This window comes from Nocardia sp. NPDC056611, assembly GCF_042792755.1.
Classification (GTDB): Bacteria; Actinomycetota; Actinomycetes; order Mycobacteriales; family Mycobacteriaceae; genus Nocardia.
In genome coordinates this window covers 55,847-113,268 of record NZ_JBHTVV010000005.1, presented here as the reverse complement: position 1 = coordinate 113,268, position 57,422 = coordinate 55,847, and the positions used below count along the sequence as shown (strand labels likewise).

Genomic DNA, 57,422 nt, shown 5'->3' with positions numbered 1-57,422 from the left:
AATCGGTTCTGGATGGTGGCGATGAATTCGGTCAGCGGGGGGTAGTTGTTGTCGTAACCCTCCAGTGAGCAGACCAGGATCGTGCTGTTGTCGTGCCAGATCGCGGCCGTCCCCGCGAGCTGGGTGCGCAGGAGTTCGCGCTGCGGGCCGGTGGACGGCAGCCAGACGTGGGTTTTGGCGTAGCCGTCGCTCACGTCCTCCATCAGGCGGGCAAGTACCGCGTGTTTGGACGGGAAATAGAAGTAGAAGCTGGTGCGCGAAATGCCTGTCGCGGTGGTGATGTCGTCGACGGTCAAGTTGGCCATCGGTTTCTTGGTCAGCAGCCGGCGGGTCGCGTCGAGGATCTCGGCCTCGCGCTGATCACCCTTCGACACGGCGCCGCGGCGGCGCAGATCCTGGGTCGTGACTCGGGTCTGGTTCACCTTGCGTCCGCCCTGCTGCGCCATGTGTTCACCCTATTCGAGTTCCATTCCTGCAATGGACGTGGCGTCTATCATAATCGACACTGTGTCGATTCCGTCGTAGGGTTCCACGAATGACCTCCCTGCTCGAGCATCGGCGTTCCCCGTCGCCGACCGCGATCGTGCTGACCATGGCCAGCACCGTGTTTCTTCTGGCCATGGCCCAGACCCTGCCCGTGCCCGCGCTGCCGCAGATCGGGATGCAGCTCGGTGTCTCGGCGACCACCGTCGGATGGGTCACGACCGCGACCATGCTGGCCGCCTCGGCGCTGACACCACTGCTCGGGCGATTGGGTGATGTCTACGGACACAAGCCGGTCATCCTGGCGACGCTGGCGGTGACGCTGGCCGGCAGCGTGATCGCGGCCTCGGCGCACAGCATCGATCTGCTCATCGTCGGAAGGGCCTTGCAGGGAGCCAGTTTCGGACTGTTCCCGCTGGCGATCAGCGTGCTGCGCCATGAACTTCCCGCCGAGCGCCTGACCGGGGCGCTGGCCGTCACCGCGTCGACGCTGGGCGTGGGCAGTGGTGTCGCGCTGGTGGCCACGGGTCTGCTGACGCAGGGCGGCGCGGATTACCGTCGCATCTTCTGGCTGTGCGTCGTGCTGACGGTGGTGGTGCTGACGCTGGCGTTCTTCACCCTGCCGCGGCGCGCGGGTCAGGGCGGTCGCGTCGACTACGTGGGGGCCGCCGTCCTCGGTGTCGGTCTGGTCTGCTTGCTGCTGCCGATTTCCCAAGGCCACGAATGGGGTTGGGGCAGCGCCCGGGTGATCGGGCTGTTCATCGCCGCGGTGGTCGTGCTGGCCGGGTTCCTGGTGCTGCAGTCCAAGCTGCGGTCGCCGCTGGTGGCGACCTCGCTGCTGGCGCATCGCCCGGTCGCGGTGACCAATCTGGCCAGCTTCTGCGTCGGTTTCGCGATGTTCAGCGTGTTCCTCGGGGCGACCTACTTCGTGGCGACGCCGCGGGCGCTGGCGGGCTTCGGCTTCGACGCCTCGGTGCTGCGTACCAGTGTGGCCTTCATGCTGCCGGGTGCGGTGGTCTCGGTGGTGATGGGCCCGATCGCCGGTCGCCTGGTCGGGCGGATCGGCGCCCGTTATGTCCTGCTGCTCGCCAGCGTCATCGGCCTGTGCGCGCTCACCGCCCTGGCCCTGCTGCACTCGACCAGCTCGGAAGTCGTTGTCGCACTGATCATCGCGAACGCCGCCATCGCGATCGCCTACGCCGCCATGCCCGCTCTCCTGGTCGCCAATGTGGCGCCGCACGAGACCGGCATCGCCAACTCGATCAACTCGATCATGCGCACCGTCGGCGGCGCGATCGGCAGCGCACTGGTCGTCACCATCCTCACCAGCGACACCCTCGGCCACGCCCTGCCCAATGGTGCGGTGATCGCTCTCCCGGCCGAAGGCGCCTACCGCATCGCCTTCCTGACGGGCGCGGCCTTCTTCGCGGTGGCGGCGCTGCTGGCCGGCTTCGGCCTCGGTCACACCGGCCGTCGCCTGACCCCGCACGAGGTCGAGGAGGACGCCGCCTTGGCCTCCGCCGGCGAATTCGCCACCGCCTCCGCCGCCCTCTGATCCGACAACGCCCGAACCCCTCCGCCGTCCGTACGGTGGAGGGGTTCGCGCTGTCGTCCGCGCGGTCTTACAGCGGGATCGGGCCCGCCGAGCCCGAGGTGAACCACGACACGGTCGCGTTGACGTGGGTCAGGATGACATTGACGATCTCGAGAACGGCAGAACCCATCGATAAATCCTCATGCTCGGGGTGATTGACGCTGCGCAGCGTATCCGACCTGCTCCGAAATGGGGAATCCCCTGTCGACGGGGATCGACCGGGGATTCCGTTGCAGCTCAAACGAAGTCGATGCGCGATCACATGCCGGCGGAGCCGCTGAAGATCGGCAGCACGGCAGCCGCCGAACCCGACGCGGAGCCGGAGTTCACGGCGCTGCCGATGATGCCGCACGCGCTCGACACGGCGGATCCCGGCGAGAACGAGATGTCGGGATAGGTCGACGGATTCTTCGGGCAGATGCTCACATTGACCGAACGCGAGGAGGCGCCCTGGGTGACCGTCAGGGTGTACGCGCCCACGGCCGGTGGGGTCCAGGTGATCTGCGCGAACCCATTGAGCCCGTCCGCGCTGGTGTACGGGGTGTCCTGACCGATGACGGTGCCGTTGACCGTCAAGGTCACCGGGCTGAGCCGGTCGGCCCCCTTGGTCGTGATCGATACGTGGCAGGGCTCCGCGGGTGTCCCGCAATCGACGCCGAAATTGTCGATGGCGGCATGGGCGGTCGGGGTCAACAGCAATGGCAGCGCGAGCGCCGGCGCGCCGAGCAGCCCGGCGCGAGCGATCCGCGAGGAGTTGATCATCGCCGGATCATATTTGGAATCAACACGTTTCACACATGACCGGCTGCCCCGGATTTCAGGGGCAGGTCCGGGAAAAGGAGAATCCCCGGTCGACCGTGGTCGACCGGGGATTCCCTGTCATGCGCCGAAGCGGCTGATTCCTACACGCTCTTGTTGAACGCCTTGGCCTCGCGGCGGCGGCGGTGCAGGATCGGCTCGGTGTAGCCGTTGGGCTGGGTGGTGCCCTCGAGGACCAGTTCCTTCGCCGCCTGGAAGGCGATGGAGGCGTTGAAGTCCGGAGCCATGGCGAAGTACGACGAGTCGCTGGCGTTCTGGCGGTCGACGACCGGGGCCATGCGCTCGAGCGAGGCGATGACGTCCTTCTCGGTGACGATGCCGTGGCGCAGCCAGTTGGCCATCAGCTGGCTGGAGATGCGCAGGGTGGCGCGGTCCTCCATGAGGCCGATGTCCTTGATGTCGGGCACCTTCGAGCAGCCGACGCCCTGGTCGATCCAGCGCACCACGTAGCCGAGGATGCCCTGCGAGTTGTTGTCCAGCTCCTGCTGGATCTCCTCGGCGGACCAGTCGGTGTTCGGGGCGAGCGGGATCTCGAGGATCTCGTCGACGGTGGCGCGCGGGCCGCCCTTGGCGATCTCGGCCTGCCGCTTGAACACGTCCACCAGGTGGTAGTGGGTGGCGTGCAGGGTGGCGGCGGTGGGCGAGGGCACCCAGGCGGTGTTGGCGCCGGACTTCGGGTGGCCGATCTTCTGGACGAGCATCTCGGCCATCAGATCCGGCATGGCCCACATGCCCTTACCGATCTGCGCCTTGCCGGGCAGGCCGGTGGCCAGACCGGTGTCGACGTTCCAGTCCTCGTAGGACTTGATCCACTGCTGGCCCTTCATCTCGGCCTTGCGGACCATCGGCCCGGCCTCCATGGAGGTGTGGATCTCGTCGCCGGTGCGGTCCAGGAAGCCGGTGTTGATGAACACCACGCGGTCCTTGGCGGCGAAGATGGACGCCTTCAGGTTCACCGTGGTGCGGCGCTCCTCGTCCATGATGCCGACCTTGAGGGTGTTGACCGGCAGGCCGACGACCTCTTCGACGCGGCCGAACAGCTCGTTGGTGAAGGCCACCTCGTCCGGGCCGTGCATCTTCGGCTTCACGATGTAGATCGAGCCGGTGCGGGTGTTGCGCAGCGCGGTCTCGTCGCCGGCGGCGTTGAGGGCGTGCTTGGCGATCAGGACGGTGATCAGGCCGTCCATGATGCCCTCGGGGATCTCGTTGCCCTGGGCGTCGATGATCGCGTCGGAGGTCATGAGGTGACCGACGTTGCGGACGAACAGCAGCGAACGGCCGTGCAGCACGAGCTCGCCGCCGTCGATCGCGGTGTAGACGCGATCCGGGTTCATGGTGCGGGTGAAGGTCTTGCCGACCTTGGTGACCGTCTCGGCCAGGTCGCCCTTCATCAGGCCCAGCCAGTTGTGGTAGCAGAGGACCTTGTCCTCGGCGTCCACGGCCGCGACCGAGTCCTCGAAGTCCATGATCGTGGTGACCGCGGACTCCAGCACCAGGTCCTTGACACCGGCGGTGTCGGTGGAGCCGATGGGGGAGGACGGGTCGATCTGGATCTCGATGTGCAGCCCGTTGTGCTTCAGCAGCACCGACGTCGGGTTGGCCGGGTCGCCCAGGTAGCCGACGAGGGCATCGTTGTCGGCCAGGCCGATCTCGGTGCCGTCCTCGAGGCCGACCACGAGCTCGCCGTCCTCGATCGAGTACTTGGTGGAGCCGACGTGCGAGCCGGTGATCAGCGGCACCGCGTCGTCGAGGAAGTTGCGGGCCCACTCGATGACCTTGTCACCGCGGACCTTGTTGTAGCCCGAGCCCTTCTCCGCGCCGTTGGCCTCGGAGATGGCGTCGGTGCCGTACAGGGCGTCGTAGAGCGAGCCCCAGCGCGCGTTCGCGGCGTTGATGGCGAAGCGGGCGTTCATCACCGGCACGACCAGCTGCGGTCCGGCCTGGGTGGCGATTTCGGCGTCCACGTTCTCGGTGCCGATCTGGAAGTCGGCCGGTTCGGGACGGAGATAGCCGATCTCGGTGAGGAACTGCTTGTAGGCAGCCTTGTCGTAGCCTGCGCCCGGGTTCGCGCGGTGCCACTCGTCGATCTTGGCTTGGATGTCGTCGCGTTCCGCCAGCAGTGCGCGGTTGCGGGGGGCGAGGTCATTGATGACGGCCTCGGCACCCGACCAGAACGCGGCGGAATCAACACCGGTGCCGGGGAGGGCCTCGTTCTCCACGAAATCGTGGAGCACCTTGGCAACCTGCAGCCCGCCGACCTGAATCCGCTCTGTCATCTATTGCCTCATTTCGAGAAGCCGGGTGGAAAAAGTACGCCCGTCATATTACTCGCGGTTACTCGGCGGTATTCCCCGGCCCTCGCGGTTCGAGCCTCGGCCGATGGGGGTTGATTGTATCGATCGGTACATTTAATGTACTGGTTGGAACATTTTTCGGGGGCGCGACGCGAAGGTGCGATTCATGGGAAAAGCCTTGTCGGGCAAGGTCTCTGTGGTAACAGGCGGCAGCCGGGGGCTCGGGCGGGAGATGGTGCGCGCGTTCGCGGCCGCCGGATCCGACGTCGTGATCGCCAGCCGCAAGCTCGACGCGTGCGAGGAACTGGCACGGGAAGTGCGCGACGCCACAGGGCGGCGCGCCCTGGCCGTGGCCTGCAATGTGGGCGATTGGGGGCAGTGCGAGACGCTCGCCGAGGCAGCCTATGCGGAGTTCGGGCGTGTCGACGTGTTGGTGAACAACGCCGGGATGTCGCTGCTCTATCCCAGCTTGGACCAGGTTTCCGAGGCCATGTTCGACAAGGTGATCGCCACCAATCTGAAGGGGCCGTTCCGGCTTTCGGCGCTCATCGGCGCGCGCATGGCGGCGGCGGGCGGGGGATCGATCGTCAATATATCTTCGGTCGAAGCCGCGCACCCCGAACCGCTCGCGGTGCCGTACGCGGCCGCGAAGGCCGGGCTCGAGACGCTGACCGGGGGCTTCGCCCACACCTACGGACCGGCGGTGCGGGTCAACACGATTCGCTGCGGGCCCTTCGGCACCGATATCGCCCAGGCGTGGCCCGCGGAGATGCGCACCGAACTGGCGCGGCACACCGCGCTCGGCCGCCTCGGCGTTCCCGCCGACATCGTCGGGGCGGCGCTGTTCTTCGCCTCCGACGCCTCCGCCTACTGCACCGGCGCGACCCTGGCCCTGGACGGTGGATTCCGGTGACCGCCGCTGTCCCGGCCCGCCGCCGCGGCCGCCCGCCCGCCTCCGCGGCCGGGCCGGGGGAGACCCGGGAGCGGATCGTGGCCGCCGCGCTGGAGTTGTTCGCGGAGAAGGGCTTCCACGGCACCGGCGTCGCCGAGATCGGGGATCGTGCCGGAGTGCAGCGCGGGGCGCTGTACTACCACATCGGGTCCAAGGAGGAACTGCTGTGGCAGATCCTCGGCGACTACACCCGGCTCATGCTGGGCGAGGCCGAGCAGATCGCGCACGGCCCCGATCATCCGGTCACCAAGCTGCGCAGGCTGATCCACTCGCACGTGGTCATGATCATCGAGAACCGCGCCGCCGTCGCCATCCAGCTGCGCGACGTGTCCGCGCTCAGCGGTGACCGGGCGCGTGAACTCCAGGAACTGCGCGACCGCATCCAGAACCTGTGGCAGCAGGTCATCGACGCGGGCACCGCGGCGGGCGTGCTGCGCACCGCCGACCACGTGGTCACCAATGGCGTGCTGGGCATGCTCAATTCGGTGACCTTCTGGTACCGGCCCGGCGGGCAGCACACGCCCGACGAGATCGCCGGCATCCTCTGCACCACCGTCCTGGACGGACTCATCCAACCGCGCAAGACCACGAAAGGCTGACCATGGCTTGGGATTTCGGCACCGATCCGGAGTATCAGAAGAAACTGGACTGGGTCGCGGAGTTCGTCCGGACCGAGGTGGAACCCCTCGACCTGATCTACCCGAACCCGTACGACCGCACCAACCCGGAGATCCGGGCGCTCATGCGGCCGCTGCAGGAGAAGGTGAAGGAGCAGGAGCTGTGGGCCTGCCACCTGGGGCCGGAACTCGGCGGCCCCGGCTACGGGCAGTTGAAGCTGGCGCTGCTCAACGAGGTGCTCGGGACCTCGCAGTGGGCGCCGCTGGTGTTCGGCTGTCAGGCGCCGGATTCCGGGAACGCCGAGATCCTCGCGCACTTCGGCACGCCCGAGCAGAAGGCGACGTACCTGCGGCCGTTGCTCGACGGCGAGATCGGGTCCTGCTACGTCATGACCGAGCCGACCGGCGGATCGGATCCGACGGCGTTCCAGACCCGCGCGGTGCGCGCGGGCGACGAGTGGGTCATCAACGGCGAGAAGTGGTTCAACTCCGCCGCCGAATTCGCCACCTTCCACATCGTCATGGCGGTGACCGACCCGGACGCGCCGCCGCATCAGCGGCTGTCGATGTTCATCGTGCCCGCCGACACCCCCGGCCTGGAGATCGTGAAGAACTTCACGGTGCCCGGTTTCAGTGAACACGAAGGGCACCTGCGGTTCACCGATGTCCGCATCCCGGCGGACTCGCTGCTGGGTGCGGAGGGGCTCGGATTCATCGTGGCCCAGACACGTCTGGGCGGTGGCCGCGTCCACCACGCCATGCGCACGGTCGCGTTGGTGCGCAAGGCCTTCGACATGATGTGCGAGCGCGCCGTGTCCCGCCCCATGGGCAAGGGCAATCTCGGCGGCAAGCAGATGACGCAGGAGAAGATCGCCGAATCCTGGATCGAGATGGAGCAGTTCCGGCTGCTGGTGCTGCGCACCGCGTGGCGCATCGACCAGGAGCAGGACTACCGCAAGGTGCGCCACGACATCGCCGCCATCAAGGTCGCCATGCCGAAGGTCATGCACGACATCGCCCAGCGGGCCATGCACCTGCACGGCGCGATCGGCGTCAGCACCGACCTGCCGTTCACCGACATGATGACCTACGCGCAGATCATGGCCATCGCGGACGGTCCGACCGAGGTCCACAAGATCACCTTGGCAAAGGAGGTCCTGAAGGCCTACGCCCCCGCGGATCCGGTGTACCCCAGCGGATATCGGCCGATCCTGCGGGAGAAGGCTCGTCAGCTCGTCGCGGAACGGCTCGAACACACCGTCGGCAACCTCTGATCTCGCGATGGGGCGGGCGAATTGCCCGCTCCGTCGCCGCCGGCCGCGTCGAGCGGGGGGCGATCAGTTCGGGCGCGGTTCGATCCAGAGGGCCTCGGAGACGGCGCACAGGTCGCCGTCCGCGGTCGAGAGTGTCACTCCGACAGTGTGTTTGCGGCCCTCGCGCCCCACCACCCAGGCATGGGAGATGTAGTCGTTCCCGGCATACATCGGCCGGAGCTGGGTCGCGCTGAGGGCGGCGGTGAACGCGCCGCTGCCCATGTGGGAGAAGGCGAATGCGGCACGGCCCCCGGGGCAGTCGAGCGCCGACCAGACCACCTCGGGCGGGAGTTCGCCGGACTCGTCGGCCAGCCCGGCATCGGGGGTCCAGGCGGCGGCCATCTGCTGAAGTCCGGGCAGTTCCGACGGGAACAGGCGCAGCCCGAGGCCGGGCGCGCAGGCCAGCCCGCAGCCGTAGCAGTCGGTGACCGTTCGATTGCCCGACAAGCTGAGCTCGACAGCCGATTTCGCCGCCGCCCACGACGGCGCGGGACGCGGGTCGAGGGTGAGTGCGGTGGGCGCGGCCTCCACCAACAGGGTGTCGTCGGTGGCGGTGAAGGCGGCGTGGCCGTGCTCGGGACGCGACAGCAGGATCGGGGTGCCGACGGTGACCGCACGCCGGAAGTCGACGCGCACGGCGTCCGCGCCCGACTGGGCGGCCAGCAGGCCCGCGAGATACCCACCGAACGCGATCTCCGGATAGCCGTGGATGTGTGCGGGGATGGTGAGCGCTTGCGCGTGGGTCATCGTCGAAGCCCCACCTTTCCCGGCCGCCATGGCCGATCGGTCAGCACTGACGATACCCAGGCCGGGATCGCGCGCTGTCGTGAGATTTCGCACCCCGATGATGGCGGAGAAGCGGGATCGTCGCCGAGCAGCGGCCCGCCGATATGGCAGCGAGACACCGGGTCGGGGCAGCGGACAATCGTGGGTGGGCGGCGGCCGATCAGGGCGCGGCCGGTCGATCTCGGGCTGACGGGGCGGCGGCGGGGACGACAGCCCGGGCGGCGGCCAGGGGCGGAGGGGCGGGCGGCGTCCGGGACTATCGGCGCTTGCGCTCGCGGACCACATGGGAACGCAGGCGGGAGATGCCCTTCACGCGGACGCTGCGCAGGTGGCGCAGGGTCAGGTCGGGGTCGGTGTCGAGTTGGGCGGCCGCACCGTCGTCGGCGAGGACCGTGCCGGGGCGGGCCACGCCGGTGAGGCGGGCGGCGACATTGACGACGGTGCCGTAGAGGTCGCCGAAGCGGGTCAGGACCGGGCCGTAGGCCAGGCCGACGCGGAGCTGTGGCATCTCCGGAATCGTCTGGGCCGCACGGGCGATCGCGCGGTGCATGTCCAGGGCGATGCGCGCGCCGGCGCGGGGGTGCTCGGCGGCGAACATGACCTCGTCGCCGACGTTCTTGATGACCCAGCCGCCGTGGGCGGTGATCACCTCGGTGGTGGTCGTCTCGAAGGCGTCGAGCAGTTCGGTGAGTTCATCGGGGTCCAGGTGCCGCGACAGCCGGGTGTAGCCGACCATGTCCGCGAACCCGACCAGCAATGGCCTTGTGGCGGTGCCGGATTCGTGGGTGCGGCTCAGGGCCGCGGCCAGGTGCCGCTTCCAGGCGTAGTCGTGTAGTTCGGCCAGCACCGTGATGGCGTGCGCGGTGGCGTCTCGGCTTTCCCCGGGCGTCGTGCCGTCGTCGGCCGCCGGGCGGCCGCCGACCTCGCGGGTGATCAGATCGGCCTGCCATTCGGCCAGGCGCGCCATCGCCTGGCCCATGGTGCGAGCGGCCGCGACCTGGCTCTGCTCATTGGTCAGCGCGGCCGCGCTCAGGGCCGCGAAAGCGCGGACCGCGGCGACGTCGTTGTCGGTGAACGCCACCTCGTCGTCACTGGCGGCGGCCGGGAAACCCAGGGCCACCCACAATTTCCGGGCCTGCTCGACGGGCACCCCGGACAATGCGGCGACCTGCGTGCGGGTGTACCGGCGCGGCCCGCCCAGCAGCGACCGCTCGACCACCGCGTCGACGATCTCGGTCGACCCACCGGATTCGATCATGCGGTCAGTACAGCACACGACACGGCCGCGAGGGGCGGTCGGGAATCTCACGACAGCGGTTGGGCATTGCGCTGCGCGAGCATGATCGTCATCAGGCCCGCTTCCTGCGACTGCGACGCGATCATGCCGCGCGCGGACTCCTTCACCGGACCCGACGCGACCAGCTGATCGGCCGCCTTCGCCATGGCCACGCCGCCGCGGTGATGCCGCAGCATGAGCTGCAGGAACAGCACCTCGGCATCCTTGCCGCGGGCGGTCGCGAGGGCGTCGAGTTCGGCCTGGGTGGCCATGCCGGGCATGGAGGTGCCGGTGGCCATGGCCGAATGGTCGTGCGCCGCAGCCGAATCCGCGGTCATCCACGCCATCGGATGCGCGGACTGCGGTGCCGCGTTGGCCAGGCGCAGCCAGCCGAGCAGGGTGCCGATCTCCATGCGCTGGGCATCGGCGATCTGCTGGGCCAGCCGGCGCACCGTCGGGTCGACGCCGGAATCCAGGCGCTGCACCATGATCAGGGCTTGTTGATGGTGCGCGGACATGTCCTGACTGAAACCGATTTCGACGGGGCTGAGAACCGGTGCGGCGGAGTGGCTCTCGGGAATCAGCAGGGGCCGCAGCAGCAACCCGGCGGCGAGCAGGGCGAATACGAGGACGGCGATCGCCAGCGGTCGCCGTACTCGATCACGCGGGTGGGCCGGGCTTTCCGTCACGAGCCCACCACGGAGTGCTGGTCGGCGGGCGGGGTGTAGACGTCATCGGCGAGCTGCAGCACCATGAACCCGTTGTCATTGCAGGTGGCCCACAGCTGGTTGCCGTGCCACTCCGGCGGCGAGAAGCACCAGTCGGTGGACAGGTCGCCGAAGGCCAGCATGCCGGTGCGCGACGAGAGCGCCTGGTTCGGATCGAACTTGCCCTCCAGCATCGCCCGCGCGGCGGACGGGAACTCCATGATCGGGGGGCCGATCAGCGAGGCCAGCGCGTGCGGCGAGTTCCACAACTCCAGGTTGCGGCCCTTGCGGGCGGGCGGGTTGAAGTAGCCGATCTCCTTGACGTGGAACGGATCCCGCACATCGAACACCCGGATGCCGGACTCCTCCCAGGCGCAGGCCAGGGCGGTCGGGTCGTTGGGGCGGTCGGCGGCGCAGTAGTGGGCGTCGTAGGAGAACACCGAACCGCCCATGGCCGAGGCCATCGCCGAATCCTGGTTCTCGGGCAGGTTGATCTCCAGCTTCAGCTTGGCCGCCACCGAGGGATTGGTGTCGTCGGAGATGTCGATGAGCTTCACCCCGCCCGCGCCGCCCTCGTCGACGGTGAACAGGTAGGGCTTGCCGTCGTAGGTGACCGGGATGCTGTGCTGGGTCGCCCAGCCGTCGGTCCAGAACACCCGGCCCAGGTGTGGGACCTGCGGATTCGGGTCGCGGCGCTGCACGGCGCTGATGTCGAGGACGGTGAAGCCGCCCAGGGCGGACAGGTACATGCGGTTGCCGTCCGGGCTGATGCCGAACCCGTGCGCCTCGATGCCGGTGAGGCCCTGCCAGATCACGTGCGGGTTGGTCGGGTCGGTCAGGTCGACGGCGCTGACGAAACCGGGGGCGATGCCTGAGGCCCAGTAGGTGCGCCCGTCGGGGGAGAAGCCGCCCTCGTGGGTCGTGATCGGCAGCGGCATCAGCAGATTCGTGCCCGGGCCCGGGTTCAGCAGCCGCGGGTGCGCGCAGTCGGAGATGTCGTACACCGACAGGAATCCCGCGCCGATGCCGACCGGGACGCCGGTGCCCACCAGCAGTTTCCGTTCGGCGTTGACCTTGAGCGACTCCCAGGTGCCCGCGAGCATGGCGGGCTCGGTGAGGCTGCCGGTCTCCACCGGATTCGCCGGATCCGACACGTCGAGCACCTGCACGCCCTGGGCGGGCCCGAGGATATTGCCCGGTAACAGCGACCCCGTGTAGGAGCAGTGGTCGTAGGTGGTCGAGGTGATGCCCGCGCCCTTGCCGACGTACCCGCCGACGAACGACATGTTGCATCGATACCCCAGCGTGCTGCGCCCGCTGTTGCGGTCGTCGGCCGGAACATCGCCCTGCATACCGGTTTCCGGCAGCGAGTCCGGTCCGCAGTCGGCGCGCGGCACCGACGTGCGCCCGACATCGAGGAACTGCTGCACCTGATTGGCGATATCGGACTGCAGATCCGCCGACGCCCCGTGCATGGGCAGCACGGCCGCCCCCATCAGCGTCACCGCCAGCACCACGGCGGGCTTGGACCGCCGGATACTCGTGAACCGCCCCATCGCGGTACCCCCGTCTTCTCGCGTGCTCGACCAACAGTGACCGGAGGCACAGGCCACTGTGCGATGTGGTCACGGTTACATCGCGAACGCTAACTCATAAACTGACCGCTCGGTAGATCCAGAGCGAAAATTGTCTGTGACAGTCGCTGCCAGTGGGCGCTCGGGTCCGTCGCTCGGGTCCGAAACCTGTTGCCGCAGCGGTTAACAGAGCCGGTCGCCCAGTCGATCTCGGTAGGCTGCGATGATTCGACGACGGAGGTGGGCGATGCGCTCGACTGGATTCACGATGCTCCTGGCCTGCACGGTGATCGCGGGCGTCACCGGCTGTACCGATGGGTCCACCCCGACCACGACGCCGAGCTCCGCGGCCCCGGCCGTCTCACCCGGTGCCGGTAGCCCGAGTGCCGGAAACCCCGGCGCCGCCCCGACGGGTAATCCCGCGCCCGCCACCCTCCCCACCGACACCCTGATCGCCGCCTGCGCCCCCGGCCAGGTCGATGTCACCGCCACCGGCCTGGGCGCGGCCATGAGCCACCACGGCATCACCCTCACCTTCTCCATCGCCAACCCCGCGCAGGCCTGCACCCTGAAGGGCTATCCCGGCCTCGACCTCACCACCTCCTCCGGCGAGGTCGTCCACGCCGAACGCACCACCTCCGGCTACATGAGCCCGCAACCCGTCGGCGACCCCGAACCCACCGTCGTCGTCAAGTCCGGTCACCCCGCCAGAGCCATCGCCGAATCGGTGGCCTGCGGCGTCTACGGCACATCCGATCCCAAGGTCGTCAAAACCCAAGTGACCCCGCCCAACTCGACCGACACCCGGGTGGTCGACGAGGCCCTCGACACCTGCAGCCTGAAGATTCACCCGGTCACGGCATAGCCCGCGGGGCTGCGCCATTGTCGGCGGCGACCTGCCGGCTGTCCTATCCCGCAAATTCCTAGCACGCGGGGGACGCGATCGGGCGCATACTCGAACGATGCACACCGTTCTGATCCTCGGTGCGGGATTCGGTGGGCTCGAACTCGCCGCGGGTCTGTCCGGGTCCGTGCCGGACGAGGTCCGGGTGACATTGCTGGATTGTGCCGAAGGCTTCGTCTTCGGCTTCGCCAAGCTGGACGTGCTGTTCCGGGGTCGCACCGTCGACGAGGTCCGGATTCCCTACGACACCATCGACCTTCCGGCCGTGGAGTTCCGGCGCGAAACGGTCACCGCGATCGACCCCGCCCACCGCACGGTCACCACCGACCGAGGCGAGTACGCGCCGGACACGCTCGTCGTCGCGCTCGGTGCGGAGTACGACTGCGCCGCCACCCCGGGATTCGTCGACGACGGTCACGAGTACTACTCGCTCGCGGGCGTCCACCGGCTGCGGCGGCGCCTCGACGCCTTCGCCGGCGGCACCATCCTGATGTCGATCCTGAGCGTCCCGTTCAAGTGCCCGCCGGCGCCGTACGAAGGCGCGCTGCTGCTCCACGAGGAGCTCGTGCGACGCGATCTGCGCGATACGACCCGCCTGCGACTGATCACCCCGATGGACTCACCGATTCCGGTGTCGCCGAGCTCCAACACCGCGATCCTCGGCGCACTCGCCGACCGCGGCATCGAGTACACGCCCGGAACACGGGTGCGTGCTCTGGCCCCGGCGACCCACACCGCGTCGACGCGCGCCGGGGACCTGCCCTACGACCTGTTCATCGGCATCCCCCGGCACCGGGTTCCGGAGGTCGTGCAGGTTTCCGGGCTGACCGCGGGGGGAGTGGACGGCTGGATCCACGTCGACGCGGCCACCCTGGCCACCCCCTACCCGGGGGTGTACGCGTTGGGCGACTGCGCCGATGCTCCCGTACCCCGGGCGGGCGTATTCGCCGAGACGGCGGCGCGAACCGTCGCCGCCGACATCATCGCCCACCTGCACGACCGTCCCCGCGACGGCAGGTATCTGGGACAGGGCACGTGCCACATCGAGTTCGGCGGGGGCCTCGTCGGGAAGGTGGAAGCGGACTTCCTCTCCGGCCCGGCGCCCGTCGCCCCATTCCTCGGGCCATCCACCGAATTCGCCGAGGAGAAAGCCGAATTCGCGGCTGCGCGGCGGCGGCGCTGGTTCGGTTCCTGAGGCCGCGGGACCGGCGCGGCGACGACCACTTCGCGCACAACTATCGATGGGCCACCGCCGCAGCCGATTCCGGGCGACTGGCGTGCTTCATCGTCTACTTCTACTGGCGTCCGAATTGGCACGAGACGGTGCGGACCTGCATCGACATGGTGACCAAGGCGGGGGGACCGCATCCGCGGATGATCGTGATGCTCGACGTCGAACAGGGCGGCAATCCGTCCGGCGACCAATCCGACGGGATCAATCGCGCCTATTGGGCGGCCGCCGACTGGCTCGGTGATCCACGGAGGGTCATCGGGTACGCCAATGCCTCCGACTTCGCGTCCCTGTGGCCCACCCGTCCCGAGGGACTGCGCGTGGTGGCGGCGGGCTACGGCAACGATCCGCAACTGCCGGGGCAGGTCGCGCATCAATACACCGACGGGCAGGGGTGGGGCGGTGGACTGCCGGAGGGCTGCGACCCGTTCGGCCCCTGCGATATGAACAGTGCCGACGGTTTGTCGCCCGACGAGTTGGCCGCCGCCTGCGGAATCGTCACCACGCGTTCCGGAGTGCGGTCATGATCGACGTTCTCATGGTGCCCGGCACCTTCTGCCGCACGGCGGCGACAACATCAGCGAGCAGTTCCTGCACGACCTGGACCCCGCCGAATTCACCACCCGCATCGTCGACTATCCCGCCGAGTACGGCAGTCCCGGCACCTACGCCGACAGTCGCGCGGCGGGGCGCGAGGCGCTGCTCGGCGCGATCGGAGCGAGCCCGAATCCCGTTGTGCTCGGCGGATATTCGCAGGGTGCGCAGATCGCGGGCGATGTCGCGGCCGAGATCTCGGCCGGACAGCATCCGGAACTGGATGTGCGCGGTGTGGCGTTGATCGCCGACCCTTCTCGTCCACGCGGCCGGTGCGTCGGTATCGACCCGGGCGGGTGGGGGATCTCCGGCGAACGCGACACCGGGCTGCCGACCTGGTGGGTCGCCGCCGCCGGCGACCCGATCACGTCGCTTCCGGCGGGAAACCCGTTGCGCAGCTTAGCCGATATGACCGAGTTCTATTCGCTGAGCTCCCCCGAAGCCGCCACGCGCTGGGCACAGCACATGATCGACACCGCCACGAACCGCAGCATGCAGCCGTGGTGGAACCTCGATCGATGGCAGGACTGGGGCGGCGCGCTGGCCTGGATGAAGGGCTACCTCACCGACGGCCGGCACACCACCGCCTACCTCGCCGAAGGCCACTGCAAAGCGCTCGCCGGCGCCCTGAACCAGGAACTGCCCCGATGACCGACCGCACCGCATCGCGCCGAGGAGGATTCGATGCCGTTCCTCGGTGAACAAGCCGTGGTCGTCGAGGAGGTTGACGCGATCAGGTGGCGGTTGCAAGCACCGCTGACCTACCGCGCCGCCGCCGACACCTTCAGTGTGCCGGTCGGTTTCATCACCGACTTCGCTTCTGTCCCACGGCCCCTGATCTGGCTGATCCCCCGCTACGGCGCCTACACGCGCGCCGCGATCCTGCACGACTACCTGTGCGAGGTCGCACCCGTCGGCCGCTCCGACGCCGACGGCATCTTCCGCCGCATGCTCCGTGAATGCGGCGTCTCCACCCCTCAGCGGTGGATGATGTGGGCCGCCGTCCGTTTCGGCGGCCGCATGGCGGGCGCCGGACCCAGGGAATGGCTGCGCTTCCTCCTGATCGCGGCCCCCGCCGTGGCATTCCTGGCAGTCCCGTTCCTCATCGACTGCCTCTTCCTGCTGCTCTTCCGGCTCTGCACGGCATCCGCGACGGAAACGCCTCGGATCACCGTGGCCCGAAGTGGTTTCGCCACGCTTGCAGGGCCGCCGGCGACAGGTGATCCGCGGCGCGCGCGAACAGCTGATACAGAGAAGCTCCGTGCCTAGCCGCGAGTTCGGTGTTGTGCACCATGACATCGAACTCGTTGGCGGCGGTGATCTCCAGGAACGCGTGTAGCGCGGCGTCGTCCACGTCGTGTTCCCGGCCGGTGAACCGGTCGGTGAACACGGTCGGCGTCGCGCCCAACCGCGGATACACCGCGGACCGGTCACAACTGCCGTAGAGATAGACCAGTTCCTCTGCCCGCGAACCGATCACGGCCGCCAGCTTCGCCCGCTCGGACACCTCGAGCAGCGACCGATCGAATCCATCGGTGCCGTACATCGCGTGACAGAGCCCCGCGTACTGGACATCGGTGTCCGCGCCCCACTGCGCCAGCAGGTCGGCGACCCGCGCGAGATGCGTCATCAGCGTGCCCCCGGGATGCGGAATCCGGTCCGCGCCCAGATCACGCAGGAAACGCTCGACCCGTTCCCGTGTATCCGCCACCGCTCCAACCTACCCGCGGTCGGTCGCGATGATCGGCGGCAATTATGAGGGTTCGGACTGAAAGTGCCCCCTCGACTTGTTCCGGGAGCCTCTCACGGTCATCTTGTGTGACAGAAGTATTCGGAATGTGTGAAGGATGTGTAGTGAAGCTCCGTCAGAGTGGACGTTTCGCCGTGGTGGCGTTGGCTGTCGTGACCGTGCTCGGTCTGTCGGCATGCGGCAGCGGTGAGAAGCACCCGGGCCACACGCCCGCCAAGTCCTCGACGTCGAAAACGGCCGCCGGACAGGCATACCCGCCCGCCCCGTCCGCCACGGAGCTGAACACCGCCATGCAGAAGGTCCTCGACCCCGCCGTCCCCGACGCCGAGAAGCTCGACCTCATGCAGGGCATGCAGGCCGACCCGAGCCTCCCGACCCGAATCATCGAGGCCTACAAGCAGAACAACGCCTCCATCACCGTCACCAACGTCGTCGACCTCGGCAACGGCACCCTCACCGCCGACGCCCAGGCCGCCATCGGCGGCGGCGCCCCCCAACAAGCCGTCGTCCCCTTCGTCGCCGAAGACGGCAAATGGAAAGTCCAGAAGGACTGGATCTGCAACCTCCTGTCCCTCGCCAACCAAACCTCCCCGGCCTGCGGCTGATTTCGCCACTGACGGGGCTACGGGTTTGATGTGGAACCCCGTGTTCATCGATCCCGGGGTTCCGCGTGAGTGAACTTGGCCAGCATCGCGATGAAGGTGATGTAGTCGTTCGGAGGGACGCAGACCTGGCGATGGGGCCAGTGGTGGAGTCGGTCCGGGTAGCCGTCGTTGGGGGTGACGATGGTGCGGTTGGGCCGGGCGTCGGCGGTGTTGTCGTGGTCGGCGATCCAGGCCCGCATGCTGGGCGAATCGAGGCTGGGTATGGACTTCACAGCGGCGGCCCAGTCCAATCCGGTGTCTGCGCTCGCGGTGGGGAACGTGGTGACGACCACGGCGTCGGTGGTATGCCAATAGCGGCCCATGCCCGATTGCCTCTCTCGGTGGCCACTGGAGAAGACCGCCCGAGGGTGCATGGACAGGGGTTCGGCAGCGGTGAAAACTGTCCATCCATCCTAGCTCCGGGGCATCGGGTATAGCGTTGACGCAGTGGGATTGCCCGCGTTCCGCAATCGGGCGGTGCCGATACCCACCGATCCGTCCCCCGCTGACGGCCTCGCCTCTGGTGGGGAGCACCCCGAGACGTCGCGTGGTGCCCACTGATTCCGGCATTCGGAACAGGTTGTGCCATGGTGCTGTCCTCCCTCGCCGGTAGTCTCGCGCGGGTGTCGATGCACGAGATCGAGGATCTGGTCGAATGGTCGGTTCGGGTGCTGGATGCGCGGCATCCGGGGGCGGATCGGCGGGTTCGGGATTGGTTCGGGGAGTTGTACTCGTTTCAGGGCGGGTATGACTGTTCGTTCACGCAGTTCAGGGTGATGGAGATCTTGCTGGCCCGGGATTACTGCTTTCGATTCGGGATCGATGCGCATCCGGATTATCCGGGGCGGCGTGAGTTCTTCGACGGGTTGGAGGAATTCACGGCGCTCGCGGACATCGCGGTGGATGACGACGAGGACGGGTCGCGGCTGGACGCGTGGCTCGAGGAGGGATACGTGGATCCGCCGCACCTGTATTGCGATGCGGGGACGGCATTGTGGCGGCGTGCGGTGGAGGTCGGGCTGATCGCGGGGACCGGCGCCGAACCGCTTCGGCGCGTGGCGTTGGCCGATGTGGTTCGTGAGGTCGTGCTCGCGGCCGAAGCCGAAGGGGAGATCGGGGTGATCGCCACATGGCACGCGTTGGGACCGACCACCCTGCTGCCGGACTTCCATACCGAAGAGCCTTGGGAGATGCCCGCGCTCAGGGAGATTCGGGCGATCGCGTTGCGGACGGGCGCGACGACCTTCGAGTTGCCCTCCGGGCTGCGCACGCCGCCGGAGTATTGCGAAGAAGACGAGCTCGAAGCATGGTGGATGGGTGCGGCGGAGGATGGCCCGCGATGACTGCTGAGTGACAACGAGTTTCACCCGGTAGCCGCTATCGCGCCGGAGCGGCCGTCGCCGTTGACGGCCGCCCCGCTCGGGCAGTGCTACGCCGTGCGCGTCAAGACGTTTTGGTCGCCTTTCCGATCTCGGCGACACCGTCGACGAGAGTGTGACCGCCCAGCTGCGCCCAGCCATTGCCGGTAATGCCCATCAGCTGGATCTCGAGGTCCCTGACCTGGTCGGCGATCCGGGCGGGGAAGGAGACCTGGGTCGGGCCGGCGGGAGGTGCGAAGCCGTCGATGGTCAGTTTCTGGCCGATGGCGGCGACGCCGTCGACCAGCGTGTGACCGCCCAGCTGCGGCCAGCCGGTGCCGCCCACACCCATCAGCTGGATCCACACGTCGGGGATCTGGCCCGCGGCGCCGGTCGGGAAGGGCACGTTGGTCGCACCGGTGGGAGCCCCGAAGCCGGTGATCTTCAGCTTCTGGCCGATAGCGGCTACACCGTCGACGAGGGTGTGGCCACCGAGCTGCGGCCATCCCGTTCCCGGTGTGAAGTCCTCGCCGTCGCCGAAGAATTGGATCCACACGTCGCGGACCTGACCGTCGACGCCCGCCGGGAACGGCACATTGACCGCGGTGGTGGGAGCCGCGAAGCGGCTGATCTTCAGCTTCTGACCGATCGCGGCGAATTCGTCGACGAGGGTTCGCCCGCCCAGCTGGGGCCATCCCGTGCCGGGTGTGTTGTTGCCGCCGTCGCCGAAGAGCTGGATCCACACGTCTCCGATCGGCAAGGTGGGCATCGGGGCCGCGGTCGCCGAGGTATAGCCCTTCGGGGGGATCAGTGTCGCGAGCTGATCGAAGCCGATCCAATACCCGTACGGGCTGAATCCGCTGTCGGCGACCCACACCGCACGCGGGAAGGCGCTGTCATAGCCCATCAACGCGATGTAATGGAACACTTCACCGCCGCCGTAGACGGGCGATACCGAACCCTTGACGCCTTGCGGGTAGTTGTTCGGCGGGGCATCGATATTTGCGACGACGCCGAAGCCGGCATCGATCGAACCGACGATGTCCTTCCACAACCGGTCCTTCTGGGCGCCGGTCGGCGGATCGTCGTGCATGTACGTGTCGACATACTTCGCGGCGGGGAGAATCCTGTTCAGCACCGGAGTGATCAAACCGACGTAATCGGTCCCGTTCTCGGTGGTCCCGATCTCGGTGGCCAAATATTGCTCGGAGAGATTCACTCCACACGAATTGCACACGATCTGGGTGGCGGCGGGACCGCACCAGAAGAACCTCTCCTGCGGGACGATCGACCTGTCGTAGGGGAGTTCCCTCTCCGTCGGTTCCCCACCCGGCGACACCGAAGCCAGCCGGTCATAGATCTCCTGGGCGTCGGACATGCGTTCGTCGTAGCGATCGGGGAACGCCGACCGCTGCACCTCTTGGGCATACGAACCGGGTGAATCCGGACCGTTGTAGTCCAGCCTCGCGAGTCGCTCGTAGAACAGCCCTGCCGACGTGGTCGGGTTCATACAGGTCGCGCAATCCGCCCACCAGTACTCGCCGTTGTCGCCCTGCCGGATCTGTTGCTGGAACACGCCCACCGAGTAGCCGTCGGTCCCCACGGCATCGTGTTCGAGCTGCATGGACTCCGGCACGGCGGGATTCGCGTAGATCGTCAAGTTCGACTCGACGAGCCCCGTCGCCAGTGCGATCACGATGCCGCGCTGGCTGATTCCACGTCGCTGCCCCTCCGCGATGATCGCTTGGGCGACTTGATCCCGTGTCATAGCTATGCGCCTCCTCTGTCGAAAGCAGATGCGCACCCTTCGAGAATTCGCGTGATCGCGAAAAGAATCGGTTGCGTGCGTCGCCGAACGAGCATTCTGAATAAACGGCGTGTCGCATATTCCGTTTATCGGGCTGCATTCGAGGTGGGGCGGCACCTCGGAGCCCTGGCAATCCCCCCGTCGTTCGTGAACGAGGCCAGTTGGTCTTCTAATTGGGCGCGGGCACGCGCCGACGACAGCAGGAACTGTCGAATATGACGACGGTGGGCGATCCGCCGACCTGGGACGGATGCGTGGCACTGTTCCTGTCAGATGCGCCGACCAGGTGCCCTATCCAACCTTGCCCCCCAAATTCCTTAGCCGTCCGAACCTGTAGTCGAATGTGCCAATCGGCCAGTGCGCAGTCGAGATTTCCTGATAATAGTGCACGTCAGCGCCATTCGGAAGCAGGACTAAACCGTCATACCGGTCACGAATATCATTTGTTCGCAAACGCATCGAATCCGGGATGCCATTCGCGCCTACACGCTCAGCAGGTGTCGCGCGGCGTCGAGCAGGCGGGTGCGCAGGAGTTCGGATCGGGCCGCGATGTCGGCTTGGCCGCGAACGTATTCGGCTCGGCCGGAAGGTGTTTCGATGCGAATCGGCTCGTAGCCGTAGTCCAGCAGGTCGTAGGGACTGGCCTTCATGTCGAGCTCGCGGGCGGCGCAGGCCAGTTCGAAGGCGTCGAACAGCAGGTCGGAGCTGATCAAGGGGGTCAGTTTGAAGCCCCACTTGTAGATGTCCATATTGGCGTGCAGGCAGCCGGGTTGCTCACGGGCGATCTGGGAGTCGCGGGTGAGGGGTTCGATATTGAGGGGGACGGCCGCGGGGGTGAAGAAGCGGAAGGCGTCGAAGTGGGTGCAGCGGATCTGCATCGATTCGACGACGGCGTCGGTGCCGGCGGAGCCCAGGCGGAGCGGGACCTGCTGGTGTCGGACATCGTCGGTGCGGTAGACCATGGCCCACTCGTGGAGGCCGAAGCAGGACAGCTGAGCCGGACGGGAGGCGGTCGCGGACAACAGGGAGGCGACGAATTCGATGGTGTCGCGGCGCTTTTCGAGAAAGGCGGGATCGGCGGTCCAGCCCGTGACGGGCGTTCCGTCGGGGGAGTCCACCGAGATCTGCTGGTAGCCGCGGGATCCCGTGTACTCCTCGGCATCGGTCAGCACGACACCGAACCCCGGGTGCCAGCGTTTCAGCTGGGCGGGCTTGTTGCCGTAATAGGTGAACAGGAAGTCGATCACCGGGTGCTTGGTGCCCGCCGCGCGCCGGTCGAGGTACGGACCGAGCAGCGCGTCGACGCGGGCGCGGTGGGCGGCCGCCCGGTCCCGCCACGCGGGACCGGACAGCACGGGGGAATCGATGCGGGTGTTCATCATTCGGCGAGACGGTGGGTGGCGTCGCGGACGGTGCCCACGAACTCCTCCACCAGATCCTCCAGGGCCACGATGCCGACCGTATTGCCGCGGCTGTCCACCACACGCCCCAGGTGGGAGTTGGTACGGCGCAGGCGGGCCAGCGCCTCGAACAAGGTGGTGCCCATGCTGACGGTGGGCAGCGGACGGATATCGGTGCGCGGGATCGGAGTGCCCGGGCCCGCGTCCTCGTCGGCGGTCAGATCGAGCACATCCTTGACGTGGAGGTAGCCGACCAGCGAACCGTCGTCCGCCCGGACCGGGTACCGCGAGAAACCGGTCTCGGCGACAGCGGATTCGATGTCACCGAGAGTGGTCCCGTCGCCGCGCAACGGCACCGAGCGGGCCTTGGCCAGCGGCACCATCACATCGGCGACGATCCGATCGCTCGAGCCCAGCGCCTGCGTGAGGCGACGATGCTCCTCCTCGTCCAACAGCCCCTCGGAGCGCGATTCACCGAACATCTCGGCCAGCTCGTCCGACGACACCGTCGAATCCAGCTCGTCCTTCGGCTCGATCCGCAATGCCCGCAGCGAGATATTGGCCGCGAAGTTGTAGACCGCGATCAACGGCTTGGCCAGCCGCAGCCACATCAAATGCAGCGGAACCAGCAGCAGCGCCATCCGTTCCGGACCGGCGAGCGCGATGTTCTTCGGGATCATCTCGCCGAGCAGGATGTGCAGGATCACCACGATCGTCAACGCCAGCGCGAACGAGATCGGATGCAGCAGCGAATCCGGCACGCCCAGCAGATCGAACGGCTTCTCCAGCAGGTGCGCCACCGCGGGCTCACCCACCCGGCCCAGCAGGATCGAGCAGATGGTGATGCCCAGCTGCGCCGCCGCCAGCATCATCGACAGGTTCTGGCCCGCCTCGATCACGGTATTGGCGCTGCGTTTGCCCTGCGCCGCAAGCGCTTCGAGCCGGTCACGGCGCGCGGAGATCAACGCGAACTCCGCGCCGACGAAGAATGCGTTGCCCAGCAACAGGAGGAACGTCAACAGGACGGCGTACAGGTCACCCATGAGTCTGCTCCCAGATCGCGAGGGCCTCGGCGTCGATCGGCCGGATCAGGACGCGGTCGATGCGGCGGCCGTCCATGCGCTCCACGGTGGCGATCCAGCCGCCTCGCGTGTGGGTGTGCTCGAGCTGGCTGTTGCCGGGTTGGGGCAGCAGCACCTCGTCGCCGGTTTCGGGGATCCGGCCCAGACGGGTCAGGACCAGGCCGCCCAAGGTTTCGTACTCGCCCTCGGGCGGGTCGTATCCGGTGGTGCGGGACACCTCGTCGATGCGCATCAGACCCGAGCAGTTCCAGCCGTTGGCCGTGCGGCGCACATCGAGTTCCTCCTCGTCGTGCTCGTCGCGCACGTCGCCGAGGATCTCCTCGATCAGATCCTCCATGGTGACGATGCCCGCGGTGCCGCCGTACTCGTCGACCACCAGCGCCACCTGCATGCCGTCGCGGCGCACCCGCTCGAGCACCTCGTCGCCGTCCAGGCTGGCCGGCACCACGGGCACCTGCTGCGCGATGGACTTCAAGGTGATCTGGCGGCGATCCTTCACCGGATGCACGAAGGTCTGCTTGATGTGCACGAACCCGAGCGTGTTGTCGAGATCGCCGTCCACGACCGGGAACCGCGAGTACCCGGTTTCACGCGCGGCGTCGATCAGATCGGCGAGAGTGCAGTCCTGATCGAGGGTTTCGATGGTCATGCGCGGCGTCATCAACTCCTCCGCGGTGCGGTCGCCGAACTGCAGCGACCGATCCACCACCTGCGCGGTGCGCTGATCGAGCGCCCCGTGCAGCGCGGAAGTCCGCACCAGCGAACCCAATTCCTGCGGTGAGCGGGCCGACCGGAGTTCCTCGGCCGGTTCGATGCCGATTCGGCGCACCGCCCAGTTGGCGGCCCCGTTCAGGAAATTGATCATCCACTTGAAGACGGTGGAGAAGGCGATCATCGGGCCCGCGGTCCAGCGCGCGGTCTCCAGCGGGGAGGCGATGGCGATGTTCTTGGGCACCAGCTCGCCGTAGATCATCGACAGCGAGGTGGCGATGATCAGCGCCAGCGCCAGGGAGATGCCCTGCGCGGTCCCGGCGCCCAGCCCGAACGCGCTCAGCATCGGCTCCAGCAGCCGGGCCAGCACGGGCTCGGCGATGTAACCGGTGATCAGGGTGGTGATGGTGATGCCCAGCTGAGCGCCCGACAACTGGAACGAGAGCGTGCGATGCGCCTGGCGCACCTGCCGGGCCCGGCGGTCGCCGTCACGGGCGTGGGCCTCCACGGTGGAGCGTTCCAGAGCGGTGAGCGAGAATTCCGCGGCCACGAACAACGCCGTGCCGACGGTCAGAGCGATGAATCCGAGCAGACTGAGAATGGTGAGCAGAACCGACACGGTCAGCACCACCCGGCCGTTTCCGAAGCCGGTATTGCGGGGAAGCCGGGTTTGTCACCCGGCTCGGTAGAGGAGCCCTCCTGTGAAGCGCCCTGGGACGCGGGTGACAACTGGTTCCTTTCGCAGGGGTTGCTGGCGGAGATACGCCACGGATACCCAGTTCCTGGGTCCGGTCAGGCCATGCTACCGGGCGGCTTCACCGGTTTCCGCACGGCGGGGCCGTATCACAGTGGATGGTCGCCGGGAATCGTCCGGCGGCGACCGGGCGTGACACGCCGAACGGGGTCCGCGCACACGAAACCCGGCGGATCCGAGCGGACCCGCCGGGTTCGGGTTGTGCAGTACTAACGGGGAACGATCACCAACCGGACGGCAGCGGACGGCCTTCGGCGAAACCGGCGGCCGACTGGATGCCCAGCACGGCGCGCTCGTGGAACTCGCCGATGGTGCGCGCGCCCGCGTAGGTGCAGGAGCTGCGCACACCGGAGGTGATGTGGTCGATCAGGTCCTCGACACCGGGACGCTCGGGATCCAGGCGCATCCGCGAGGACGAGATGCCCTCCTCGAACAGCGCCTTGCGGGCCCGGTCGAACGCCGAGTCGGTGGCGGTGCGGGCCGCCACGGCCCGCTTGGACGCCATGCCGAAGGACTCCTTGTAGCGGTTGCCGTCACGGTCGGTGCGCAGGTCGCCGGGCGACTCGTAGGTGCCCGCGAACCAGGAGCCGATCATCACGTTGGCCGCGCCGGCCGCGAGCGCCAGCGCCACGTCGCGCGGGTGGCGGACGCCGCCATCGGCCCACACGTGCTTGCCGAATTCCTTGGCGGCCGCGGCGCATTCGGCCACCGCGGAGAACTGCGGGCGGCCCACGCCGGTCATCATGCGGGTGGTGCACATGGCGCCGGGGCCGACACCGACCTTGATGATGTCCGCGCCCGCCTCGATCAGATCGCGGGTGCCCTCGGCGGAGACCACATTGCCCGCGACCAGCGGCACGCCCAGATCCAGCGCCGCCACCGAGGCCAGCGCCTCCAGCATCTTCTGCTGGTGGCCGTGCGCGGTGTCCATGACCAGCACGTCGGCGCCCGCGTCGACCAGGGCCTTGGCCTTGCCCGGGATGTCGCCGTTGATGCCGACCGCGGCCGCGATGCGCAGCCGGCCCGCGGTGTCGGTGGCCGGGGTGTAGATGCCGGTGCGGATGGCGCCGGTGCGGGTCATCACGCCCGCGAGGGTGCCGTCGGCGTGGACCAGCACGGCCAGGTGGGCGTGCTTGGCCTCGAGCAGATCGAAGATGTCGCGGGGCGAGGCATCGGCCGCGGCGCTGACGAAGTTGGCGTCGGCGATGGTGCTCAGGCGGGCGAAACGGTCCACGTCGGCGCAGGCCGCCTCGGTGACCACACCCACCGGCTTGCCGTTCTCGACCACGACGACCGCGCCGTGGGCGCGCTTGTGGATGAGCGCCAGCGCGTCGGACACCGACTGCTCGGGATCCAGCACGACGGGGGTGTCGGCGGTGAGCGAGCGGCTCTTGACGAAGGCGATGGTGTCGGCGGCCGCCGGGATCGGAAGATCCTGCGGCAGCACCACGATGCCGCCGCGGCGGGCCACGGTCTCGGCCATGCGGCGGCCGGCGACGGCGGTCATGTTCGCGACCACGAGGGGGATGGTGGTGCCGGTCCCGTCCGCGGTGGACAGGTCGACATCGAAACGGGACGCCACATCCGTCCGGCGGGGGACGAGGAAGACGTCGTCGTAGGTCAGGTCATAGGGCGGGGTCTGCCCGGGAAGAAACTGCACGTTGGACCATGGTAGCTGAATGCTGTGCGTTCGCCAGCGACTTGCCAAGGAAATTCCGATTGCCGCGCGAATCGGGGTGTCCTAGCGTTCGCGAGCGTGACCGATCTTGCGGCGCTCGCCGATCGACTGGACGTCGGCGACACCATCACCAAACTCTTCGTCTACTGCGACCAGGCCCGCTGGGCCGACCTGCGCGAGTCGGTGCTCGCGCCGGAGGTGTTCTTCGACAACGGTTTCGGCGGTCCGGTCGGGCCGCAGCCCGGTGGCGACATCGTCGACGCCTGGGCCGCCGGGCTGGGCGCACTGGACGCCGTCCACCACCAGGCGGGCAATCAGCTCATCGAGATCACCGGTGATACCGCGCTGGCGCACGCCGACGCCATCGCCGTGCACGTGAAGAACGACGCCACCGGCGGCGCCACCCGCTGGTTCGTCGGCAGCTACGTGCTGGGGTTGCGGCGCACCGAAAAGGGCTGGCGCATCGACCGTTTCGAATACAAGCTGAAGGTCATCGACGGCAACCCCGACTTGATCTGACCGCCGAGCGCGGACGCGGTGAGGGTGGCGGGTCTCGCGGCCGGTTCCTCGCCGCCTGCGCCGGGCCGCTGTCGATCGGCTTGGGCCGCAGCGGGTTCGAACGGATGGCGTCTACTCTCGTCGGCCCGTCGCAGGAGTCCTGAACGTGCCCGCCCCGAGCCGTCGGACGTTTGCTAAACGTTTGCTAGACCTTGTTTCGGTCCCCGAGTTATCTCAATCTCGTCGGATTTGCCGGAAACGCCGCTCGATTCGCCTGCGCGTGTCGTAGGAACCTACAAACGTGTCGCCGCTCAGCGGGACGAACGCCGGGCCGCACCCGGCTTGCGCTTCTTGTTGTGCGTGCGACTCTCGCCCTGCGGCCGCTGCTGCCGGAACCGCGGCTGCTCCTTGTCGGCCTTCCGCTCGGGCGCGGGCGGGGCCGAGGGATCGGCGATCGGACGGCCGCTCGGGCGCCGGGCACCCGTGATCTCGACGAGCCGGCGATCGCCCGGCCGCACCTCGACATCGGTGAGGGTCACCGACGCCCGCTCCGCGAGCCGCGCTGCCTCTTCCCGGTCGTCCGGGGTGACGATGGTGACGACCGTGCCCGACGCGCCCGCCCGCGCGGTCCGGCCGGTGCGGTGCAGGTAGTCCTTCGGGTCCGCGGGCGGATCGACGTGCACGACCAGCGAGACATCGTCGATGTGCAGCCCGCGCGCCGCCACATCCGTGGCCACCAGCACCGGCGCGGTCCCGTCGGCGAACGCGGCGAGCATCCGGGTGCGCTGGTTCTGTGCCTTTCCGCCGTGCAGCGCGACCGCGCCGATCCCGATCTCCCGCAGCTTGCGGGCCAGCTTGTCCGCCCCGTGCTGGGTGCGCACGAACAGCAGCGTCCGCCCCGGCCGCGCGGCGATCTCGCTGACCACCGCCCGCTTGTCCGGCCGCCGCACATGCAGTGCGTAGTGGGCGATATCGGGTCCAGCGGCTACTCTCCCGAACCCGCCGACGACCGTGCCGCCCGTGGCGGTAGCGTCTACCGCGCTCGAACCCGTGGCCGCCGCTGTCGGACCGGTACCCGCCTCGGCAGCGCCCATGCCCGGAGAGCCCGCTCCCAGTAGGGCCGAGGCTTCACCCCGCGACGCCGCGCCCATGGCCGGGGCGCCCGGCGTGGTCGAACCCGGGTGCTGCGTGGTCGAATCCGCGCCCAACGCCGAACTCGTCCCGAACGCGGCCGAATCCGTGCCCGCCGGTGCGGTTTTCGCCGTGGTCGCGCCGATCGCGTGGGTGGCGGGCTCGCGGAGGTACTTCTGCACCAGCCCGTCGATCGACTCGTCCAGCGTCGCCGAGAACAACAGCTGCTGCGCGTCATCGGGCACCTTGTTCAGCAGGGCCGTGAGCTGCGGTAGGAAGCCGAGTTCGGCCATGTGGTCGGCCTCGTCGACGGTGACCACCCGAATATCGGCCAGCTGCACCGCTTTCCGCCCGAGCAGGTCGGTCAACCGGCCCGGTGTCGCGATGACCACGTCCACGCCGCGCGCCAGCCGCTCCTCCTGCTTCTTGATCGGGAGCCCGCCGACCGCGGTGGCCAGGCGCAGGCCCAGCGACAGCGCGGGTTCGTCCAGCGCCGCTTCGATCTGGATCGCCAGTTCCCGGGTGGGCGCGAGGATCAGACCGCGCGGCCGCTTGGGGGCGCTGGGCGCACCGAACAGCCGCACCAGCATCGGCAACCCGAACGCCAGCGTTTTGCCCGACCCCGTGGCGGCCCGGCCCAGCACGTCGCGGCCCGCGAGAATATCGGGAATGACCGCGGCCTGAATCGGGAATGCCGAATCCATCCCGCCCCGCCGCAGCGCCTGCACCAGCACCGGCGGCAGACCGAGATCCGCGAATCGAATCGGACTCGATTCCGCCGCACCGCCCGCGCGGGCTCCGTGTCCGGCCGCTCCGGCGCTGCCGCCGACATCGCCTGCCGTTCCCGCGGGCCCGGCCGGCATCTCCGCGGATGCCGGTCGTGCCGTGCTGGATGCCGGGTCGGCCGCGGATGTCGGGTCGGTGTGGATGGTGTCCTCCATGGCTGTTCTCGGTGTGTCGGCAGGAGCTGTGCTCGGTGTCGCCGCAGGTCGGTTTCGGGCGCCACGGCGAGTGGACGAGGCGTCGAGGGAGCCGGGTGCGCCGCCGGGCACGGCGGAACCGTCCGCGCCCGAGTCGGATTCGCGGGCGGGCGGAGCGGGTTCAGGCACGGCTGACCAGGCGGCTGACCTCGACCAGCCAGGGGATCGCGACGGCGAGGGTCGGCACGACGAGGATCGCGGCGGCGGCCAGGTAGGCGGCGACGGCGATGCGCAGGTCGCCGATGGGACCGGCGAGGCGCTGGATGCGGATCAGGGTGCTGGGTCCGCCCGCGGCCATCGCGCCCTGCGGGGCGGGCGAATTCGAGCAGGCCACCAGGGCGCGGGCCAGCGGGGTGGGGCCGGTGACCTTGACCGCGGAGTCGTCGGCCAGCAGTTCGATGAGCAGTTTCACCGAGTCCAGCGCGGACTTGGAGCGGACCACGCGGGGGAAGGCCTCGTGCGCGGCGGTGAAGGCTTCCAGCACCAGGTCGTGGCGGGCGCGCAGATGCGAGCGTTCGTGACTGACGATGGCGGTGAGTTCCTCGTCGGTCAGATTGGTGACCGTCCCCTGGCTGAGCACCACGCGGCGGCGCAGTCCGGGCAGGCAGTAGGCGATCGGCTCGGTGGCCGCGAGCACCCGGATGTCGGCCGATTTGCGTTGCACGCTGGACTGATCGAGCAGGTCGACCAGCATGCGGTGGCGGGCGCGGCGGCGGCGGGTGTGGATGCCGACCCGGATCACCGACCAGATCAGCCGCGCCCCGACCAGCAGTGTGAGCGCGAACACCAGCACCAGGCCCAGCCACAGCGGCAGGCCGAGGACGTCGATTTCCTTGCTGGGCGTGGTGGTCGGCCGGCCGTCGGGGCCGGGGACCAGCAGGCGGGAGGCGATGGCGAGGCCGGAGCCGAAGGCGCTGAGCACCGCGGCCAGTGCGATGGCCTGCCAGAGCACCAGGGCGGCACGGGGACTGCGGAAGGGCCAGGTGGCCCGGGAGAGCAGCGCTGGTACCGGTCCCGCCAATAACAAGGCGAGACCGGCGAATACCGGCGCTGTCCAGTCCATGTCCTCAGCTCACTGCGTTGTGGGGCTCGGGCCGAGGGTACAGCTAAACGGACTCGGGTTTGTCCTTGCGCGCCACCTCGGTGGCTTCGAGCTTAGCGAGTGCGGCGCGCAATGCGTCAGCCTCGTCGGCGCCGACCTGCTCGACGAAGTGCACGAGCGCGGCGCGGCGGCTGCCCACCTCGTCCGCCTGCTGCAGCGCGTCGAACATGAGGCTGGCGACGAGTTCGTCGCGGGTGTGCACGGGCGCGTACCGGTGTGCGCGGTCGTCGCGCTGCTGGACGACGAGGTTCTTCTTCGCCAAGCGCTGTAGAACGGTCATCACCGTGGTGTACGCGAGTTCACGACGCTCAGCGAGGGCTTCATGGACCTGCCGGACCGTTTGCGGTTCGTCGGCCGACCACAACTGGTCCATGACCGCTTTCTCGAGTTCACCAAGACCTGCCATCCCACCAGCTTACGGAGGCAACGACAGCAATGCGTACTACAGGTCGTCGTAACCGGCGGGTTGCTGGTGTGGGATTCCTCATACGATGACGTGACGGTTGCCGATCGGCACGATCATGGGCCGCCCGGACACCGGATCCTCGAGCACCTCGGCCCGCAGATTGAACACCTCGAGCAGCAGCTCGGCGTCGATGATGTCGGCCGGGGCGCCCTGGGCCTGGATGCGCCCGTCGCGCATGACGATGAGGCGGTCGCTGTAGCGGATGGCCAGGTTCAGATCGTGCAGCACCATGACCACGGTCCGGCCCAGGTCGTCGTGCAGGCGGTCGACCAGGTCCAGCACCTCGAGGGCGTGGGTGAGGTCGAGGTAGGTGGTCGGCTCGTCGAGCAGCAGGATGTCGGTGCCCTGGGCCAGGGCCATGGAGATCCATGCGCGCTGGCGCTGGCCGCCGGACAGCTCGTCGAGGGTGCGGCCCGCGAGGTCCGCGATGCCGGTCTGTTCGAGGGCGGCCAGCACTTCGGTCTCGTCGTCGGCGGACCACTGCCGAAGCCAGGACTGGTGCGGGTGGCGGCCGCGGGCGACCAGATCGGCGACGGTGAGGCCCTCGGGCGCGACCGGCGTCTGCGGCAGCATGCCGACCACGCGGGCGATGTCCTTGGTCTTCATGGTGGCGATGGCCTTGCCGTCCAACAGGACCCGGCCCGCCTTGGGGCGCAGCAGCCGGCCCAGGGAGCGCAGCAGGGTGGACTTGCCGCAGCCGTTGGGGCCGATGACGGTGGTGATGAGCCCGGGCTCGATGTCCACCGACAGTCCGTCGACGATGATCCGCTCGCCGTAGCCGAGAGTGAGGGATTCCGCAGCGAGAGTCACAGTGCCACCTTAGAAGTCGCGGGAGCCGACGTCGAAGTCACAGTGTCGCCTTCCGGTTGGTGCGAACGAGCAGATACAGCAGGAACGGTCCGCCCACGGCCGCGGTGACCACGCCCACGGGCAGCGACACCGGAAACGCGGTGCGCGCGAGCAGGTCCGCGCCGACCACGGCGACGGCCCCGACCAGCGCGGACGCGATGACCGGTTCACCGGGGGTGCGCAGCAGCCGCCGCGCGATCTGCGGCGCCGCCAGGCCCACGAAGCCGAGCGGGCCGACCGCGGCGGTCGCCAGCGCGGTGCAGCCAACCGCGGCGGCGATGAGGATCGCCTGCTGGGTCTGGATGCGGACGCCGAGGATGCGGGTGGTGTCGGTGCCGAACCGCAGCGCGGCCAGTGTGCGCGCCGATCCGGCGGTGACGAGCAGCGCGAGCCCCAACCCGATCGAGGCGGGGATCAGGCTCGACCAGTCGGCCATGTTCAGCGACCCGGTCAGCCATTGCTGGGCGTGCGCGGCGTCGGTGAGCGTGGCCCGCGTCAGCAGCCAGCTCACCACCGACAGCAGCGCCGCGTTGACGCCGATCCCGATGAGCACCAACCGGAATCCCATCACGCCAGCGTCCCCGGACGCGGTCCGTCCCCAGGCCAGCAGATAGATGAGCACCGCGGTCAGCAGCCCGCCCGCCAGCGCCGCTCCCGAAACCCCGAGCGCCGCAGCCGTCCCCGTCCCGGCCCCGCCGAGCCCGACCAGTACCGCGACCGCGCCGACGCTCGCACCGGAGGTGATGCCGAGCAGATCCGGACTGGCCAGGGGGTTGTGCAGAATCGACTGCGTCACCGCGCCCGCCAGCCCCAGCGCCGCCCCGACCACCACGGCGGTCAGCGCCCGGGGCAGCCGCGAATCCATGATCACGAATCGCTGCGCCCGAGTCCCGCCCCTGCCCAGCACATCCAGCACCCGCCCGAGCGGAATCCGGAACTCACCCACCGCGATGTCCAGCGCGAACAATCCGAACAGCAAGGCCGCCAGCGAGATCACGGTGATCACTGCCATCGGACGCAGCACGGACGAGAATCCGCCCACCCGCACGGCGGGCCGAACCGCTCGCAGCATGCCCGTCGAAGGGTTTGCCGGTGAGTCGCCCGAGCTCACAGCGTCGGGGGCGGTGTTGGGAGGTGTCGGGAGTGTCACAGGCTCACCAGCTTTCGGCGGCGGACGAGCAGGAGGAAGAAGGGTGCGCCGAGGGCTGCGAGGGTGACACCGGCTTGGAGTTCACCGGGGCGGGCGATCAATCGGCCCGCGGTGTCGGCCAGGAGCAGGACGATCGCGCCGAGCAACGCCGAGTAGGGGAGCAGCCAGCGGTAGTCGGGGCCGGTGAACGCCCGGGCCAGGTGGGGGACGATCAAGCCGAGGAAGGCGATGGGGCCGACGGCGGCGGTGGCCGCGCCCGCGAGCAGGACGACCGCCGCCAGGCCGAGGGCCCGGCTGCGGGTGATGTCGACGCCGAGGCCGCGGGCCACGTCGTCGCCGAGGCCGAGCAGGTTCAGGGTGGGGGCGCAGGTCAGGGCCAGGATGACGCCGACCGCGAGGAACGGCAGGACCTGCCGGAAGGTGGTGGCGTCGTGCCCGGCCACGTCGCCGACCACCCAGTAGCGGTAGGTGTTGAGGGCCGTCCCGTCCAGGAGGACAACGATATTGGTCATGGCCTGCAGGAACGCGGTCACGGCCGCGCCCGCGAGGACCAGGCTCAGCGGGCTCGCCTTACCGCCGCCGAGGGCTGAGATGCCGAAGACGACCGCGCCCGCGAGCAGTGCGCCCGCGAACGCGAACCAGATGTACTGCGCCGGGCTGGTGAGCGCGAGCAGGTGGATGCTCAGCGCCGCGAGGAACGCCGCGCCCGCGTTGATGCCGAGTAGTCCGGCGTCTGCCAGGGGGTTTCGGGTGTAGCCCTGGATGAGCGCCCCGGCCATGCCGAGCGCCAGCCCGGTGATCAGGGCCAGTCCGGTTCGGGGGAGCCGCAATTCACGCACGATCTGGGCGGCGGTGTCGGTGGCCGGGCACGAAAGCGGGAGTCCGCCAGGGCAGGTGAGCGCGTCGTAGACGGTTCCGAGACCCAGATTGCGGGTACCCAGGGCGATGCTGGCGGCCAGTGCGCCGAGCAGGAGCACGGCGAGAACGAGAAGTCCGGACAGACGTCGCCGTCTGGTGGTGACTACGGCGGGCACGGTGACGAACTACTCCTGACACGTTCTATGGTCGATAAGTCTGGTAAGCCTAACCTATCTTCTCGTACGCGTTGTCCATGCTCCACGCCTTTGGTCCCCACATTGGCCGAATAGTCGATGAATGAGGAGGTTCGATGCTCGAACCCGTAACCGTGTGCCCGCCGCGCGATTCCAGGCTCGCCTTCGGGACGGCCTGTCACCGCCTGCGCGCCCTGCAACCCGACCACCCGCGTGTCTACGCCGTCGCCGCCATGGTCGACCAGGGCAAACGCAGATGGTGGCGACTCGCCGCCGGCATCCGTGAGGGCCGCATCGAGCTGATGTACCGGCGCCACGCCGCGGAGATGAGCAATGCCGACATCGCCGCCGAGGTGGTGGCCACCGCGCTGATCCACGCGGTGGTGGGCCGGGTGATGGCCATGGTCGTGTCGGAGGGCCGCGCGTGGGATCCGGGCCTGGAGAACCTGTGGATTCACACCGACAACGACGGCGGCATCGACTGGGCCGGGCTGTCCGACACCACCATTCGCGTGCTGGACGGCGATCCGCTCGCCGGTGAGGACGGTGTGGTGGCGCTGCCGTGCGAGCCGGCGCTCTACGTCTGGCTCGCGCACCGCTGCCTGCCCGCGCTGACTCTCATCCAGGAGGCGATGACGCACTGCTCCGGTCTGGGCGTGCGGCGCTTCTGGGGGCTGGTCGCGGAATCGGTGGTGGGTGCGGCGACCTACGTTCCGGCCCTGGCCAATACGTCCTCCTCCGAGGGCGCGCGTCGCGGCCAGGCCATGCTGGCCGCCTTCGAGGATCGCGGTCTACCGGTGCGCCGCGCCTGCGTCAGGTAGACCTGTCGGTCCAATCGCCACGCCACCAGTTTGCTGTAGCCGTCGATTCGGTGCTGTGTCGCGCCCGTCCGGGTCTCGCAAGTAGACTGTGCGGCAAACAATCTTGATGCATTGACGGTGCAATTCATGCGCCGGGGCCGTGGACTCGCGGGCTATCTGCACAATGGTGTGCTGCCCACTTGCTGCTGCTACTGTTCCGACCGCGGTGCGGGCATCCCGAGGGGTGCCCGCACCGCGTCGGATCGAACTGGTGGAGGCGTGGATGGCGGTCGTGTTCGATACCGCGGCATTGGCCCGGCACGAGCGCGCGGACGCCCTGGCCGCCGTCGCCTCCGAGACCGTGGCCGCCGCCGATGTCCGCTTCGCCGATCGCGGTGGGGCCCACGGCCGTTTGGAAGCCTGGCTGTTCGGGCCGGTGGAAGTATTGCGGGCCGAGACCACGGGCGTCGACGTGCTCCGGACCCCCAAGCATGTCCGGACCACTCCCGCGGGCCTGTTCTCGGTGACGCGGCAGATCGGCGGCAACCGCATCCACGAACATTTCGGCATTCAGGAGGTGCTCGCGCCGGGGGACTGCGGAGCCATCGACCACGACAACCCGTTCGTGTCGGTGATGCGCGGCGCGTCGATCAGCGTGAGCCTGCGCATGTCGGTGGACGAGCTGGAACTACCGGGCGATGTCGTGCGCACCGCGGCGCTGGGTCTGCGCCGCAGCCCGTTGTGCCCGCTGGTCTCGTCGTTCATCGTCGACCTCATGACCCGCGCGGACACCATCGAGAACGACCCGGGCGCTGTCGATCTGGGCCGGGCCGGGGTGGATATGGTGCGCGCACTGGTGCTCTCGGCGGCCGGAGCCGAACCGGCGGAGGGGATCGGGGCCGGGCTGCCCGCCCCGCTGCTGCTGCGCCAGATGGAGACCTACCTGCGCCTGAATCTGCGCCGTCGCGACCTGACCGCGGCGGAAGTCGCCGCCGCGCACCACATCTCGGTGCGCCGGATGTATCGGCTGTGGTCGGAGCAGGGAGTCTCGATGCAGCAGTGGATCATCGGTGAACGTTTGGAGCTGACGCGTCGCATGCTCGCCGATCCCCGGCACACGGAGCGCACCATCGGCTGGATCGCGCGAGCCGCGGGATTTCGCGACGCGAGCCACTTCACCCGCCGCTTCCGCGCCGCCTACGGCGTCGGCCCGAGCGAATGGCGGGCCGAGGCGCGGGGTGTCGGCGGGTCCGCGAGCTGACGCTCAGGCGGTCGCCGCGGCGTAGCGCCAGTCCCGCGGGGTCATGCCGTACGCGGCCCGGAACCGGCGGGTGAAATGCGTGGCGTCCCGGAAACCGACGGTGTGCGCGATGGCACTGATGGTGCGCCCGCCGTGGGCCGGATCCACCAGCAGGGCGCGCGCGGCCGCGAGCCGTTCGCCGATGATCCACTGCTCCAGGCGAATTCCGGCGTTCGCGCACAGCCGGTAGAGGTAGCGGGCGGACATGTTGTGGGCCGCGGCGATCTGCTCGACCTTCAGGTCGGGGTCGTTGAGGTGGCGGCGCACGTAATTCTGCACCTCGCGGACCACGGCCTGCTGGTGGGCGGGGGTCTCGTCACCGGTCGAGGGTCCGGAGGCGGACAGCAGCAGCGCCCGCACCATCTCGACGCAGCACTGGCCCACCATGACCGCGGCCGGATCGCGTTCGAGCGCCTCGGCGCCCTCGATGAGTTCGGTGATCTGCCCGGCGATCATGTCGTGCAGCGGGCTGTGCCGCAGCCGGCCGGTGGCGGCCGCGAGGGTCTCGCCCGACACTCCCAGCCGATCGCGCGGGACGGCGATGCACCAGGATTCGCCCAGCCCGTCCCAGCCGACTTCGAAGGGTGTGGCGAAATCCCAGAGGGCGCATTCGCCCGGCGAGGTGACGGTGTGCCGCCCGTTCTGGTAGTGATGCCGGACCGCCTGCTTCTGCAGGACCACCGCGACCGCGGACGAGGGCGTTCGCAGCACCTGCGCGGGCGTCCGGCGGACCCGGACTGCCGAGATCTGGATCCGGTGCAGGGTGGCCACCCCGAGCCGCCACTTCTCGTGGCGGGTGACTATGCGTTCCGGTGGATCCAGCAATTCCGCGTCCACCTGCAGGGCCACCGACTTGGCGAGGTCGGTGACGAGGCCGTGCCGATTCTCGACCGGGCACGACTCCGCATCCAAAAGGACAGCCATCTCAACTCCCCTCGGAACTCGCCCGCACTCGAGTTCCAGCTTCGTGCTGAACATTACGAACGGCCTGATTTTAGAAAGTTCCAGGCCAACTCCCCGCATGCGCGGAGCGGCCATTACGAGGAGTGCAGTACTGAAAAGTCGGGCGAATAGAACTGGTCGGTCAAATGACCAGTGTTTTCGTCACCCGGGATCGACCCTGCGTGCCATTCTCGCGGCACGCAGAGGCGACAATCGTGCGCCCACAGCAAAATTGCGAGCGCCACCACACGTGTCGGTTACCGGTTCACGACCCCGGCCGGTCGGAGCGTTATCGGTGCACGGCAGGCAAGATTCGCGGCACGCAGGGCCGACAATGTGCGACACGCATATTCGCGATGCTCGGCACCGATGGGCGCCTGCGAGGCACGCAGAGCACGACCTCACCGCCGCCGGGGGAAGCACTGTGAGTTCGCCTCCCCGAGCATTTCTCCGGCGGGAGCCGGGTCCGTCGAGCCTGGCCGAAGCGCGGACCCTATCTCGGACACGGCTCGGCCCCCGCGCCGGATCGTTCGGCGGCGGGGGCCGGGTGCTGTCAGCGTGCCGCGTCCACCAACGCGAGGTCGTGGAATCCGTTGGCGGGCATTGTGGCCGGGGTGGGCTCCGCATCGATCGCGGCGAGGCGCAGCCGTTCGACCGTCATGACCGGCACGCCGTCGGCGTCGGCGCGATATCCGCCCGCGGTGCGGTGGACCGTGTCGGCAGCCAGGCAGCCGGGCAACACGACCAGGCGATCGACCGACAACCGTTGTCCGGCAGCGCTGTCGGTCGCGGTGTCCGCCGCCGTGAGCGCATCGGCCAGGATCGCGGCCAGCGCCGGATGGGGCAGGCTCGCCCGCGGAGGGCCGGGCGTGCACCAGAGGTCGCCGTCGTGATGGCGCGGGATCGCGGTCCCGTCGGTGACGGTGGGCTCGTATCCGGGCGGGACGGGATTCGCGGTGTACCGCAATGTCATCTCCCCGATGCCGGCCAGCGTGACCCGCACGGCCCAGTGCCCGTCGGTCCAGGTGCCGCGCGCGGTGATCTCGACCTCCAGTTCGTCGTCGTGGGGGATGCGCACGGCGGGCAGGTCCACGCGCAGGTCGGCGATCTCGAGCAGGTGCTGCCGGGCCCGGTTCTCCGGCCGCACCCAATCTCCCGCCGCCAGCGCGTATTCCAGCAGCATGCCGAGCGGCAAGGCGCCGCCCGCGATCAGATGCGGTTCCGAGCCGGGGGCCAGCCGGTGGCGGGTGGTGAACAGGCGATGCTCGAGAAAGGAGCCGACGTCGCCGAGCAGTCGCCGCGAGGTGGTCGTCCGTACCGCGTCCGGATGTTCGCCGGGCAGCACGATCGTGCGGACGCTGCCCGGCCGCCAGACGACGCCGAGCCGCCCGAGATAGGTCGCTTCGCCCGCGGTGCGCGCGCTGACGCCCGGATCGTGCGGGGCGCTCAGTTCGGCCTGCCAGTGCGCGACCGCTTCCTCGGGCAGCACGGTGGAGCAGTATTGCGCCGCGCCTTCGTAATTGACGATATTGCCGACGCGTTCCCAGGTGGGCCAGCAGATGCTGCGGACCGGGATGCCGTAGCGGCGTTCGGCCCAGCAGGCCAGCTGGGTGAGCGCGTTGTTGGCGGCCGCGTAGGGGAAGTGGCCGATCATGCCGCCCAGCCGCCCCGAGACCGAGCTGACGGCGCACACCATGCGCGGCGTGGTGCGCAGCAGGGTGGCCGCGAGCAGGTGCTCGAAGCCGATCACCTTGGTGTCCATGGTGATGGCCAGGTCGGCGTCGGTCTGCGCGGGGGTGCGGACGCCGCGATACACCCCGGCATTGTGGACCAGGATGGTCGGCGGGCTCGCCAGGCGATCGAACAGCGCGTCCACGCTCGTCCGGTCGACGATGTCGCAGACCTCGTAATCGATGACCAGCCCGTCGGCGCGGGCGGCCTCGAGATTGCGCTGAAGTTCGCGCAGCCGGTCGCCGGCCTCCAATTCCTGTACGGCAGCGCGGATTCGGTCGGGATCACCGGAGCGGGTCGCGGCCTCGCGCAGCACGTCGCGCCGGTGCCGGGCGTGGGTGTCGTCGTCGGCGAGCGCGGTGCCGGGGCAGGGCGCGCGCCCGGTCACCACGACCCGTGCACCGGTGCGGGCCAGCGCTTTCGCCAGTTCGAAGCCGACGCCGCGGCCGCCCCCGGAGATGAGCACACAGTCCTCGGGACCGATGGCGCCGGCGTGGTCCTCGGGCAGTCGCAGCGGTGCGGCGCGCAGGGTGAGCACGTGGCGGATCCCGTCGCGATAGCCGACCTCGAGGTCGTGCCAGTCGCCGGTCTCGGCGCAGACGATCTCCACCGTCGTCGTCGCGTCGGATCGATCCAGATCGACGGCTTTGACCGCGACGGTGGGCAATTCGATCGGCAGGGTCTTGGCGACACCGGTCCACGCCCCGCTCAGCGGCTGCTCCGCGCTGTGCTCGGAGCGGCCGAACAGGCCGTCCTGATGTCCGACCGCCAGATAGAAATGCCGTGCCACAGCGGATTCGGCCTGCCAGGCGGCGTAGACGAGTTTGATCGCCGCGACCGTGCGGGCGTACGCCTCGCGCCAGCCGTCGTCACCGAGGGTGTATCGGGCGGCCCCCATCATCCCGAGATCGATGATCCCGTCCCAGGAGTCGGCACCGGCCGCCACCGCCGCGAGGTCGTCGTGTCCGGTCGCGGTGTGCACGGTGATGCCGCAGTCCCGCAGCCCCGTCGCGACCTGGCGCGTGTGCTCGTTCGGAAGGCCCAGCAGCAGCACCGTTCTGCCGAACAGCTGATCATGGTGTGCGCGGATCAGCGGCCGCGGAATCGGCTCGGTGACATACCGGTCCACCGGCCGGGCGAAGTCGATGCCGTCGTAGGCGAGCAGATTCGGGCGCACCGCGGGTTCGTCCTCGGCGCGCGGGGTCGTCGGCGCGGCGGGTGGGACCGGCACGGGAACCGTTGGCGGCCGGGTCCGTTCGTGCTCTGCGGCGGATCGGAATTCCCCGGTGCCGCGGTGGACGTAGCCGATGACGTCCCCCGCCAGGTCGGTCATGCGCAGCACCAGGCGGCCGTCGGTGGTGGTGACCGCCGCCCAGTCGTTGGTGTAGAGTTTCGCGCCGCGTCGCGGCGGGCGGGTGTGCAGCGTCAAATCCCCGGCGCTGACGGCGAAGTCGTTGAGGCCGCCGTAGACGTCGATGCGGCCCACCGAGCGAGGCACCACGATGGCGCTCCAGTCGTCGCCGGACGCGGCGACCGCCCCCTGCGCGACGGCGTCGCACAGCACCGCGGGCACGAGCGCCTCGGTGAACCAGCGCCCCAGGCGTTCCCGGTTCAGTCGCAGGGCGGCCAGGTTTCCCGCCGAGCCGACCGTGATGTGCGAGAACGCCGCGAAGACTCCGCCCAGGCGGGCGAAGGGGCTGTCGACCTGGTACGGATTGGCCAGTTCGACGCCGTCGGTGGGGGAGGGCAGCAGGGCGGGGTCCGGGCGCGGGCAGGCGGGTGCGGATTCCCGCAGGATGACCCGCATGCGGGCGTGCGGTTTATCGGTGGCCAGTACCGTGCCGTCGGGTGCGATGACGTCGGACAGGATCGCGACGTCGACCACCGACCGGCCCTCGGATCCGGGTTCGTGGGTGACGAGTTCGGCGACCAGCTTCTTGCGTTCGGGTCTGGCCGAGGTGCGGTACACGCGCACGAATCGGTCGAAGGCCAAGTCCTCGAACGCGACCGGGACCCGGCCGGGCACCAGTTCGGTGGCGGCCTCGGCCGCCATCTCGGTGAGGATCAGGCCCGGCATGGTCGGGTGGCCCTGGATGAGGTGGTCCTCGAGATAGCCGTCGCGGCCGAGGTCGAGATCGCGGTGGATCACGAGCCGGTCCGGCGCGCGCTCGGCGACCGCGTCGACGAAGAAGCGGGGACCGGGGGCCGGTTGCTGCGGTTCGTTCGCGACAGTTTTCCACAGTGCGAGCACGCCGGGCCGATCGCGTTCGATGGCCGCCCGTTCGGTCGCGCCCAGGAACACCGGGCACACACCGGGTTCGGGTGCACCCAGTTCACCGAGCAGGTGCGCGATGCCCTCGACGGCGGGCATCGGGGCCATATCGGCGTTGGCGTCGAGCACCCGGGCGTAGGCCGCCTCGGTGCTGCGCCCGGCGTCGCCCCACAGTCCCCACGCGAAGGTGGTTTCCGCGCCGCCGCGCGCGGCCTCGAATCCGCCGCTGCTGAGCAGGAAGGCGTTGCCCGCCGCGTAGTCGGCCTCGCCACGGACGCCCAGGACCGCGGCGATGGAACTGGTGTTGATCCAGCGGCGCGGCGGATGCGCGGCGAACGCGGCCTTCAGATTGCGGTAGGAGCGCACCTTCAGGTCGCGCACCGCGCGAAAGTCGCTGAGCCGCTTGTTCTCCAGGTCCGCGGTGCGGTTGACGCCCGCCAGATGGAACAGCAGGTCGATGCGCGGCCCCGACAGCCGGTGCACCTCGGCCGCCAAGTGGGTGACCGCCGCGGCGTCGGTGACGTCGCACGGGTGGTAGTGCACCCGGCCCGCGCCCGCGTGCCGTTCGAGCTCGCGCAGCGTGGCCCGGATCGTGCGGGCGTGCCCGAGCCGGGTCAGCTCGGCGTTGGCCGCCGCCACACCGCCGGGGCGGCCGACGGCTTCCCGCAACAGAGTCCGTCGCCGTTCGCCGTGCGCGGCGTCGTCCTCGGCGAGCGCGGCGTCGTCGAAGCGCGACAGGTCCGTGGAGCCCACGATGTGCAGGATCGGCCGGTAGCGTTCGGCGAGCGCCAGCATCATGGCCATGCCGATCCCGCGGCTCGCGCCGGCCCCCACGATGACCGCGTCGGCCGGGAGTTCGAGCAGCGGAGCGGGTGTCGGCAGCGGCGCGGGCCGGGTGCGTTCCACCCGGCGGATCCCGTTGGCGCGCACCGTGACCGGCAGGGTCCGCGCCACCCCGCTCTCGTGCTCCAGCAGGGCGATGCCGGGTCCGGCTTCGCGCTCGTCGGTCAGCAGGACGAGGGTGTCGACCGCCGCGAAGTACGGTTCGGCGGTGAGGGCTTTCCCCAGGCCGGTGAACAATCCGGCGTACGGGTGCGGGCGCCCGGTGGCGTCCGCGCCGCCCAGGATCAGCATCTGACAGGTTGCCGGCTGCGTGGAGCGGGCGGCGAGGAACGCGGCCTCGTGCCCGGTCATGATCGTGTCGTCACGGACCGTGGTCCAGTCGTCCACGGGGTCGAGGCGCACGATGACGCGCACGTGGGCCGGATCCAGCGCGGTCAGTGCCGCCGCGAGAGCTGTTTCCTCATGGGCGATTCCGGTGGTGCCGCCGTTCTCGGACAGGAGCCAGCCGTCGCCGTGCGCGCGCAGGACGGCCGTATCGGCGGCGGCGAGCCGCCCGGCGTCGAGTTCGATATCTCCCGCTACCACGACCAGGGTGCGCGGGGGCGCGAACGGCACCCCGGCGCCGGTCTCGGCGGGCGCTTCGGGTTCGTAGGAGAGCAGGTGCCGATCGAGCACGTTCGGCGGGCCCGCGGCATTCGCGGCGACCGGCCCGGGCGCGGCGTCGATGTGCGCGGCGGGCGCATCGGCCGGTCCGGGAGCGTCGGCGACTCGTTCGAGCCGCACTGTCAGCGCGGGCCGGCCGGGTCCGGCGTTGCGGGTGATCCGCGCCGATTTCGCGGTGCCGGTGAGGAATTCGATCAGTTCCAGGGCGCCCTCGGCGCCCAGCAGCCGGACCTGGTCCGGGCGGCGGTCGGCTGTCATGCGGGTTCTCCGATCGAGGTTTCCAGGCGGGTGAGGATGTCGAGTCCGGCGGTGCGGGCGAGGGATTCGCGGGTGACGGCGAACAGGTAGGCGCCCTCGGCGATCGGGCGGTCGTCGTCGCCGCGGACTTCCGAGGCCCAGGCGGGGGTGGCGTTGGCGCTCACCCCGGCGACGAGCGCCAGATCCAGGTCACCGGAGCGCAGATAGTCCTCGGCGGCCTGGAAGACCTGCAGCAGTGCGGTTTCGCCGGTGTCCACCAGCAGGTTCAGGCCGCGCAGGTCGAAGTAGTTGCAGATCCGGGAGGCGATCAGATTCGGCATGGCCCCCGGGTAGGAGTCGGCGGTCAGCGGCGGCGCGGCGGCCTCGACCGCCTGCCGGAACTCCTCGAGGAATCGGGGGATGCCCGGAACCGGTTCCGGGGCTAGCACATCGGCGATGTCGTCGAGATGGGTGCGCAGCACGATGCCGCCCATCGCCTGGGTCTGCCCCATGAATCCGACGATCACGCCCGTCGTGTCGCGGTGGCCGGAGCAGAAGTCGAGCACCCGCGCCGGGAGTGCGTGCACGCACTGGATCGCCAGCAGCTGCGAGCGGTCGAGCGAACGCACCAGTCTCGGTGGCATCCGCACGGATTCGAACGGCGGCGCCGGGAACTGCTCACCGTAGTCGAGGTCGTCGGGCTCGCACTTCGACCAGCCGACGATGACCAGCGGATCGCCGGAGTGGTCGGGGCGCTCCGACGGGGCCGGAAACGCGTGCCGCGGCAGGTATTCCGACACGATGACGGTGGCGTTGGTGCCGCCGAAACCGAAACCCGACACCGCGCCGATGCGGGGAGTCTCGACCCGGCCCGGTCCCACCGGACGCGGCCAGGCGGCCGGCTCGCGTGGCACGGTGAGATGCGACGCGTGTTCGGCGACCTTGTCCCGCAGCCGGGTGAATCGGGGCTGGGCGGGAATGTGGCCGTGCCGCATGGTGAGCAGCAGATGGATCAGCGACAGCGCGCCGGCCGCCCACCCGGTGTGCCCGATGATCGACTTGTTCGCGACCACCGGCACCGGGCGCTGTCCGGAGTAGACCTGCGCGATGCCCAGCAGTTCGGCATTGTCGCCCGCGGGGGTGCCGGTCGCGTGGGCGATGACCAGTCCGACATCGCCGGCGTCGATGCCCGAGTCGGCCAGCGCTCGCCGCGCGGCGGCCACCTGACCGGGGGTAGAGGGTGCGTTGATGGCCTTGCCCTTGCCGTCCGCGGACAGCCCGATGCCGGAGATGACGCCGAGCACCTGATCGGCGTCGGCCAGCGCGCGCGAGAGCCGTTTGAGCACCAGGATGCCCGCGCCGTCGGCGAACAGGACGCCGTCGGAGGTCTCGTCCAGGGCACGGATCTCACCGGTCGGGGAGAGCCCGCCCAGCTGCGCGAACGCCACCATGTTCGCGACGCGCTGGGCGTGGGAGCCGCCGCAGACCGCGATGTCGGTGCGGCCCTCGCGCAGATCGCGCACCGCGCGGTCGAGGGCGTACAGCGACGACGAGCACGCGGTGTCGACCACGAAGACGGGCGTGGCGGCGGGCAGGATGCCGTCGATGGCGTCCGCGGCGATGTCGTGCGGCAGGGTGCGGGTGGTCACGGCGCGCGGGAACCGCTTCAGCAGTGCGTCTTTCACCGTGCGCAGCTGGTCCTCGGTCATGGTGCCGCTCTCGGTGAGGGCGAGCCGCACCGATTCGACGAGGAAATGCTCACCGCGGTGCTGGCTGCCGTCACAGGTGAGCCCGACGCTCAGGGTGTAGCGGTCCTCGGCGCGGCGGGTGACCGATTCGAGGGCTTGATACAGGCTGTGCCGCAACCACAGGGTGTTGAAATCGCGTTCCCCGTGGTCGGGTTCGGCGGCCAGGCCGGGGTGCGGGCGGAAGTCCTGGATGATGCCGCTCACCGGCTGGTAGCCCTTGTCCGGGACGTCGCGGCGGCCGGGCGTGAACGCCGAGGTCTGCCAGCGGTCGGGGGTGGCCTCGCTGAACAGGGCGGGGCCGTCGCACAGCACCTGCCAGAATTCGTCGGGACTGTTGACACCCGGTGCGGCCAAGCCCATTCCGACCACCACGATCGGGTCGTGACCGAGTTGGGATGCCGTGTCCGGTGCGGTCGCCGCCGCCGCGTGCGGGGCCGCCGCATCGGTCTGTTCGGGCGGGGCGGCGGCTTCCTGACCGCGGCCGAAGGCCCCGAGCGGCAGTCCGAGCCCGCCGTCGGCGGTCACCGTCTGACCGGTCATCCACGCCGACCGGTCCGAGGCGAGGAAGCCGACCACCTCGGCGATCTCGTCGGCCTGCCCCAGCCTGCCGAACGGGGTGCGGTCGGCCATCGTGGTGGCGAAACCGGTGCTGTCGGGGAACATTCGAGCCCCGGGAGTATCCAGCAGGCCGCCGGAGGCGGTGTTGACGCGGATGCCGTCGGCGGCGAATTCGACCGCGAGGTAGCGGGTCAGGCTCTCCAGCGCGGCCTTGGACAGGCCGATGGCCAGATAGTCGCGCAGCACCCGGGTCGATCCGATCGAGGACAGGTTGACGATCGATCCGCCGCCGCTCGCCGTCATCAACGCCCGTGCGGCCTGCGAACACCGCAGCGGCCCTTTGACATTGATGTTCCAGGTGCGGTCGATATCGTCCTCGGTCAGGGTGGCCGCGCTGCCGAACAGGCCCAGCGCGGCATTGTTCACCAGTACGTCGAGCCGCCCCGACGTCGCGCCGATCTCGGCGATCATGCGCTCCACATGATCGGGTTTGCCGACCGAGCCGCGCAGCACCCGCACATCGTGTCCGGCGGCGGTGAGCTGCTCGGCCTGCTGCTTTCCGGCCGCGAACGAATGGAAGCAGTTCAGATAGACCGTGGCGCCCCGCCGGGCCAGCAGCCCCACCACGGCACTGCCCACGCCACCGGCGCCACCGGTGACCAGCGCGACCTTCCCCGACAACTCGCCCGAGGCCGCCATCAGACGGCCTGCGCCAGATCTCGGCGGCCGGAGGCCAGCACATAGTCGGCGATCTTGCCGAGGGTGTCGAAATCGACCGTGCGGATGGAGGAATCGGGCTCGGGCAGGCCGAACAGCATGCGGGCGCGGCCCATCAGGTCGGTCTGGCGGATGGAGTCGACACCCAGGTCGGCCTCCAGCAACGCGTCCTCCTCGAGCACCTCGATCGGGTATTCGAGGGCGTCCGCGTACATGTCGCGCAGGCCGGCCAGGACCTGGGCGCGGTCGAGGGCGCCCGGGGCGGGAGCGGCGACCGGCGGTGCGGGCACCTGGGGCGCGGCGTGGTCGACGGCCGCGGGAGCGGGGACGGCGGCGATAGGGGCGACGGCCGAGGCAGGGGTGGGAGCCGGGGCGGGTGCCGGGACGGCGGCGACCGGGGCGACGGGCGCGACCTGACGGACCGGCGGGACGGCGGCGACCTGGGCGACCGCCCCGACCGGGGCGAGCGTCACCGCGGGTTGCCCGGCGACCTGCGCCGCACCCGTCGGAATCGACTGCGGCGGTGTGGAGTTCGCACCCGCCTGCGGCACCGCGTGCAGCGGGGTGGCGACCTGGACGTCCGCGGGCAGGCAGCCGCTGATCAGGGACGCGAGGACCGGTTTGCCGGATGCCTCGGCGAACGAGTCGACGCCGGAACGGAAGACCGCGAGAATGCCGTCGTAGAAGTGCACCGGCCGCACCAGGTGGCTGCCGATCACCGTGCGGGCGTCGTCCGCGCCGCGCACCTCGCGGCCCAGGATGGGGGAGTAGACGGTGACCGCGGGCCCGGCGGCCGTGACGCCGTCCACCGCCGCGGCGACGATTTCGGCCGAATCGCGCAGGATCCTGTTGTGATAGGGGTAGGCGGCGGGCACACGGGTGGCGCGCACCCCGGCCGCCTGCGCGATGCGTTCGAGCTCGAGCAGCGCCTCGTGCGGGCCCGACACCACCGACTGGCGCGGTCCGTTGTCCACCGCGACGGTCAGGTCCGGCAGATTCAGTAGTCCGACAAGGTGATCGGCGCGCACGGCCCCGATTCCCAGCGCGGTCATCCCGCCCAGGCCGGTGCTGAGCCGCTGCATGGTTTCCGCGCGCAGGCACACCAGTCCGGCCATATCGGTGATCGACACCGACCCCGCCAGCGCGAGCGCGGTCAGTTCACCCAGGCTGTGACCGATCAGCACGTCGGAGCGAATGCCGCGCGCGGCGAGTCCGTGCCAGGCCAGCACGCCCCCGGCGAACAGCGCCAGATCCAGTGTCACCGGCCGGGTCCGGGCGAGTTCCTCCCCGCTCGGTGCGCCCGGGTCGCGCAGCAGGTCGGAGATGCGGCCGTGGCCGCGCAGGGCGGCGACGGCGTCGATGTCGGCGAGAACCGCGGACAGCCGCGGGTCCTCGGTCAGGGCGGCGAGAGCGCCGGGTTGATACGACCCCTGGCCGGGGAGGACTACGGCGGTACGAGTGCTCATCGAAACTCCTTGGCGGTGTTCGCTTGTTCAGGAATGCGATGGAGATGTGCCGGACGGTCCACACCCGCGGTGCGCTGAGGAATCGCGCTGGGCCTACGCCCGGAGAACGGTGTGCGACAACTGGTGTCGATGTGCGGGTGAATCCTGGTCCGCCAGAGTGCGGGCGTCGATGCCCGTGGCATGGGACGCGTTCCACGGATTGTTTTCTCGCGGCCGGCCGCACGATCACCGTGCAGGCGGGTCGTCGTCGACGGCCGGCCGCGTTGTGAAACCGGGTGGCGAGGCGGCTCACTGCGTCGCCCACCCGAATCGACCATAGGACGCGCCGGAGTCGAAGCCCATGACCGTGAGTGCACAGCAGTCGACTCAGAGTGTCTGCGCGGCAATCCGGTTCCCCACCCCGCCCGCATTCCAAACCGAGTGGTCGCTGTGAGTCGATTGGCTGGCACGGACAGCACCCTTGGTACTCGGTCGTACACCTAACTTGATTGGTGTTCGGGGTCACAGCCATAGCGGAAAGGAGCGGGAGACGCATGACGAACATGCAAGGCGTAGCCACGATTTCGATCGCGGATACACCGGTTGTGCGCGAGCCGGGCCGCCTGACATCGGATATCGACGCCGCGGCCGTGCAACCGCCGAGCTTCGGCGCGGTACTGCGGCGGTTGCGCGACGAGCGCCGGGTGTCACGCGAACGCCTGGGCATGGCGGCCGGTGTCAGCGCCAGCTACATCACTCACCTGGAACTCGGCCGCCGCGGTCGCCCCACCCAGGCCGTCGTCGAAGCCCTGTGCGGCTGCCTCGACCGGGTCCAGCCGGTCTCGCATCGGTCGCGCCGTTACTTGTACGACCTGGCCGGACTGCCCGACCCCGCCGCACCCGACCTGGCTGAACTGCGCGCGGCCATCACCCCGGACCGGCTGCGCCGACTCGAGCGACTCGCCCCCGATCCCGCGGGCTACTTCGATTCCCGCTGGCACGTCCTGGCATTGAACGACGCCGCGCGCCGCGCCTTCCCCGGCCTGACCGAGGGCGGCAACTGGCTCATCTGGCTCCTCGACGACCCGCGCGCCGCGACCGCCCTGCTCGACCGCGAAACCGCCGCCCACGCCTCGGTATCGGTGCTGCGCGCCCGCATCGCCGCCTTCGACGTCCCCGACTGGTCCGGCGACTTCCTGCGCGCCCTGGGCCGAAACCCCGAATTCCGCCGCCTGTGGTCGCGAGCTCAAGACCTGGACCACCCCGGCGAACGACTTATCCGCCTCCGCACCCCCCGCGGCGAGACCCCCTTGGACATGCAGCTCTACGACGTCGAAAGCGCCCGCTACCCAGGCTGGATCCGCATGCTGTGGGGCATGACCGACTGACCGACCCACCCGAATACAGAGGTGGTGGGCTCTGCCGACCGATCACTCTCGACAGAACCCACCACCGGCAGCGGATCGGGGGCCACCGCAGCCCTCGGGGCCTCCCACGATCCTGACGCCGAAACCGAGTATAGGTCAGGCTTACCTAACTAGCAAGCGCCTATTGTCGCGCCCTCGATCGCAACGGCCCCGCTTTCGCGGTCTTCGCCGGGCCGTCCGATCAGCCGATCGGTGGTGCGAGGTATTCCAGCGCATAGCCGTTGCCGGAGGGGGATACGCGAGCGATGCCGGGGGAGTCGAGGTGGGCGCCGGCGACGAAATGGTTTGGGCGGGTCAGGTGTTCGAGGAGCGCTACTCGTGCGGCGCGAGCCTGGGATTGGTTGCCGTCGAGCTCCCAGGACACGGTCGGCTGCTCGAATTGGAGTGTGGGAACGTGCACGGTGTCGCCCCAGATGAGTAGATGGGCGGTGCCGCTGGTGATGTCGTAGATGGTGTGGCCGGGGGTGTGGCCCGGGGTCGGGATCGCGGTGGTCCAGTTGTTGATCGCGACCTTGTCGGACACGGGTACGACCCGGTCGCGGAGCGGCTCGAGTCGGCCGGTGAACACCGAGGTGTCGCCCGCTCCGATCCAGATGCGCTCGAGTTCGATGAACGCTTCCGAACCGTCCGGGGTGATCAGGCCGCTCACGTGGTCCTCGTGCCGGTGGGTGATGGCGACGTCGGTGATCTGCGTGCGGTCGATTTCCGCTTCTTCGAGCGCGTCGTAGATCAATCCCATGGTGGGGTCGTGCCAGACGTTGGAGGCGCCGGTGTCGATGAGGATCGAGCGGGTGCCGTCGGTGACGAAGAAGGCGTTGACCGACAGCCGCAGGTTGTCGCCGACCAGGGGTACGGCGGTCGGCAGCTGGGGGAGGGGGCGCCCGTCCTCGTCGCGGAGCCGGGTCGGCGGCATGTCGATGTAGCCGTCTCGCAACGAGATCACTTGCAGGTCACCGAATTCGAAGGTGGCATGGTGGCGGCCACTCGAGATCAAACGCATGGAATCTCCGTCGGGTTGAGCACATGTCTCCGATGGGAGACAAAATCTTCTTTGGGAGAAATCTACACTGTGGGCAACGAGGTATCCAGCGATCGAGGAGCGCGGTGATCGAGCAAGACGGAAGCGCGGACGAACCACGGCACGGTGACGACCTGGCCGGGGCGTTCGGCGCGAATGTGCGGCGACGCCGCGAGGAGGCGGGTCTGACGCTGGAGCAGTTGTCCACGCAGTCCTCGGTCAGCCGGGCGATGCTGTCGAAAGTCGAACGCGGGGAGAAGAGTCCGACGATCGGCGTCGCGTCCAAGATCGCTCACGCGCTCGACGCGTCGCTCTCCGAGCTGATCGGTGGGGCGGCCGCCGCCGCGTCCGGGGTGGCCGTTGTCATGCGAAAGAACGATCGGCCCGTTTTCCGTGACCCGGACACCGGTTTCGAGCGGCACATGGTGTCGGCGGCCCCGGGTGCGGGAGGCGGCGAGATGGTCGTCCACTATCTCCCCGCGCAGGTTTCCACCGGGCTGCTGCCCGCGTATCCGCGGGGTTCGGAGAAGCAGCTCGTGGTGCTCGACGGCACCCTCACCGTCGCGATCGGCGGGATCACCGAAACGCTGAACACGGGCGATTCCATTTTCTTTCAGGCCGACGCGGATCACGGCTTCGCGAACCGGACGAACGCTCCCTGCGAATACATCATGATCATCTCGCGCAGATCGTGATCGGCCGCGGCTGCCGGGGTCCCCGGTAGCGGGCGGGTCGCGCGGATGTGCAAATGTGTGCATATGAGCGACGACTTCTCTTCGATCAAATCGCTGGCTGATGTGACGCCCGAGCTGATGAACAAGCTCAGTGAGGGGACGTTCACCGATCTCATCGGGTTGAAGTTCACCGAGTTGAGCGGGGACGGGGTGGCGGCGGAGTGGGTGGTGACGCCTCAGCTGTATCAGCCTGCCGGGATCGTCAACGGCGGCGTGTACTGCACGGTGATCGAGACGCTGGCGAGTGTGGCCGGCGGGGCGTGGCTGGGTGACCGCGGCACCGTGGTCGGGGTCAACAACAACACCGACTTTCTGCGGGCCGTGCGCGAGGGGAAGTTGAGCGGGGTGGCGACGCCGATCCATCGGGGGCGCTCGCAGCAGCTGTGGCAGGTCGTCATCACCGATGAGCAGGAGCGGACCGTGGCTCGCGGGCAGGTGCGGTTGCAGAACCTCAGCCCGCAGAACTGAGTCGGGCGCAGCCGGATTCGGGGGTCCGGACGCGGGGACGGAAAATCGTATATCTCCGAAACATGCTGGTAACGCGGGTCGTGCCAGAATGGCCGACGATCCGTCCCCGTGATTGCCGAGGAGCCCGCATGCGACTGACGCCGCACGAGCAGGAACGCCTGCTGTTGAGTTACGCGGCCGAGTTGGCGCGGCGGCGGCAGGCGCGCGGGTTGAAACTCAATCATCCCGAGGCGATCGCGATCATCACCGATCACGTGCTCGAAGGGGCGCGGGACGGGCGCACGGTAGCCGAGTTGATGGCCTCCGGGCGCACCGTGCTGACCCGCGACGACGTCATGGACGGGATTCCCGAGATGATCCACGACGTGCAGGTCGAGGCCACCTTTCCCGACGGCACGAAGCTCGTCACCGTCCACCACCCGATCGGATGACGCGCGATGATTCCTGGTGAATACCTCTGTGCCGAGGGCACGATCGAGCTCAATGCCGGCGCGGATCGCATCGAACTCGATGTCGTGAACACCGGTGACCGGCCGGTGCAGGTCGGCTCGCACGTGCATTTCCCGCAGGCCAACTCCGCGCTCGAGTTCGACCGCGACTCTGCGCACGGCCACCGTCTCGACATTCCGGCCGGTACCGCGGTGCGGTTCGAACCTGGTCTGGGGCAGCGGGTTTCGCTGGTCCCGCTCGGCGGCGACCGCGAAGTGCACGGAATCAGCCTCACCCCTCCCGGAAAGCTGGATGCCTGATGGCCGAACTCTCTCGCGCCCGATACGCCGAACTGTTCGGGCCCACCGTCGGCGACCGCATCCGGCTCGCCGACACCGACCTGCTCATCGAGATCACCGAGGACCGTAGCGGCGGACCGGGACTCGCCGGTGACGAGGCCGTGTTCGGTGGCGGCAAGGTGCTGCGCGAATCCATGGGCCAGGCGCGCGCCACCCGCGCCGAGGGCACCCCGGACACCGTCATCACCGGCGTGGTGATCGTCGACTACTGGGGAATCATCAAGGCCGACATCGGTATTCGTGAAGGCCGCATCGTCGCCATCGGCAAGGCCGGGAACCCGGACACCATGAGCGGTGTGCACCCGGACCTGGTGGTCGGTCCGTCGACCGAGATCATTGCCGGCAATGGCCGCATCGTCACCGCGGGCGCCATCGACTGCCACGTGCATTTCATCTGCCCGCAGATCCTCGACGAGGCCATGGCGGGCGGCATCACCACCCTGGTCGGCGGCGGCACCGGCCCGGCGGAGGGCTCCAAGGCCACCACCGTCACCCCCGGCGCCTGGCATCTGGCCCGCATGCTGGAGTCCACCGACTCCTGGCCGGTGAACATCCTGCTGCTCGGCAAGGGCAACACGGTGCGTGAGGACGCGCTGTGGGAGCAATTGCGTGGCGGCGCGGGCGGTTTCAAACTGCACGAGGACTGGGGCACCACCCCGGCCGCCATCGACCGCTGCCTCACCGTCGCGGATGCCTCCGGCGTGCAGGTGGCCTTGCACTCGGACACCTTGAACGAGGCGGGATTCGTGGAGGACACCCTGGCGGCGATCCGCGGCCGGGCCATCCACTCGTATCACACCGAGGGCGCGGGCGGCGGCCACGCGCCCGACATCATCACCGTCGCTTCGCATCTCAACGTGCTGCCCAGTTCCACCAACCCGACCCGGCCGCACACCATCAACACCCTCGACGAGCACCTGGACATGCTCATGGTGTGCCACCACCTGAGCCCGTCCATCCCCGAGGACCTGGCGTTCGCGGAGTCCCGCATCCGCCCCTCCACGATCGCCGCCGAGGACCTCCTGCACGACCTGGGCGCGATCTCCATGATCGGCTCGGACGCCCAGGCCATGGGCCGCATCGGCGAGGTCGTCATGCGCACCTGGCAGACCGCGCACGTCATGAAGCGCCGCCGCGGCGCCCTGCCCGGCGACGGCGCGGCCGACAACAACCGCGTGCGGCGCTACGTCGCGAAATACACCATCTGCCCGGCGGTCACGCACGGCCTGGACGCCGAGATCGGTTCGGTCGAGGTCGGCAAACTGGCCGACCTGGTGCTGTGGGAGCCCGCCTTCTTCGGTGTCCGCCCGCACGCCGTCATCAAGGGCGGCGCGATCGCCTGGGCCGCCATGGGCGACGCCAACGCCTCCATCCCGACCCCGCAACCGGTCCTCCCGCGCCCCATGTTCGGCGCCGCCCCGAGCGTGACGGCCTCGACCTCCCTGCACTTCGTCTCCGAACAGGCCATCGAGGACGGCCTGGCCGACCGCCTGCGCGTCAACCGGAAACTGGTCCCGGTGGCCAATGTCCGCCGCCGCACCAAGGCCGACCTCCCCAACAACGAGGCCATGCCCCGCATCGAGGTCGATCCCGACACTTTCACCGTCCGCATCGACGGCGAGGTCTGGAGCGAGCAACCCGCCACCGAACTCCCGATGGCCCAGCGCTACTTCCTGTTCTGAGTCACGCTCTTCCCCGGTCTCGGGGAGGACGAATACCGCGTCGAACGCCAATGCCCGAGGGGCATTGGCGTTCTTTCGTCTGCGGACACCCCATCCCACATTTCTGATGATTTCATCATTTCTTCTTGACAGAGGAAACCGTCGTAACTGATGATTTCATCAACAACGGTACGGAGGTGGCGATGACGAGCATCGATGGCGAGCTGACCGAACGGACGGTCCGGGTCGGCGGCCGCGAGATCCAGGTCGGAGAGACCGGATCGGGACCGGCGGTCGTGCTGCTGCACGGCGGCGGGCCGGGCGCGACCGGGATCGCGAACTATTCGCGCAATATCGGCGAGCTGGCCCGCCGGTTCCGCGTGATCGTGCCGGACCTGCCCGGATACGGGCGGTCCGAGAAGTGGATCGACCACTCGGATCCGTTCGGATACCTCGGGCGCTCGATCGGCGGGCTACTCGACGAACTCGGGATCGACTCCGCCCATCTGGTCGGGAACTCCTACGGCGGCGCGGCCGCCCTGCGCCTCGCGCTGGATCGGCCCGACAAGGTCGGCCGCATGGTCCTCATGGGCCCCGGCGGCGTCGGCACCACCCGGGCTCTGCCGACCGCCGGGCTGAACGCGCTGCTGGGCTACTACCAGGGCGAGGGTCCCAGTCGCGACAAGCTGCGCCGATTCATTCGGGAGTACCTGGTCTTCGACGGCGGCACGGTGCCCGAGGAACTGATCGACCAGCGCTACGCGGCCAGTGTCGATCCCGAGGTCGTGGCCAACCCGCCCCTGCGCCGCCCGTCGGGCCCGCTGGCGCTGCGGACCTTGTGGCGCATGGATTTCACCCGCGACTCGCGGCTGCCCGCGCTCGCCCATCCCACCTTGGTGATCTGGGGCGCGAACGACAGGGTCAATCGCCCCGAGGGCGGGCGAATGCTGGCCGGCACCATGCCGAACTGCGACCTGTATCTGGCGGCGAACACCGGCCACTGGGTGCAGTGGGAGCGCGCCGAGCTGTTCAACACCCTCGCGGCCGCATTCCTCGGGGACTGATCATGAGCGAGTTCCTCCGACCCACCACCGACGGATCGGTATTCGGCGCCGTCCACCTGGGATACATCGCGGTCCGATCGAATCGGCTGCCGCAGTGGCGGCGCTTCGGCGCGGACGCCATCGGCCTGCACGTCGACGAGATCGACTCCGGCGCACTGCGTTTCCGCCTCGACGACCGCGAATGCCGGTTCCTGATCGAGCGCGGTCCCGCCGAGGACGTGACCGCCATCGGCTGGCAGATCGACGATCACCAGACCTTCGACCGGATCCTGGCCCGGGTCGCCGACCGAGGTGTGCCGATCGCCGAGGGCAGCGCGGACGAGGCCGCCCTGCGCGGCGTGGAACGCCTGTGGCGCTTCGCCGGGCCGAAAGGCCTCGCGCAGGAGATCTTCACGACATCGACGACAACGGCGGCTCCGCTGCGGATGCTGAGTTCCGGCTGGGTCACCGGGGAGGCCGGGCTCGGGCACGTGGCCATGGTGTCGCGGGAACCGGAGGCCATGCGCGCCTACTACCGGACCGTCTTCGATTCCCGCCTGACCGATTTCATCGACGAGAACGTGTCCGGGCTGAAGATGAAGATCCGATTCCTGCGGGTCAACGAACGCCACCACTCGATCGCCATCGCCAACCTCCGCGGCCTGAAAGTCGATCCGCTGCGAACCCGGGTGCAGCACATCAATATCCAGTCCGCGACCCTCGACGACATGCTCGCCGCGTTCCGGCGGGTCACCGAACTGGGCTTCCGCATGCAGTGGTCGGTCGGCCAGCACACCAATGACCGCGAGCTGTCCTTCTACTGCGTGACCCCCTCCGGATTCGAACTCGAGGTCGGCTGGAATCCGGTGGTCATCGGGCCCGAACTCGAATCCACCTGGGAGCCTGCGACCTACCGGGGCATCAGCAGTTGGGGCCACACCCCGGTGGGGGAGACCGTGCTCGACAAGTTCACCCAATTCCGGCAGGCATTGCGGACCGCCGCCACACCCGAGATCACCGTCCCGCAGTTGACCGGAGGACCCCGATGACAGACACCGGCTACGACGTGGTGATCGTCGGTCTCGGACCCACCGGCCTCACCCTGGCGAACCTGCTCGGCCGGCGCGGAACCAGCGTGCTCGTCCTCGAACGCGAACCCGAGTTCTACGGCATGGCCCGCGCCGTCTACACCGACGACGAGGGCCTGCGGATCTTCCAGACCGCCGGGGCCGCCGACGAACTGGCCGCCGACATGAACGCCGACTCGGTCGTGCAATGGGTGCGTGGCGACGGGCGGATCCTGGCCCAGTTCCAGCGCACCGACCGACCGCTCGGCTGGCCGATCGTGAACTTCCTCTACCAGCCGTACCTGGAGAACACCCTCGAACGCGCCCTGGACCGGTACCCGCACGTCACCGTGCTCCGCGGCCGCGAGGTCCTGGGCTTCGAGCAGGATGCCGACGCGGTCACCGTCGAGCACGCGCGCTGCCACGGGACCGGCTACGGCAAGAACCCGCCCGACACCGACCCGCAGACCACCGAGCGCGTCCGCGCGCGGTTCCTCGTCGGCTGCGACGGTGGCCGCAGCGTGGTGCGCACGGCGCTGGGAATCGACATGAGCGGCACCAGTTTTCCCGAACGCTGGCTGGTCGTGGACCTGAAGGCCCGCGCCGGTGCGAACCCGTTCGCGCACCTGCCCTACTTCGACTTCGTCTGCGACCCGGCCCTGCCGATCGTGTCCTGCCCGCAGCCGGGCGGCCACCACCGCTTCGAATTCATGCTCACCGACAGTCAGACGAAAGCGGATATGGAGAGCCCGGAAACGGTGCGCCGCCACATCTCCCGTTTCGTCGACCCCGACCGGGTCGAGGTGGTGCGCAAACTCGTCTACACCTTCAACGCCGTGGTCGCCGACCGTTGGCGTGACGGGCGCGTCCTCATCGCGGGCGACGCCGCCCACATGACGCCGCAGTTCATCGGCCAGGGCATGAACTCCGGCGTCCGCGACGCGGACAATCTCTCCTGGAAGCTGACCGCCATCCTCGAACACGGTGCGGACCACCGCATCCTGGACACCTACGAGACCGAACGCCGCCCGCACGCCAAGGCGATGATCGACCTGTCGGTCCTCAACAAACACCTTGTCTCCCTCGGCAACCCGCTACTCGCCGCCCTGCGCGACCTGGGGCTGACCACGGCTGTGCGAGTGCCGGGAGTGGGCGGCTGGATCCGGGCCGCGAAGATGAAGCCGGCACCGCGATTCCGGCGTGGGGCGTATCTGGGACTGCCGCGGCGGGGATGGCGCGGCATCGAGGGCACGCTGGCACCGCAGCCGATGGTCCGTACGCTCGACGGCCGGGTAATCCGCTTCGATGAGACGCTGGGCCTGGGCTTTTCGCTGCTCGGCTACGCCGTCGATCCTCGGGCCGAGCTGAGCACCGAGGAGCTGGCCGCCCTGCGGGCCGTGGGCACCCGGTTCGTCACGGTCTTCCCCCGCGGCGGGCGGCCACAAGGCGACAGCGGTGCATGGAACTGCGAAGACGACGACGTCGCCGACCTCGAGGACCACACCGGCGCGATCACGAGATGGCTCGCCAAGGGCGGCGCGCGACGCGGCGGCGTGACCTTGCTCCGGCCCGACCGTTTCGTTTTCGGCACGGTCGAGCACGGCCGGGCCGGGGAGCTCGTGGCCGCGCTCCGCACGAAACTGTTCGCAGCGGGCGGCGGGTCCGCACCGCAGGACCCGTGGGGTGCGGCGGCCGACCTATCACCGCGCGCGTCGCAGCGGACCAGGCCGGAGAGCGTGCACCGCGATGACACGGAGAGCGCACGCGCAACCGCTGAGGCAGGCGCGCTGCTCGGATCGGAGGAGAACCGATGACAACGATCGCGGTCGAGGCGGACCGGATACGGGCGGCCGCCGAGCGGCTCTCGCGCGCCGTGACCGGTGGGCAACCTGTCGCTCCGGTGCGGGATCTCATCGGGCCCGACGATGGAGCGACCGCGTACGCGGTGCAGCGCATCGGAGTTCGGGAACGGGTGGCGGCCGGGGCCCGGGTGGTGGGGCGCAAGATCGGGCTCACCGCGCCCGCCGTGCAGCGGCAGCTGGGCGTGGATCAGCCCGACTTCGGGGTGCTGTTCGACGACATGGATGCCGGTGCGACGCCGGTGGGGCGGCGACCCAGGCTGCTGCAACCGAAGATCGAGGCCGAATTGGCCTTCGTGCTCGGTGCGGATCTCGACGCGGAGGATCTGGATGCGGCGGGTGTGCGCGGGGCCGTCGACTACGCGGTCGCGGCACTCGAGATCGTGGACAGCCGGATCGCCGGCTGGGACATCAGTTTCGCCGACACCGTCGCCGACAACGCGTCGAGCGGCTGGTATGTGCTGGGCGGAGAGCGCCTCTCGCTCGAGGAGTTCGAGCCACGCGACATCGTCATGAGCATGACCGTCGACGGCGAGATCGTGTCC

General features: G+C 69.2%; 49 protein-coding genes (2 of these 49 running past the window's edge). 24 read left to right on the top strand and 25 right to left on the bottom strand.

All coding sequences use genetic code 11. The annotated features are described in order from the left end of the window. Positions 1-446, bottom strand: the 5' portion of a protein-coding gene (locus ACFRAQ_RS25980) for a TetR/AcrR family transcriptional regulator (RefSeq protein WP_379104038.1). The gene continues 211 nt to the left of window position 1, outside the view; 446 of the gene's 657 nt are visible here — the first part of the coding sequence; it begins with the start codon at positions 444-446; its stop codon lies beyond the left edge, outside the window. 89 nt (positions 447-535) lie between these two features. Here ACFRAQ_RS25980 and ACFRAQ_RS25975 point away from each other — a divergent pair, with 89 nt between their 5' ends. Then, on the top strand, positions 536-2,038 hold the full coding sequence (locus ACFRAQ_RS25975; RefSeq protein ID WP_379104036.1) for an MFS transporter: 1,503 nt from the start codon (positions 536-538) through the stop codon (positions 2,036-2,038). 297 nt (positions 2,039-2,335) lie between these two features. Here the strand turns inward: ACFRAQ_RS25975 and ACFRAQ_RS25970 are convergent, their stop codons facing one another. Further along, positions 2,336-2,839 (bottom strand): hypothetical protein, encoded by a 504-nt coding sequence (locus tag ACFRAQ_RS25970; RefSeq protein ID WP_379104034.1) that lies wholly within the window; start codon positions 2,837-2,839, stop codon positions 2,336-2,338. Between the two features lie 140 nt (positions 2,840-2,979). Next, positions 2,980-5,172, bottom strand: coding sequence for a malate synthase G (locus ACFRAQ_RS25965; RefSeq protein ID WP_379104032.1), 2,193 nt, complete (start codon positions 5,170-5,172; stop codon positions 2,980-2,982). A gap of 184 nt (positions 5,173-5,356) precedes the next feature. Here ACFRAQ_RS25965 and ACFRAQ_RS25960 point away from each other — a divergent pair, with 184 nt between their 5' ends. Genes ACFRAQ_RS25960 through ACFRAQ_RS25950 form a run of 3 tightly spaced genes read left to right on the top strand, consistent with a single transcriptional unit; the run spans position 5,357 to position 8,033 of the window. Beyond that, positions 5,357-6,103 carry an SDR family NAD(P)-dependent oxidoreductase gene (locus ACFRAQ_RS25960; RefSeq protein ID WP_379104030.1) on the top strand — a complete coding sequence of 249 codons (747 nt, stop codon included), beginning with the start codon at positions 5,357-5,359 and terminating at the stop codon, positions 6,101-6,103. Further along, positions 6,100-6,741: a TetR/AcrR family transcriptional regulator gene (locus ACFRAQ_RS25955; RefSeq protein ID WP_379104027.1), complete on the top strand. Its 642-nt coding sequence runs from the start codon at positions 6,100-6,102 to the stop codon at positions 6,739-6,741. Before ACFRAQ_RS25960 ends, ACFRAQ_RS25955 begins: the two co-directional genes overlap by 4 nt. 2 nt (positions 6,742-6,743) lie before the next feature. Beyond that, positions 6,744-8,033, top strand: coding sequence for an acyl-CoA dehydrogenase family protein (locus ACFRAQ_RS25950; RefSeq protein WP_379104024.1), 1,290 nt, complete (start codon positions 6,744-6,746; stop codon positions 8,031-8,033). Between the two features lie 63 nt (positions 8,034-8,096). Here the strand turns inward: ACFRAQ_RS25950 and ACFRAQ_RS25945 are convergent, their stop codons facing one another. From ACFRAQ_RS25945 to ACFRAQ_RS25930, 4 genes are all read right to left on the bottom strand, one after another. After that, positions 8,097-8,819, bottom strand: a complete 723-nt coding sequence (locus ACFRAQ_RS25945; protein ID WP_379104021.1) for a PaaI family thioesterase — start codon at positions 8,817-8,819, stop codon at positions 8,097-8,099. A 295-nt stretch (positions 8,820-9,114) separates the two neighbouring features. Beyond that, the gene (locus ACFRAQ_RS25940) at positions 9,115-10,116 is read right to left on the bottom strand and encodes an adenylate/guanylate cyclase domain-containing protein (RefSeq protein WP_379104018.1); all 1,002 of its coding nucleotides are present in this window, start codon (positions 10,114-10,116) and stop codon (positions 9,115-9,117) included. Positions 10,117-10,163: 47 nt separating this feature from the next. Further along, on the bottom strand, positions 10,164-10,823 hold the full coding sequence (locus tag ACFRAQ_RS25935) for a DUF305 domain-containing protein (protein ID WP_379104016.1): 660 nt from the start codon (positions 10,821-10,823) through the stop codon (positions 10,164-10,166). Then, entirely contained in the window at positions 10,820-12,397 is a 1,578-nt protein-coding gene (locus ACFRAQ_RS25930) for an LVIVD repeat-containing protein (RefSeq protein ID WP_379104014.1), read from the bottom strand. Before ACFRAQ_RS25930 ends, ACFRAQ_RS25935 begins: the two co-directional genes overlap by 4 nt. A 265-nt stretch (positions 12,398-12,662) precedes the next feature. On the opposite strand from ACFRAQ_RS25930, the gene ACFRAQ_RS25925 reads away from it, so the two are divergent. From ACFRAQ_RS25925 to ACFRAQ_RS25905, 5 genes are all read left to right on the top strand, one after another. Beyond that, positions 12,663-13,280 (top strand): DUF4232 domain-containing protein, encoded by a 618-nt coding sequence (locus ACFRAQ_RS25925; protein WP_379104012.1) that lies wholly within the window; start codon positions 12,663-12,665, stop codon positions 13,278-13,280. Between the two features lie 97 nt (positions 13,281-13,377). Then, positions 13,378-14,514: an NAD(P)/FAD-dependent oxidoreductase gene (locus ACFRAQ_RS25920; RefSeq protein WP_379104010.1), complete on the top strand. Its 1,137-nt coding sequence runs from the start codon at positions 13,378-13,380 to the stop codon at positions 14,512-14,514. Positions 14,515-14,660: 146 nt separating this feature from the next. Continuing rightward, on the top strand, positions 14,661-15,077 hold the full coding sequence (locus tag ACFRAQ_RS25915) for a hypothetical protein (RefSeq protein WP_379104008.1): 417 nt from the start codon (positions 14,661-14,663) through the stop codon (positions 15,075-15,077). Further along, on the top strand, positions 15,001-15,795 hold the full coding sequence (locus ACFRAQ_RS25910) for an alpha/beta fold hydrolase (RefSeq protein ID WP_379104006.1): 795 nt from the start codon (positions 15,001-15,003) through the stop codon (positions 15,793-15,795). Before ACFRAQ_RS25915 ends, ACFRAQ_RS25910 begins: the two co-directional genes overlap by 77 nt. Before the next feature lie 33 nt (positions 15,796-15,828). Then, the gene (locus tag ACFRAQ_RS25905; protein WP_379104003.1) at positions 15,829-16,413 is read left to right on the top strand and encodes a DUF1353 domain-containing protein; all 585 of its coding nucleotides are present in this window, start codon (positions 15,829-15,831) and stop codon (positions 16,411-16,413) included. On the opposite strand, the gene ACFRAQ_RS25900 is transcribed toward ACFRAQ_RS25905, so the two are convergent. Then, positions 16,313-16,855, bottom strand: coding sequence for a DUF6817 domain-containing protein (locus tag ACFRAQ_RS25900; RefSeq protein WP_379104001.1), 543 nt, complete (start codon positions 16,853-16,855; stop codon positions 16,313-16,315). The two genes, ACFRAQ_RS25905 and ACFRAQ_RS25900, sit on opposite strands and share 101 nt — an antisense overlap. A 143-nt stretch (positions 16,856-16,998) precedes the next feature. On the opposite strand from ACFRAQ_RS25900, the gene ACFRAQ_RS25895 reads away from it, so the two are divergent. Then, positions 16,999-17,499 (top strand): hypothetical protein, encoded by a 501-nt coding sequence (locus ACFRAQ_RS25895; protein WP_379103999.1) that lies wholly within the window; start codon positions 16,999-17,001, stop codon positions 17,497-17,499. Positions 17,500-17,543: 44 nt separating this feature from the next. Here ACFRAQ_RS25895 and ACFRAQ_RS25890 read toward each other — a convergent pair whose 3' ends face one another. Then, positions 17,544-17,861, bottom strand: coding sequence for a hypothetical protein (locus ACFRAQ_RS25890; RefSeq protein ID WP_379103997.1), 318 nt, complete (start codon positions 17,859-17,861; stop codon positions 17,544-17,546). 264 nt (positions 17,862-18,125) lie between these two features. Between ACFRAQ_RS25890 and ACFRAQ_RS25885 the strand changes: the two genes are divergently transcribed. Further along, entirely contained in the window at positions 18,126-18,881 is a 756-nt protein-coding gene (locus ACFRAQ_RS25885; RefSeq protein ID WP_379103994.1) for a hypothetical protein, read from the top strand. A 100-nt stretch (positions 18,882-18,981) separates the two neighbouring features. On the opposite strand, the gene ACFRAQ_RS25880 is transcribed toward ACFRAQ_RS25885, so the two are convergent. From ACFRAQ_RS25880 to ACFRAQ_RS25860, 5 genes are all read right to left on the bottom strand, one after another. After that, positions 18,982-20,664, bottom strand: a complete 1,683-nt coding sequence (locus ACFRAQ_RS25880; RefSeq protein ID WP_379103992.1) for a C39 family peptidase — start codon at positions 20,662-20,664, stop codon at positions 18,982-18,984. A gap of 521 nt (positions 20,665-21,185) precedes the next feature. Continuing rightward, positions 21,186-22,082, bottom strand: a complete 897-nt coding sequence (locus tag ACFRAQ_RS25875) for a 3-methyladenine DNA glycosylase (RefSeq protein WP_379104937.1) — start codon at positions 22,080-22,082, stop codon at positions 21,186-21,188. Beyond that, positions 22,082-23,146: a hemolysin family protein gene (locus tag ACFRAQ_RS25870; RefSeq protein WP_379103989.1), complete on the bottom strand. Its 1,065-nt coding sequence runs from the start codon at positions 23,144-23,146 to the stop codon at positions 22,082-22,084. The genes ACFRAQ_RS25875 and ACFRAQ_RS25870 overlap by 1 nt, the downstream gene beginning before the upstream one ends. Next, the gene (locus tag ACFRAQ_RS25865; protein ID WP_379103986.1) at positions 23,139-24,515 is read right to left on the bottom strand and encodes a hemolysin family protein; all 1,377 of its coding nucleotides are present in this window, start codon (positions 24,513-24,515) and stop codon (positions 23,139-23,141) included. The genes ACFRAQ_RS25870 and ACFRAQ_RS25865 overlap by 8 nt, the downstream gene beginning before the upstream one ends. A gap of 358 nt (positions 24,516-24,873) precedes the next feature. Continuing rightward, on the bottom strand, positions 24,874-26,310 hold the full coding sequence (locus tag ACFRAQ_RS25860; protein WP_379103983.1) for a GuaB1 family IMP dehydrogenase-related protein: 1,437 nt from the start codon (positions 26,308-26,310) through the stop codon (positions 24,874-24,876). Between the two features lie 96 nt (positions 26,311-26,406). Here ACFRAQ_RS25860 and ACFRAQ_RS25855 point away from each other — a divergent pair, with 96 nt between their 5' ends. Next, entirely contained in the window at positions 26,407-26,847 is a 441-nt protein-coding gene (locus tag ACFRAQ_RS25855; RefSeq protein WP_379103981.1) for a nuclear transport factor 2 family protein, read from the top strand. A 290-nt stretch (positions 26,848-27,137) separates the two neighbouring features. Here ACFRAQ_RS25855 and ACFRAQ_RS25850 read toward each other — a convergent pair whose 3' ends face one another. The 6 genes from ACFRAQ_RS25850 to ACFRAQ_RS25825 all read right to left on the bottom strand — a co-directional run bounded on the left by ACFRAQ_RS25850 (position 27,138) and on the right by ACFRAQ_RS25825 (position 33,538). Continuing rightward, positions 27,138-28,898, bottom strand: a complete 1,761-nt coding sequence (locus tag ACFRAQ_RS25850; protein WP_379103978.1) for a DEAD/DEAH box helicase — start codon at positions 28,896-28,898, stop codon at positions 27,138-27,140. Between the two features lie 160 nt (positions 28,899-29,058). Then, positions 29,059-30,000: a M48 family metalloprotease gene (locus tag ACFRAQ_RS25845; RefSeq protein ID WP_357085127.1), complete on the bottom strand. Its 942-nt coding sequence runs from the start codon at positions 29,998-30,000 to the stop codon at positions 29,059-29,061. A gap of 43 nt (positions 30,001-30,043) precedes the next feature. After that, complete coding sequence (locus ACFRAQ_RS25840; RefSeq protein WP_379103975.1) at positions 30,044-30,445, bottom strand: BlaI/MecI/CopY family transcriptional regulator; 402 nt, start codon at positions 30,443-30,445, stop codon at positions 30,044-30,046. Between the two features lie 78 nt (positions 30,446-30,523). Continuing rightward, positions 30,524-31,315, bottom strand: coding sequence for an ABC transporter ATP-binding protein (locus tag ACFRAQ_RS25835; protein ID WP_379103972.1), 792 nt, complete (start codon positions 31,313-31,315; stop codon positions 30,524-30,526). Positions 31,316-31,352: 37 nt separating this feature from the next. Further along, positions 31,353-32,426 (bottom strand): FecCD family ABC transporter permease, encoded by a 1,074-nt coding sequence (locus tag ACFRAQ_RS25830; RefSeq protein WP_379103970.1) that lies wholly within the window; start codon positions 32,424-32,426, stop codon positions 31,353-31,355. A 74-nt stretch (positions 32,427-32,500) separates the two neighbouring features. After that, complete coding sequence (locus ACFRAQ_RS25825) at positions 32,501-33,538, bottom strand: FecCD family ABC transporter permease (protein WP_379103968.1); 1,038 nt, start codon at positions 33,536-33,538, stop codon at positions 32,501-32,503. Between the two features lie 134 nt (positions 33,539-33,672). On the opposite strand from ACFRAQ_RS25825, the gene ACFRAQ_RS25820 reads away from it, so the two are divergent. Beyond that, a complete protein-coding gene (locus tag ACFRAQ_RS25820; RefSeq protein ID WP_379103966.1) occupies positions 33,673-34,377 on the top strand; it encodes a hypothetical protein in 705 nt (234 codons plus the stop codon). Between the two features lie 205 nt (positions 34,378-34,582). Beyond that, positions 34,583-35,617, top strand: coding sequence for a helix-turn-helix transcriptional regulator (locus ACFRAQ_RS25815; RefSeq protein ID WP_379103964.1), 1,035 nt, complete (start codon positions 34,583-34,585; stop codon positions 35,615-35,617). Positions 35,618-35,620: 3 nt separating this feature from the next. On the opposite strand, the gene ACFRAQ_RS25810 is transcribed toward ACFRAQ_RS25815, so the two are convergent. The 4 genes from ACFRAQ_RS25810 to ACFRAQ_RS25795 all read right to left on the bottom strand — a co-directional run bounded on the left by ACFRAQ_RS25810 (position 35,621) and on the right by ACFRAQ_RS25795 (position 46,833). Then, entirely contained in the window at positions 35,621-36,580 is a 960-nt protein-coding gene (locus ACFRAQ_RS25810; RefSeq protein WP_379103962.1) for a helix-turn-helix domain-containing protein, read from the bottom strand. Positions 36,581-37,151: 571 nt separating this feature from the next. After that, on the bottom strand, positions 37,152-42,365 hold the full coding sequence (locus ACFRAQ_RS25805) for an SDR family NAD(P)-dependent oxidoreductase (RefSeq protein ID WP_379103960.1): 5,214 nt from the start codon (positions 42,363-42,365) through the stop codon (positions 37,152-37,154). After that, complete coding sequence (locus ACFRAQ_RS25800) at positions 42,362-45,349, bottom strand: SDR family oxidoreductase (protein ID WP_379103958.1); 2,988 nt, start codon at positions 45,347-45,349, stop codon at positions 42,362-42,364. The genes ACFRAQ_RS25805 and ACFRAQ_RS25800 overlap by 4 nt, the downstream gene beginning before the upstream one ends. Continuing rightward, positions 45,349-46,833, bottom strand: a complete 1,485-nt coding sequence (locus tag ACFRAQ_RS25795) for an acyltransferase domain-containing protein (RefSeq protein WP_379103955.1) — start codon at positions 46,831-46,833, stop codon at positions 45,349-45,351. The genes ACFRAQ_RS25800 and ACFRAQ_RS25795 overlap by 1 nt, the downstream gene beginning before the upstream one ends. A gap of 533 nt (positions 46,834-47,366) precedes the next feature. Here ACFRAQ_RS25795 and ACFRAQ_RS25790 point away from each other — a divergent pair. Then, positions 47,367-48,200, top strand: coding sequence for a helix-turn-helix domain-containing protein (locus tag ACFRAQ_RS25790; protein WP_379103953.1), 834 nt, complete (start codon positions 47,367-47,369; stop codon positions 48,198-48,200). 220 nt (positions 48,201-48,420) lie between these two features. On the opposite strand, the gene ACFRAQ_RS25785 is transcribed toward ACFRAQ_RS25790, so the two are convergent. Continuing rightward, positions 48,421-49,239, bottom strand: a complete 819-nt coding sequence (locus tag ACFRAQ_RS25785; RefSeq protein WP_379103951.1) for an MBL fold metallo-hydrolase — start codon at positions 49,237-49,239, stop codon at positions 48,421-48,423. Positions 49,240-49,271: 32 nt separating this feature from the next. Between ACFRAQ_RS25785 and ACFRAQ_RS25780 the strand changes: the two genes are divergently transcribed. The 9 genes from ACFRAQ_RS25780 to ACFRAQ_RS25740 form a co-directional block, all read left to right on the top strand. Further along, positions 49,272-49,952, top strand: coding sequence for a helix-turn-helix domain-containing protein (locus ACFRAQ_RS25780; RefSeq protein WP_379103949.1), 681 nt, complete (start codon positions 49,272-49,274; stop codon positions 49,950-49,952). Positions 49,953-50,069: 117 nt separating this feature from the next. Continuing rightward, positions 50,070-50,459, top strand: a complete 390-nt coding sequence (locus ACFRAQ_RS25775) for a PaaI family thioesterase (RefSeq protein ID WP_379104935.1) — start codon at positions 50,070-50,072, stop codon at positions 50,457-50,459. A 128-nt stretch (positions 50,460-50,587) separates the two neighbouring features. Continuing rightward, on the top strand, positions 50,588-50,890 hold the full coding sequence (locus ACFRAQ_RS25770) for an urease subunit gamma (protein ID WP_357085156.1): 303 nt from the start codon (positions 50,588-50,590) through the stop codon (positions 50,888-50,890). 6 nt (positions 50,891-50,896) lie between these two features. Further along, positions 50,897-51,208, top strand: a complete 312-nt coding sequence (locus ACFRAQ_RS25765; protein ID WP_379103946.1) for an urease subunit beta — start codon at positions 50,897-50,899, stop codon at positions 51,206-51,208. Next, positions 51,208-52,929, top strand: coding sequence for an urease subunit alpha (locus ACFRAQ_RS25760; protein WP_379103944.1), 1,722 nt, complete (start codon positions 51,208-51,210; stop codon positions 52,927-52,929). Before ACFRAQ_RS25765 ends, ACFRAQ_RS25760 begins: the two co-directional genes overlap by 1 nt. 182 nt (positions 52,930-53,111) lie before the next feature. Beyond that, positions 53,112-53,972: an alpha/beta fold hydrolase gene (locus ACFRAQ_RS25755; RefSeq protein ID WP_379103942.1), complete on the top strand. Its 861-nt coding sequence runs from the start codon at positions 53,112-53,114 to the stop codon at positions 53,970-53,972. A gap of 2 nt (positions 53,973-53,974) precedes the next feature. Continuing rightward, the gene (locus ACFRAQ_RS25750) at positions 53,975-55,000 is read left to right on the top strand and encodes a VOC family protein (protein ID WP_379103940.1); all 1,026 of its coding nucleotides are present in this window, start codon (positions 53,975-53,977) and stop codon (positions 54,998-55,000) included. Then, positions 54,997-56,832, top strand: a complete 1,836-nt coding sequence (locus tag ACFRAQ_RS25745) for a bifunctional 3-(3-hydroxy-phenyl)propionate/3-hydroxycinnamic acid hydroxylase (protein WP_379103936.1) — start codon at positions 54,997-54,999, stop codon at positions 56,830-56,832. The genes ACFRAQ_RS25750 and ACFRAQ_RS25745 overlap by 4 nt, the downstream gene beginning before the upstream one ends. After that, positions 56,829-57,422: the 5' portion of a 2-keto-4-pentenoate hydratase gene (locus ACFRAQ_RS25740; protein ID WP_379103934.1), read on the top strand. 225 nt of this gene lie beyond the right edge of the window; the window shows 594 of its 819 coding nt (coding positions 1-594); it begins with the start codon at positions 56,829-56,831; the stop codon falls past the right edge of the window. Before ACFRAQ_RS25745 ends, ACFRAQ_RS25740 begins: the two co-directional genes overlap by 4 nt.

Coding starts and splice junctions, on each gene's coding strand:
- ACFRAQ_RS25925 (WP_379104012.1), top strand. CDS start 12,663: ATGCGCTCGACTGGATTCACGATGCTCCTGGCCTGCACGGTGATCGCG.
- ACFRAQ_RS25810 (WP_379103962.1), bottom strand. CDS start 36,580: ATGGCTGTCCTTTTGGATGCGGAGTCGTGCCCGGTCGAGAATCGGCAC.
- ACFRAQ_RS25880 (WP_379103992.1), bottom strand. CDS start 20,664: ATGACACGGGATCAAGTCGCCCAAGCGATCATCGCGGAGGGGCAGCGA.
- ACFRAQ_RS25960 (WP_379104030.1), top strand. CDS start 5,357: ATGGGAAAAGCCTTGTCGGGCAAGGTCTCTGTGGTAACAGGCGGCAGC.
- ACFRAQ_RS25745 (WP_379103936.1), top strand. CDS start 54,997: ATGACAGACACCGGCTACGACGTGGTGATCGTCGGTCTCGGACCCACC.
- ACFRAQ_RS25830 (WP_379103970.1), bottom strand. CDS start 32,426: ATGCTGCGAGCGGTTCGGCCCGCCGTGCGGGTGGGCGGATTCTCGTCC.
- ACFRAQ_RS25850 (WP_379103978.1), bottom strand. CDS start 28,898: ATGGAGGACACCATCCACACCGACCCGACATCCGCGGCCGACCCGGCA.
- ACFRAQ_RS25915 (WP_379104008.1), top strand. CDS start 14,661: ATGGTGACCAAGGCGGGGGGACCGCATCCGCGGATGATCGTGATGCTC.
- ACFRAQ_RS25840 (WP_379103975.1), bottom strand. CDS start 30,445: ATGGCAGGTCTTGGTGAACTCGAGAAAGCGGTCATGGACCAGTTGTGG.
- ACFRAQ_RS25760 (WP_379103944.1), top strand. CDS start 51,208: ATGGCCGAACTCTCTCGCGCCCGATACGCCGAACTGTTCGGGCCCACC.
- ACFRAQ_RS25875 (WP_379104937.1), bottom strand. CDS start 22,082: ATGAACACCCGCATCGATTCCCCCGTGCTGTCCGGTCCCGCGTGGCGG.
- ACFRAQ_RS25950 (WP_379104024.1), top strand. CDS start 6,744: ATGGCTTGGGATTTCGGCACCGATCCGGAGTATCAGAAGAAACTGGAC.
- ACFRAQ_RS25945 (WP_379104021.1), bottom strand. CDS start 8,819: ATGACCCACGCGCAAGCGCTCACCATCCCCGCACACATCCACGGCTAT.
- ACFRAQ_RS25770 (WP_357085156.1), top strand. CDS start 50,588: ATGCGACTGACGCCGCACGAGCAGGAACGCCTGCTGTTGAGTTACGCG.
- ACFRAQ_RS25845 (WP_357085127.1), bottom strand. CDS start 30,000: ATGGACTGGACAGCGCCGGTATTCGCCGGTCTCGCCTTGTTATTGGCG.
- ACFRAQ_RS25780 (WP_379103949.1), top strand. CDS start 49,272: ATGGGAGACAAAATCTTCTTTGGGAGAAATCTACACTGTGGGCAACGA.
- ACFRAQ_RS25805 (WP_379103960.1), bottom strand. CDS start 42,365: ATGACAGCCGACCGCCGCCCGGACCAGGTCCGGCTGCTGGGCGCCGAG.
- ACFRAQ_RS25970 (WP_379104034.1), bottom strand. CDS start 2,839: ATGATCAACTCCTCGCGGATCGCTCGCGCCGGGCTGCTCGGCGCGCCG.
- ACFRAQ_RS25785 (WP_379103951.1), bottom strand. CDS start 49,239: ATGCGTTTGATCTCGAGTGGCCGCCACCATGCCACCTTCGAATTCGGT.
- ACFRAQ_RS25755 (WP_379103942.1), top strand. CDS start 53,112: ATGACGAGCATCGATGGCGAGCTGACCGAACGGACGGTCCGGGTCGGC.
- ACFRAQ_RS25905 (WP_379104003.1), top strand. CDS start 15,829: ATGCCGTTCCTCGGTGAACAAGCCGTGGTCGTCGAGGAGGTTGACGCG.
- ACFRAQ_RS25795 (WP_379103955.1), bottom strand. CDS start 46,833: ATGAGCACTCGTACCGCCGTAGTCCTCCCCGGCCAGGGGTCGTATCAA.
- ACFRAQ_RS25870 (WP_379103989.1), bottom strand. CDS start 23,146: ATGGGTGACCTGTACGCCGTCCTGTTGACGTTCCTCCTGTTGCTGGGC.
- ACFRAQ_RS25920 (WP_379104010.1), top strand. CDS start 13,378: ATGCACACCGTTCTGATCCTCGGTGCGGGATTCGGTGGGCTCGAACTC.
- ACFRAQ_RS25890 (WP_379103997.1), bottom strand. CDS start 17,861: ATGGGCCGCTATTGGCATACCACCGACGCCGTGGTCGTCACCACGTTC.
- ACFRAQ_RS25790 (WP_379103953.1), top strand. CDS start 47,367: ATGACGAACATGCAAGGCGTAGCCACGATTTCGATCGCGGATACACCG.
- ACFRAQ_RS25775 (WP_379104935.1), top strand. CDS start 50,070: ATGAACAAGCTCAGTGAGGGGACGTTCACCGATCTCATCGGGTTGAAG.
- ACFRAQ_RS25965 (WP_379104032.1), bottom strand. CDS start 5,172: ATGACAGAGCGGATTCAGGTCGGCGGGCTGCAGGTTGCCAAGGTGCTC.
- ACFRAQ_RS25765 (WP_379103946.1), top strand. CDS start 50,897: ATGATTCCTGGTGAATACCTCTGTGCCGAGGGCACGATCGAGCTCAAT.
- ACFRAQ_RS25750 (WP_379103940.1), top strand. CDS start 53,975: ATGAGCGAGTTCCTCCGACCCACCACCGACGGATCGGTATTCGGCGCC.
- ACFRAQ_RS25930 (WP_379104014.1), bottom strand. CDS start 12,397: ATGGGGCGGTTCACGAGTATCCGGCGGTCCAAGCCCGCCGTGGTGCTG.
- ACFRAQ_RS25975 (WP_379104036.1), top strand. CDS start 536: ATGACCTCCCTGCTCGAGCATCGGCGTTCCCCGTCGCCGACCGCGATC.
- ACFRAQ_RS25940 (WP_379104018.1), bottom strand. CDS start 10,116: ATGATCGAATCCGGTGGGTCGACCGAGATCGTCGACGCGGTGGTCGAG.
- ACFRAQ_RS25885 (WP_379103994.1), top strand. CDS start 18,126: ATGGTGCTGTCCTCCCTCGCCGGTAGTCTCGCGCGGGTGTCGATGCAC.
- ACFRAQ_RS25800 (WP_379103958.1), bottom strand. CDS start 45,349: ATGGCGGCCTCGGGCGAGTTGTCGGGGAAGGTCGCGCTGGTCACCGGT.
- ACFRAQ_RS25820 (WP_379103966.1), top strand. CDS start 33,673: ATGCTCGAACCCGTAACCGTGTGCCCGCCGCGCGATTCCAGGCTCGCC.